General features: G+C 59.3%; 58 protein-coding genes and 2 tRNA genes (2 of these 60 cut by a window edge). 29 read left to right on the top strand and 31 right to left on the bottom strand.

Going from position 1 to position 53,917, the window contains the following annotated elements:
- Positions 1 to 695 carry the 3' portion of a transcriptional regulator gene (locus tag R6Y96_RS01485; RefSeq protein ID WP_318621725.1) on the top strand. Its footprint begins 220 nt before the window's first position, so the window shows 695 of its 915 coding nt (coding positions 221-915); its start codon lies off the left edge, out of view; it ends in the stop codon at positions 693 to 695.
- Positions 696 to 752: 57 nt separating this feature from the next.
- Positions 753 to 2,399, top strand: a complete 1,647-nt coding sequence (thsA, locus tag R6Y96_RS01480; RefSeq protein WP_318621724.1) for a thermosome subunit alpha — start codon at positions 753 to 755, stop codon at positions 2,397 to 2,399.
- A 230-nt stretch (positions 2,400 to 2,629) separates the two neighbouring features.
- On the opposite strand, the gene R6Y96_RS01475 is transcribed toward thsA, so the two are convergent.
- From R6Y96_RS01475 to R6Y96_RS01455, 5 genes are all read right to left on the bottom strand, one after another.
- Positions 2,630 to 2,824, bottom strand: coding sequence for a YwbE family protein (locus R6Y96_RS01475; RefSeq protein ID WP_214022372.1), 195 nt, complete (start codon positions 2,822 to 2,824; stop codon positions 2,630 to 2,632).
- 22 nt (positions 2,825 to 2,846) lie between these two features.
- Positions 2,847 to 4,373, bottom strand: coding sequence for a lysine--tRNA ligase (gene lysS, locus R6Y96_RS01470; RefSeq protein WP_318621723.1), 1,527 nt, complete (start codon positions 4,371 to 4,373; stop codon positions 2,847 to 2,849).
- Between the two features lie 505 nt (positions 4,374 to 4,878).
- The gene (locus R6Y96_RS01465; protein WP_318621722.1) at positions 4,879 to 5,220 is read right to left on the bottom strand and encodes a hypothetical protein; all 342 of its coding nucleotides are present in this window, start codon (positions 5,218 to 5,220) and stop codon (positions 4,879 to 4,881) included.
- A 41-nt stretch (positions 5,221 to 5,261) separates the two neighbouring features.
- Entirely contained in the window at positions 5,262 to 5,627 is a 366-nt protein-coding gene (locus R6Y96_RS01460; RefSeq protein ID WP_318621721.1) for a hypothetical protein, read from the bottom strand.
- A gap of 43 nt (positions 5,628 to 5,670) precedes the next feature.
- Entirely contained in the window at positions 5,671 to 5,964 is a 294-nt protein-coding gene (locus tag R6Y96_RS01455) for a hypothetical protein (protein WP_318621720.1), read from the bottom strand.
- Between the two features lie 458 nt (positions 5,965 to 6,422).
- Between R6Y96_RS01455 and udg the strand changes: the two genes are divergently transcribed.
- Positions 6,423 to 7,040: a type-4 uracil-DNA glycosylase gene (udg, locus tag R6Y96_RS01450; protein ID WP_318621719.1), complete on the top strand. Its 618-nt coding sequence runs from the start codon at positions 6,423 to 6,425 to the stop codon at positions 7,038 to 7,040.
- Positions 7,041 to 7,046: 6 nt separating this feature from the next.
- The gene (locus tag R6Y96_RS01445) at positions 7,047 to 7,478 is read left to right on the top strand and encodes a bis(5'-nucleosyl)-tetraphosphatase (RefSeq protein WP_318621718.1); all 432 of its coding nucleotides are present in this window, start codon (positions 7,047 to 7,049) and stop codon (positions 7,476 to 7,478) included.
- Positions 7,479 to 7,551: 73 nt separating this feature from the next.
- Here R6Y96_RS01445 and R6Y96_RS01440 read toward each other — a convergent pair whose 3' ends face one another.
- On the bottom strand, positions 7,552 to 9,609 hold the full coding sequence (locus tag R6Y96_RS01440) for an acetate--CoA ligase family protein (protein WP_318621717.1): 2,058 nt from the start codon (positions 9,607 to 9,609) through the stop codon (positions 7,552 to 7,554).
- A gap of 237 nt (positions 9,610 to 9,846) precedes the next feature.
- Between R6Y96_RS01440 and R6Y96_RS01435 the strand changes: the two genes are divergently transcribed.
- Genes R6Y96_RS01435 through R6Y96_RS01425 form a run of 3 tightly spaced genes read left to right on the top strand, consistent with a single transcriptional unit; the run spans position 9,847 to position 12,914 of the window.
- Positions 9,847 to 11,004, top strand: coding sequence for an iron ABC transporter substrate-binding protein (locus R6Y96_RS01435; RefSeq protein ID WP_318621716.1), 1,158 nt, complete (start codon positions 9,847 to 9,849; stop codon positions 11,002 to 11,004).
- A 30-nt stretch (positions 11,005 to 11,034) separates the two neighbouring features.
- Positions 11,035 to 12,147, top strand: coding sequence for a FecCD family ABC transporter permease (locus R6Y96_RS01430; RefSeq protein ID WP_318621715.1), 1,113 nt, complete (start codon positions 11,035 to 11,037; stop codon positions 12,145 to 12,147).
- Positions 12,144 to 12,914 (top strand): ABC transporter ATP-binding protein, encoded by a 771-nt coding sequence (locus R6Y96_RS01425; protein WP_318621714.1) that lies wholly within the window; start codon positions 12,144 to 12,146, stop codon positions 12,912 to 12,914. Before R6Y96_RS01430 ends, R6Y96_RS01425 begins: the two co-directional genes overlap by 4 nt.
- A gap of 34 nt (positions 12,915 to 12,948) precedes the next feature.
- Here R6Y96_RS01425 and R6Y96_RS01420 read toward each other — a convergent pair whose 3' ends face one another.
- Positions 12,949 to 15,108, bottom strand: coding sequence for a thioredoxin domain-containing protein (locus R6Y96_RS01420; RefSeq protein WP_318621713.1), 2,160 nt, complete (start codon positions 15,106 to 15,108; stop codon positions 12,949 to 12,951).
- Positions 15,109 to 15,255: 147 nt separating this feature from the next.
- Here R6Y96_RS01420 and R6Y96_RS01415 point away from each other — a divergent pair, with 147 nt between their 5' ends.
- Positions 15,256 to 15,648, top strand: a complete 393-nt coding sequence (locus R6Y96_RS01415) for a hypothetical protein (protein ID WP_318621712.1) — start codon at positions 15,256 to 15,258, stop codon at positions 15,646 to 15,648.
- On the opposite strand, the gene R6Y96_RS01410 is transcribed toward R6Y96_RS01415, so the two are convergent.
- The 6 genes from R6Y96_RS01410 to R6Y96_RS01385 form a co-directional block, all read right to left on the bottom strand.
- Positions 15,626 to 15,871, bottom strand: coding sequence for a 4Fe-4S binding protein (locus tag R6Y96_RS01410; RefSeq protein ID WP_318621711.1), 246 nt, complete (start codon positions 15,869 to 15,871; stop codon positions 15,626 to 15,628). The two genes, R6Y96_RS01415 and R6Y96_RS01410, sit on opposite strands and share 23 nt — an antisense overlap.
- Positions 15,868 to 16,395 (bottom strand): 2-oxoacid:acceptor oxidoreductase family protein, encoded by a 528-nt coding sequence (locus tag R6Y96_RS01405; RefSeq protein WP_214022850.1) that lies wholly within the window; start codon positions 16,393 to 16,395, stop codon positions 15,868 to 15,870. The genes R6Y96_RS01410 and R6Y96_RS01405 overlap by 4 nt, the downstream gene beginning before the upstream one ends.
- Complete coding sequence (locus R6Y96_RS01400) at positions 16,388 to 17,500, bottom strand: transketolase C-terminal domain-containing protein (protein WP_318621710.1); 1,113 nt, start codon at positions 17,498 to 17,500, stop codon at positions 16,388 to 16,390. The genes R6Y96_RS01405 and R6Y96_RS01400 overlap by 8 nt, the downstream gene beginning before the upstream one ends.
- On the bottom strand, positions 17,494 to 18,408 hold the full coding sequence (locus R6Y96_RS01395; RefSeq protein WP_318621709.1) for a thiamine pyrophosphate-dependent enzyme: 915 nt from the start codon (positions 18,406 to 18,408) through the stop codon (positions 17,494 to 17,496). Before R6Y96_RS01395 ends, R6Y96_RS01400 begins: the two co-directional genes overlap by 7 nt.
- 77 nt (positions 18,409 to 18,485) lie before the next feature.
- Positions 18,486 to 19,292 (bottom strand): tRNA pseudouridine(38-40) synthase TruA, encoded by an 807-nt coding sequence (gene truA / locus R6Y96_RS01390; RefSeq protein ID WP_318621708.1) that lies wholly within the window; start codon positions 19,290 to 19,292, stop codon positions 18,486 to 18,488.
- The gene (locus tag R6Y96_RS01385) at positions 19,289 to 19,954 is read right to left on the bottom strand and encodes a PHP domain-containing protein (RefSeq protein ID WP_318621707.1); all 666 of its coding nucleotides are present in this window, start codon (positions 19,952 to 19,954) and stop codon (positions 19,289 to 19,291) included. Before R6Y96_RS01385 ends, truA begins: the two co-directional genes overlap by 4 nt.
- A 42-nt stretch (positions 19,955 to 19,996) precedes the next feature.
- Here R6Y96_RS01385 and R6Y96_RS01380 point away from each other — a divergent pair, with 42 nt between their 5' ends.
- The 4 genes from R6Y96_RS01380 to R6Y96_RS01365 all read left to right on the top strand — a co-directional run bounded on the left by R6Y96_RS01380 (position 19,997) and on the right by R6Y96_RS01365 (position 23,026).
- Positions 19,997 to 21,421, top strand: a complete 1,425-nt coding sequence (locus R6Y96_RS01380; protein ID WP_318621706.1) for a dihydropteroate synthase-like protein — start codon at positions 19,997 to 19,999, stop codon at positions 21,419 to 21,421.
- A gap of 67 nt (positions 21,422 to 21,488) precedes the next feature.
- Positions 21,489 to 21,860 (top strand): Mov34/MPN/PAD-1 family protein, encoded by a 372-nt coding sequence (locus R6Y96_RS01375; protein WP_318621705.1) that lies wholly within the window; start codon positions 21,489 to 21,491, stop codon positions 21,858 to 21,860.
- Positions 21,857 to 22,294: an adenylyltransferase/cytidyltransferase family protein gene (locus R6Y96_RS01370; RefSeq protein WP_318621704.1), complete on the top strand. Its 438-nt coding sequence runs from the start codon at positions 21,857 to 21,859 to the stop codon at positions 22,292 to 22,294. The genes R6Y96_RS01375 and R6Y96_RS01370 overlap by 4 nt, the downstream gene beginning before the upstream one ends.
- 51 nt (positions 22,295 to 22,345) lie before the next feature.
- The gene (locus tag R6Y96_RS01365) at positions 22,346 to 23,026 is read left to right on the top strand and encodes a small multi-drug export protein (protein WP_318621703.1); all 681 of its coding nucleotides are present in this window, start codon (positions 22,346 to 22,348) and stop codon (positions 23,024 to 23,026) included.
- Positions 23,027 to 23,419: 393 nt separating this feature from the next.
- On the opposite strand, the gene R6Y96_RS01360 is transcribed toward R6Y96_RS01365, so the two are convergent.
- A complete protein-coding gene (locus R6Y96_RS01360; protein ID WP_318621702.1) occupies positions 23,420 to 24,103 on the bottom strand; it encodes a M48 family metallopeptidase in 684 nt (227 codons plus the stop codon).
- A gap of 128 nt (positions 24,104 to 24,231) precedes the next feature.
- Between R6Y96_RS01360 and R6Y96_RS01355 the strand changes: the two genes are divergently transcribed.
- Positions 24,232 to 24,834 carry a hypothetical protein gene (locus R6Y96_RS01355; protein ID WP_318621701.1) on the top strand — a complete coding sequence of 201 codons (603 nt, stop codon included), beginning with the start codon at positions 24,232 to 24,234 and terminating at the stop codon, positions 24,832 to 24,834.
- A 63-nt stretch (positions 24,835 to 24,897) separates the two neighbouring features.
- Here R6Y96_RS01355 and R6Y96_RS01350 read toward each other — a convergent pair whose 3' ends face one another.
- Positions 24,898 to 25,368 carry a DUF61 family protein gene (locus R6Y96_RS01350; protein ID WP_318621700.1) on the bottom strand — a complete coding sequence of 157 codons (471 nt, stop codon included), beginning with the start codon at positions 25,366 to 25,368 and terminating at the stop codon, positions 24,898 to 24,900.
- A 142-nt stretch (positions 25,369 to 25,510) separates the two neighbouring features.
- Here R6Y96_RS01350 and R6Y96_RS01345 point away from each other — a divergent pair, with 142 nt between their 5' ends.
- Complete coding sequence (locus R6Y96_RS01345; RefSeq protein WP_318621699.1) at positions 25,511 to 27,016, top strand: glutamine synthetase family protein; 1,506 nt, start codon at positions 25,511 to 25,513, stop codon at positions 27,014 to 27,016.
- Positions 27,017 to 27,107: 91 nt separating this feature from the next.
- Entirely contained in the window at positions 27,108 to 27,923 is an 816-nt protein-coding gene (locus tag R6Y96_RS01340) for a mechanosensitive ion channel family protein (protein ID WP_318621698.1), read from the top strand.
- Between the two features lie 16 nt (positions 27,924 to 27,939).
- Here R6Y96_RS01340 and R6Y96_RS01335 read toward each other — a convergent pair whose 3' ends face one another.
- From R6Y96_RS01335 to R6Y96_RS01315, 5 genes are all read right to left on the bottom strand, one after another.
- Complete coding sequence (locus tag R6Y96_RS01335) at positions 27,940 to 29,409, bottom strand: RNB domain-containing ribonuclease (RefSeq protein ID WP_318621697.1); 1,470 nt, start codon at positions 29,407 to 29,409, stop codon at positions 27,940 to 27,942.
- A gap of 452 nt (positions 29,410 to 29,861) precedes the next feature.
- Entirely contained in the window at positions 29,862 to 30,515 is a 654-nt protein-coding gene (gene phoU, locus R6Y96_RS01330; protein ID WP_318621696.1) for a phosphate signaling complex protein PhoU, read from the bottom strand.
- Positions 30,516 to 30,523: 8 nt separating this feature from the next.
- Entirely contained in the window at positions 30,524 to 31,285 is a 762-nt protein-coding gene (gene pstB, locus R6Y96_RS01325; protein WP_318621695.1) for a phosphate ABC transporter ATP-binding protein PstB, read from the bottom strand.
- Positions 31,278 to 33,188 (bottom strand): phosphate ABC transporter permease subunit PstC, encoded by a 1,911-nt coding sequence (pstC, locus tag R6Y96_RS01320; RefSeq protein ID WP_318621694.1) that lies wholly within the window; start codon positions 33,186 to 33,188, stop codon positions 31,278 to 31,280. The genes pstB and pstC overlap by 8 nt, the downstream gene beginning before the upstream one ends.
- Before the next feature lie 39 nt (positions 33,189 to 33,227).
- Positions 33,228 to 34,091, bottom strand: a complete 864-nt coding sequence (locus tag R6Y96_RS01315) for a phosphate ABC transporter substrate-binding protein (protein WP_318621693.1) — start codon at positions 34,089 to 34,091, stop codon at positions 33,228 to 33,230.
- Between the two features lie 133 nt (positions 34,092 to 34,224).
- Between R6Y96_RS01315 and R6Y96_RS01310 the strand changes: the two genes are divergently transcribed.
- A complete protein-coding gene (locus tag R6Y96_RS01310) occupies positions 34,225 to 35,226 on the top strand; it encodes a PhoU domain-containing protein (protein WP_318621692.1) in 1,002 nt (333 codons plus the stop codon).
- Positions 35,227 to 35,247: 21 nt separating this feature from the next.
- Here R6Y96_RS01310 and R6Y96_RS01305 read toward each other — a convergent pair whose 3' ends face one another.
- Entirely contained in the window at positions 35,248 to 36,078 is an 831-nt protein-coding gene (locus R6Y96_RS01305; RefSeq protein ID WP_318621690.1) for a class I SAM-dependent methyltransferase, read from the bottom strand.
- A 101-nt stretch (positions 36,079 to 36,179) separates the two neighbouring features.
- Here R6Y96_RS01305 and R6Y96_RS01300 point away from each other — a divergent pair.
- A tRNA-Ile gene (locus tag R6Y96_RS01300) sits at positions 36,180 to 36,254 on the top strand.
- Between the two features lie 160 nt (positions 36,255 to 36,414).
- Here R6Y96_RS01300 and tfrB read toward each other — a convergent pair.
- Together tfrB and tfrA are read right to left on the bottom strand one after the other, a co-directional pair.
- Entirely contained in the window at positions 36,415 to 37,878 is a 1,464-nt protein-coding gene (gene tfrB, locus R6Y96_RS01295) for a fumarate reductase (CoM/CoB) subunit TfrB (protein WP_318621689.1), read from the bottom strand.
- On the bottom strand, positions 37,875 to 39,506 hold the full coding sequence (tfrA, locus tag R6Y96_RS01290) for a fumarate reductase (CoM/CoB) subunit TfrA (protein WP_318621688.1): 1,632 nt from the start codon (positions 39,504 to 39,506) through the stop codon (positions 37,875 to 37,877). Before tfrA ends, tfrB begins: the two co-directional genes overlap by 4 nt.
- 72 nt (positions 39,507 to 39,578) lie before the next feature.
- Between tfrA and R6Y96_RS01285 the strand changes: the two genes are divergently transcribed.
- Complete coding sequence (locus R6Y96_RS01285; protein WP_318621686.1) at positions 39,579 to 41,039, top strand: aspartate kinase; 1,461 nt, start codon at positions 39,579 to 39,581, stop codon at positions 41,037 to 41,039.
- Complete coding sequence (gene purM / locus R6Y96_RS01280) at positions 41,017 to 42,009, top strand: phosphoribosylformylglycinamidine cyclo-ligase (RefSeq protein ID WP_318621685.1); 993 nt, start codon at positions 41,017 to 41,019, stop codon at positions 42,007 to 42,009. Before R6Y96_RS01285 ends, purM begins: the two co-directional genes overlap by 23 nt.
- Positions 42,010 to 42,152: 143 nt before the next feature.
- Here the strand turns inward: purM and R6Y96_RS01275 are convergent, their stop codons facing one another.
- Genes R6Y96_RS01275 through R6Y96_RS01265 form a run of 3 tightly spaced genes read right to left on the bottom strand, consistent with a single transcriptional unit; the run spans position 42,153 to position 43,606 of the window.
- Positions 42,153 to 42,680, bottom strand: coding sequence for a ZPR1 zinc finger domain-containing protein (locus R6Y96_RS01275; protein ID WP_318621684.1), 528 nt, complete (start codon positions 42,678 to 42,680; stop codon positions 42,153 to 42,155).
- Positions 42,681 to 43,058, bottom strand: a complete 378-nt coding sequence (locus R6Y96_RS01270) for a cell division protein SepF (RefSeq protein ID WP_214022825.1) — start codon at positions 43,056 to 43,058, stop codon at positions 42,681 to 42,683. It abuts the gene before it with no gap.
- Between the two features lie 50 nt (positions 43,059 to 43,108).
- Entirely contained in the window at positions 43,109 to 43,606 is a 498-nt protein-coding gene (locus R6Y96_RS01265) for an RNA-binding protein (RefSeq protein WP_318621681.1), read from the bottom strand.
- A gap of 99 nt (positions 43,607 to 43,705) precedes the next feature.
- Between R6Y96_RS01265 and R6Y96_RS01260 the strand changes: the two genes are divergently transcribed.
- From R6Y96_RS01260 to purF, 3 genes are read left to right on the top strand one after another with little or no spacing between them, the layout of a single operon-like run.
- On the top strand, positions 43,706 to 43,933 hold the full coding sequence (locus R6Y96_RS01260; RefSeq protein WP_214022823.1) for an LSM domain-containing protein: 228 nt from the start codon (positions 43,706 to 43,708) through the stop codon (positions 43,931 to 43,933).
- A gap of 15 nt (positions 43,934 to 43,948) precedes the next feature.
- Entirely contained in the window at positions 43,949 to 44,131 is a 183-nt protein-coding gene (locus tag R6Y96_RS01255) for a 50S ribosomal protein L37e (RefSeq protein ID WP_214022822.1), read from the top strand.
- 9 nt (positions 44,132 to 44,140) lie between these two features.
- Positions 44,141 to 45,577, top strand: a complete 1,437-nt coding sequence (gene purF / locus R6Y96_RS01250) for an amidophosphoribosyltransferase (RefSeq protein ID WP_318621679.1) — start codon at positions 44,141 to 44,143, stop codon at positions 45,575 to 45,577.
- Between the two features lie 121 nt (positions 45,578 to 45,698).
- Here purF and R6Y96_RS01245 read toward each other — a convergent pair.
- Positions 45,699 to 45,773, bottom strand: a tRNA-Met gene (locus R6Y96_RS01245).
- 122 nt (positions 45,774 to 45,895) lie between these two features.
- Between R6Y96_RS01245 and trxA the strand changes: the two genes are divergently transcribed.
- Positions 45,896 to 46,312, top strand: coding sequence for a thioredoxin (trxA, locus tag R6Y96_RS01240; protein WP_318621678.1), 417 nt, complete (start codon positions 45,896 to 45,898; stop codon positions 46,310 to 46,312).
- Here trxA and R6Y96_RS01235 read toward each other — a convergent pair.
- The 3 genes from R6Y96_RS01235 to R6Y96_RS01225 form a co-directional block, all read right to left on the bottom strand.
- Entirely contained in the window at positions 46,309 to 46,656 is a 348-nt protein-coding gene (locus R6Y96_RS01235; RefSeq protein ID WP_318621677.1) for a 4a-hydroxytetrahydrobiopterin dehydratase, read from the bottom strand. The genes trxA and R6Y96_RS01235 overlap by 4 nt on opposite strands.
- A gap of 73 nt (positions 46,657 to 46,729) precedes the next feature.
- Positions 46,730 to 47,299 carry a flavodoxin family protein gene (locus R6Y96_RS01230; RefSeq protein WP_318621676.1) on the bottom strand — a complete coding sequence of 190 codons (570 nt, stop codon included), beginning with the start codon at positions 47,297 to 47,299 and terminating at the stop codon, positions 46,730 to 46,732.
- Between the two features lie 3 nt (positions 47,300 to 47,302).
- Positions 47,303 to 48,406 (bottom strand): DUF362 domain-containing protein, encoded by a 1,104-nt coding sequence (locus tag R6Y96_RS01225; RefSeq protein WP_318621674.1) that lies wholly within the window; start codon positions 48,404 to 48,406, stop codon positions 47,303 to 47,305.
- Positions 48,407 to 48,821: 415 nt separating this feature from the next.
- Between R6Y96_RS01225 and R6Y96_RS01220 the strand changes: the two genes are divergently transcribed.
- On the top strand, positions 48,822 to 50,114 hold the full coding sequence (locus tag R6Y96_RS01220; RefSeq protein WP_318621673.1) for an ATP-binding response regulator: 1,293 nt from the start codon (positions 48,822 to 48,824) through the stop codon (positions 50,112 to 50,114).
- Positions 50,115 to 50,385: 271 nt separating this feature from the next.
- On the top strand, positions 50,386 to 50,580 hold the full coding sequence (locus R6Y96_RS01215; protein ID WP_318621671.1) for a CxxC-x17-CxxC domain-containing protein: 195 nt from the start codon (positions 50,386 to 50,388) through the stop codon (positions 50,578 to 50,580).
- A 95-nt stretch (positions 50,581 to 50,675) separates the two neighbouring features.
- Here the strand turns inward: R6Y96_RS01215 and purE are convergent, their stop codons facing one another.
- Complete coding sequence (gene purE / locus R6Y96_RS01210; RefSeq protein WP_318621669.1) at positions 50,676 to 51,074, bottom strand: 5-(carboxyamino)imidazole ribonucleotide mutase; 399 nt, start codon at positions 51,072 to 51,074, stop codon at positions 50,676 to 50,678.
- A gap of 136 nt (positions 51,075 to 51,210) precedes the next feature.
- On the opposite strand from purE, the gene R6Y96_RS01205 reads away from it, so the two are divergent.
- The 4 genes in view from R6Y96_RS01205 to R6Y96_RS01190 are tightly spaced (at most 56 nt apart) and all read left to right on the top strand, a layout consistent with a single transcriptional unit that may run on beyond the window.
- Positions 51,211 to 52,341 carry a pyridoxal-phosphate-dependent aminotransferase family protein gene (locus tag R6Y96_RS01205; RefSeq protein ID WP_318621667.1) on the top strand — a complete coding sequence of 377 codons (1,131 nt, stop codon included), beginning with the start codon at positions 51,211 to 51,213 and terminating at the stop codon, positions 52,339 to 52,341.
- Entirely contained in the window at positions 52,338 to 52,799 is a 462-nt protein-coding gene (ribC, locus tag R6Y96_RS01200; RefSeq protein WP_318621665.1) for a riboflavin synthase, read from the top strand. Before R6Y96_RS01205 ends, ribC begins: the two co-directional genes overlap by 4 nt.
- A 56-nt stretch (positions 52,800 to 52,855) precedes the next feature.
- On the top strand, positions 52,856 to 53,263 hold the full coding sequence (gene ribH / locus R6Y96_RS01195; protein WP_214023191.1) for a 6,7-dimethyl-8-ribityllumazine synthase: 408 nt from the start codon (positions 52,856 to 52,858) through the stop codon (positions 53,261 to 53,263).
- Positions 53,260 to 53,917, top strand: the 5' portion of a protein-coding gene (locus R6Y96_RS01190) for a pyridoxal phosphate-dependent aminotransferase (RefSeq protein ID WP_318621664.1). It continues 473 nt past the right edge of the window; only the first 658 of its 1,131 coding nucleotides appear in the window; its start codon is at positions 53,260 to 53,262; the stop codon falls past the right edge of the window. The genes ribH and R6Y96_RS01190 overlap by 4 nt, the downstream gene beginning before the upstream one ends.

The raw sequence follows: 53,917 nt of genomic DNA, 5'->3' as shown, positions 1-53,917 counted from the left end.
TTATTATCGGGGAGCGGGCGCGTGACACCGAACTGGAGCGCGGCGTTGTCTACATCCGTTATGGACTCTTTGCCATCACCCCAGAGACCCTGTATGATTACTTCGTGGAAGGAAACTCGCCGATGGTCTACGCCTCTCCCGGCGGTCTCTACGTGAAGATCAAGGGTGATCTGCTCCGGGAGATGCGGGAGCGTTCCGGGATGTCGCTTGGCGACCTTGCATCGCACCTCGGTGTATCCCGCAGGACGATAAGCAAGTACGAGAGCGGGATGGGCACCACCCTTGAGATCGCTATCAGGCTCGAAGAGGTCTTCAATGCCCCGCTCGTGGAGACGATCGATCTCATTGGCCACCCCTCGCCAGAGCCCGTGAAACCTCCAGAACCTGTCTCAGGGGATATACTCTCCGATCTCGAGCGTATCGGGATGGAGATTTACGCGATGCGGCAGGCACCGTTTCAGGCGCTGGCGCTCTTTAACAGGCATACTATCCTGACGGCATACGGCACGTCCCAGAAGGTCATGAAGCGCGCTCCCTTCATCGGCAACATCTCCCAACTCACAGAGACGTTTGCTGTTTGTATCGCGACGGATTACAAAAAGCAGAAAAAAATCGGTAGAATGCTTCTTATCGGAGAGGATCACCTCCACTCACTCGAAGACGGTTCGGAACTCATAGACATGATAAATAAGTGAATAGGTTTATATAGAACTACAAACCTACCTTTGTATCGCTTAACAACGGTGATACCCATGTCAAGTCTTGGAGGACAACCAATCCTGATTCTGAAAGAAGGCAGCCAGCGTACCCGTGGTCGTGACGCACAGGCAGCCAACATTGCAGCCGCAAAGGCTGTGGCAAACGCTGTAAGGACGACACTCGGGCCGAAGGGCATGGACAAGATGCTTGTTGACACCATCGGCGACGTCGTCATTACAAACGACGGTGTGACCATCCTGAAAGAGATGGATATCGAGCACCCCGCCGCGAAGATGATGGTCGAGATCGCCAAGACCCAGGACGACGAGGTCGGCGATGGTACCACGACGGCGGTGGTGATTGCGGGCGACCTCCTGAAGTATGCCGAGGGTCTCCTGGAGCAGGACGTGCACCCCACGGTCATTGCACATGGCTATCGCATGGCCGCTGACAAGGCAGATGAGATCCTGCAGGGGATCGCCGTCGACGTCAAGCCCGACGACCTAGAGATGCTCCGAAAGATTGCCGATACCGCCATGACCGGCAAGGGCGCTGAGGCCGCGAAAGGGAAGCTGACCGAGCTCGTTGTCAAAGCGATCACGATGGTCGCTGATGCTGACGGCAGCGTCGACACCGATTTTGTGAAGGTGGAGAAGAGAGTCGGCGGCTCCATCGAGGACTCCGAGATAGTCGAGGGCATGATCATCGACAAGGAGCGTGTGCACCCCGCCATGCCTCGTGTCGTAAAGGATGCGAAGATCCTGCTCCTGAACGCCCCTGTCGAGTTCAAGAAGACCGAGGTTGACGCTGAGATCAGCATCACGAGCCCCGACCAGCTCCAGATGTTCCTCGATGAGGAGGAGCGGATGATCAAGGGCATCGTAGACAAGATCGTCGCAAGCGGTGCAAACGTCCTCTTCTGCCAGAAGGGCATCGACGATATCGCCCAGCACTATCTGGCAAAGGCTGGTGTCCTCGCGGTGCGCCGCGTCAAGAAGAGCGACATGGAGAAACTCGCACGCGCCACCGGTGCGTCGATCGTCAGCTCCATCGATGCCATAGCCCCCGGGGAACTCGGCAAGGCCGGCACCGTTGAGGAGAAGAAGGTCTCCGGGGAGGAGATGATCTTTGTCACTGAGTGTGATAACCCGAAGGCCGTCTCGATCATCATCCGTGGCGGCACCGAGCACGTCGTCGATGAGCTCGACCGCGCCATCGAGGATGCGCTCAGGGTTGTAAGCGTTGCTATCGAGGACAAGAAATTTGTTGCCGGTGGCGGTGCACCCGAGATCGAGCTCTCGCTCAGGCTCCGCGACTACGCCGCCAGCGTTGGTGGACGTGCTCAGCTCGCCATCGAGGCGTTTGCAAGCGCGCTCGAGATCATCCCGAGAACCCTTGCCGAGAATGCGGGTCTCGATCCGATCGATATGCTCGTCTCTCTCCGTGCTTCCCATGAGCAGGGTGGCGCGACTGGAAAATACATGGGTCTTGACGTCTACAATGCTGTTGCAGGGAACATGCTCGAGGCCGGGGTCATCGAGCCTCTCCGGGTAAAGACCCAGGCCGTCGCGAGCGCCGCCGAGGCTGCTATCATGATCCTCCGGATCGATGATGTCATCGCTGCAGCCAGGTCCGCCGCACCCCAGGGCGGCCCGGGCATGGAAGAGATGGGCGGCATGGGCGGCATGCCACCGATGTAAAGTTACCTGTCGTCAGAGAATAATACCACAAACTGCGGGGGTTTCCAATCAGCGGTCCCCGTAAAAAAACTTTTTTGTTCTCACACCCGCTCCGGAGCGTGGTCGTCGGCCGTTTGGGGTGCCGGGAGCTCTCTTTGGTCATAGCAGTGAAGAGTTCCTGCCCGGGGTGGTATGGTGAAGGTAGAGTTGAAGAGAATGAGCCCGGCGGCCCTGTGCCACGGCAGTCTGTTTCAGCCAACGATCTCCTGAACCCGGCCAACCTGCCCGTCCCGGAGCCGGACCTTGATCCCGTGGGGGTGGAAAGAAGAGTTTGTCAGGATCTCGGCGACAACGCCCCGGGTGCGCCTCCCGGAGCGCTGGTCGCGTTTTAACACGATCTCCACCGTCATCCCTGGGCGGACGGCAGCGCGATTCTGTCCGTTCATGACCGAAAACGTGCGGGAGAGGTCACTCCTCTCCGCCGTCCTCCTGTGGTTCCGGACCGTTCTGCCCCGGTGCCGTGGTCTTCATCTGCGGGAAGAGGAGCACCTCCTTGATCGAGTCCTTGCCGGTGAGGAGCATCACCAGGCGGTCGATCCCGATGCCCACGCCTCCTGTCGGGGGCATCCCGTAACCCAGGGCATTGATAAAGTCGTAATCGATCATCTGCGCCTCAAGGTCGCCCTTCCGGCGCTTCGCATCCTGCTGTTCGAGCCTTGCTTTCTGGTCGATGGGGTCGTTCAACTCCGAGAAGCCGTTTGCCATCTCCATTCCGGCGATGAAGAGTTCAAACCTTTCCGTCAGCCCCTCCTTCTCCCTGTGTTTCTTTGCAAGCGGGGAGTTCTCGACGGGGAAGTCGTGGACAAAAGTCGGCTGGACGAGTCTTTCCTCGGCGAAATGCTCAAAGAGGAGTGCAAGGAACTCGCCACGGGTTGCGGCCGCCTCGTAGCCTTCGACTCCGTGATCCCGGGCGAAACTGCGGAGTTCGTCGACGCTGTGGGCGTAAACGTCGACCCCAGCGTATTCGCGGACGGCCTCTTCCATCGAGATGCGGCGCCATGGCCTGGAGAAGTCCAGGTCGCGCCCTGCAAGGGTGCATGCAGGTCTGCCATGCAACTGCTCAACGAGGCAGGTGATGATCTCCTCCGTGAGGTTCATCATATCGTTGTAATCACGGTAAGCCTCGTAGATCTCCACCATCGTGAACTCCGGGTTGTGGTTGGTGTCGATATCCTCGTTCCTGAAGTTCTTGGCGATCTCAAAAACCTTATCAAACCCGCCGATGACCAGGCGCTTGAGGTAGAGTTCCGGTGCGATACGGAGGTAGAACTTCTGCTCGAGGTAGTTGTGGTAGGTGGTGAACGGTCGGGCGTTGGCGCCGCCGTAGATCGGCTGCAGGGTGGGGGTCTCAAACTCCAGGTAATCGCGCTCGAAGAGGTACTGGCGCAGGAGTGATATGATCCTGCTGCGTGTCCGGAATACCCTGCAGGTCTCCTCGTTCATGATCAGGTCGAGGTACCGCTGCCGGTAACGGGCCTCGACGTTCTTGAGCCCGTGGAACTTCTCCGGCAGAGGGCAGAGTGATTTGGCGAGGAGTTCGAAACGGTCCACCCAGATCGTAAGTTCGCCCATCTTCGTCCGGAAGGGATGGCCGACGACGCCTATGATATCCCCTGTATCGATATACTGGCGGAAGAGGTCGAACTCTTCTTCCTCAAGGTCGTTCTTCCGGATGTAGATCTGTATCCTGCCGCCAGCGTCTCCTATATCTGCAAAAATCGTCTTTCCATGCTGGCGTATGACGTAGACGCGACCGGCGGTTCTGACCTCTTCTTCGCTTTTTTCGTGTCCGACTTCGCTGAATCGCTCCCTGATTCCCGCGATGCTGTCTCTGCGGTCGAAGGTGTAGGGGTAGATCGTTACCCCGCGTTCGCGCAGGCGCTGTATCTTCTCGATCTTTGTCTCCTCAAAGCAGAGGTGTTCTCTATCGCTCATAATGTAATTCGCTCCATTCGTCCCGCAGCCCTGAACCTGGCTGGAAATCCTGGTTGGACGCCGTTTCGGCGAGACCGGGCCGCACGTTTGCCGGGAAATTCTATATACTGTTCACCCGCCGGGTATTAATTTTGAACGGCGGGCCGTAGGCCCAGGCCGGGGCAGGAGAGACCGCGCGCCCTGGAGCAGCAGGGGCTCAGGTCCACCAGACCCTCCGCGACTTCGAGCCATTCCCGTCCGGATCGAAATGTTCTGCCAGCCGCCCTCAAGCAGGATCCCGGCGCGGGTTGGTGAGGAGGATCTCGATCACTTCTGTTGCGTTGACATCAAACCTTTTCACCGGAATCCCGGAGACGTTGACGGGGATCGAGACGTTTCCCCGCTCTTAGTGGATGACCGGCCGGGGGTGACGTTTTCCGGTGTCGGTGTCCCAGAAATCGATGCACCCGGCCCCGAGCGCCAGGAGGGGCAGTGCAAAAAGGAGAAAGGGAATTTGTTTCATAGTTCATCTGTTGTAGGTATGGAGCCGCACCCGCGAAGGATCCTGAATGATCTGCACCCAGCAGTATTGCATGATCTCGTAGGGAACCTCGGTCGAATACCATGGCTCCAGGTCGATGCTCATGGGCGCCCCATAACTCTTATATCCCGTGTCGTAGAAGAGCGTATCGCCCGGCACATCGGTGTTGTCGTCAATATTCCAGCCTTCAAGGACACAGCCGACACGGTACCCGATCAGGGGCTGCATGCATTGCGTCGACAGCGAACTGTACTGGCCCGTTGTATGGTCGTAGATGGTGATAGACCAGAGATTGAGACTGCTGCTCCAGTAGATACGTCCTCTCATATTATGCCCCGGTGGCGGTGCCAAACAGGGGGCCATAATAGCTATCCCGGTGGTTGGGACTGTATGCCGCCCAGGCCCGCCCTTTCCATTGATGGGGATCCGTTGTAGGCCAGCACCGGCTGCAGCAGATACGTCGTTGACCCGACAGTCCCCTCTATGCCGTTGAAGAGATAGATCCTCTCATTGATTTCAAGACCTGAAGGCGGGCTGGATGGGGCCGTCCAGTATGCCGTATACCCGGTGATTTCGGAGTTCGGTTCATCCTCCGCCGATTCTACCCAACTATTGCCGGTCCGCATCTCTGGCCCCGCTGCATTCCGGCCGGAGGACAGGGTTTCGTCGATGACGGTCAGGATCAGTTCACCGGCAGCATCAAGGATGAAGGCCTGATCTCCACGGTGGTACACCCATGAGTCGTTCGGGAGTTGATGCAGTCGGGTACAGGATTTTTCAACACCGGCAGGTGTGGGTAGTTTTCCGGATTTTTTCGTCACTGATCGAGAGCAACTGGTTCCCGTTTTTGTCGAACACCCGGGTGATCCCGTCGGCTGCGTGGACGACGATCGAACCGAACGGGATCCCCCCTTCCGTCCTGCCGTCCGTGATTCGCTGTTCCGACCGGGGGCTTAATGTCTCGAAGATGGCTATCGTCTCAATCGACGGATCGACGTTCACTAGAGGAGGCGAGTAACGATCGAGATCGCTTCTGGCGCCTTCGTTCTCGGTTGCGCTTGCGAGAGGCATAATGCCCGCGCTCACCAGCGTTAACGCCGGGAGCAGGGGAATGCCTGCCTTCCGATTTTTTTGTGTTCATCACGCTCTCTCCGTTTTTTTACCCGGAGGCGGGTAGAGCATACCTTCAAATACGCGGAGCGCGTAGATCCTGTTGCCTCCGGGCATGCGGGGCTCTATCATCCGGGGCGTCAACCGTGGATGGGGGGACCCCGCGCATCTCGGGATACTAATTCCGGCATCCACGCTGGATACATCAACGTTCCTCGATATACCTTTTCTGTGACAATCATCTACACGTCTGGTCTGCCTGAGTGGTTTCTCGCGTAAAATCAGGGTTTTTCAGATCATCCTCGCCGCTCACGTACAGGACGCGAGCGATCTTGCGCCCCGTCGCGGGCAAGAAAAAAATCCGGCGCCAAAACGCAATCCATAAGAAAGTTATACGAGTTATTCTCAATAGTGTGGGCATGGTAGATGATGCTGGGGGGACGGCAGCGATAGAGAGGCTTGCCGCCGCAATCGCCGAATGCCGGCGATGCTCCCTCTGGAAGGATACTCATCATGCGGTTCCGGGAGAAGGGAATCCCCGGGCTGATCTCATGTTCATCGGCGAAGCCCCGGGAAAACAGGAAGACCTTACCGGGAGGCCGTTCGTCGGCCGGGCGGGGAAACTCCTCGAAGGGCTTCTTTCGGGTATCGGCCTCTCGCGTGACGACGTCTTCATCGCAAACATCGTCAAGCACCGGCCGCCGGGGAACCGTGACCCCCGACCAGAGGAGATCCGCGCATGCAGCCCATATCTCGAGGAACAGATCCGAACCGTAGGGCCGAAGGTGATCGTGACTCTTGGCCGGCACTCGAGCAGGTACATCCTCTCCTTTCTGCCGGTCGAGTTCGACCGGATCACAGAGATCCGGGGAAGGGTATACCGTGGCGTTCTCTTCGGCCGCCCGGTCTCCCTCATCCCCACCCTCCACCCCGCCGCCGCGCTATACAACCCAGGTTACCGGGAGGCGCTGGAAGAGGATTTCAGGGTCATCGAACGCGAACTTGCAGCGGCAGATGTTTCCATGACGAAGGATTGAATAATAATGGTAAAAGAGCGCTCATGCGGTGCGGTCGTCGTCCGCCGGGATACAGAACCCCAGTATCTCATACTGCGCTACGGCGCGGGTCACTGGGACCTGGTGAAGGGTCACGGCATAGGCGGTGAGACCGAGGAGGAGACGGTGCTCCGCGAACTGGAGGAGGAGACCGGGATCACCCAGGCCAGGTTCATACCGGGGTTCCGCCAGGAGGTACACTACTTCTTCCAGCGCCGTGGGCGGACGGTCTACAAGGAGGTCGTCTACTACCTTATCGAGACACCGGAGAAGGAGGTGAGGCTCTCGGACGAGCATATCGACTATTTGTGGCTCCCGTATGACCGGGTTATGCGGATGGTCACGTTTGCAAACTCAAGGGGTGTTGTGGAGGCCGCACACGATCACCTGACCAGGCTCTGGAATCTAAACGACGGTTGACCCTTGCCTGCAGATCCAAAAACCCCGGTCTAAAAAAAAAAGCGGAACCGGGATGATGGTGGGCAGCAGCCCATCACCTCTCTCTGACCATCCTGCCATCGAGTATGTTCCCGACCGCCTTGAACGCGTCCTCAAGTTCTTCGAAGTTCGGAATGCGGGCACCCCTGAGGATGCGCAGTCCGCTCTTGATGCTGTCGCCGCCGAGCATGCAGCCAACCACCATCTTGCTGGTGTTTCGGGAAAACCTGACGATCTCGTTTGCGACATGTGTCGGATCGACAGTCGTGGTCGGGACGGCGATCACGAACGCTATGTCCCAGAACTCCTGATGACGTATCAGCACATCGAAGAGAGCGGCAAACCGTGTGGCGTCGGCGTCTCCAAGGATATCCATGGGGTTTGTGTGGTTCCAGTACGGCGGCAGGAAGGCGTTCAGTTCCTGGAGCACTTCCTCCGGGATCTCGACCATATCCACCCCGTAGGCCTCCGCGTAATCGGAGGCGAGAACGGCGAACCCCCCGGCACTGGTGACAGCGATGGCACGGTTCCCCCGCGGGTAGCCCTCGGATGCCAGTAGTTCGGCCAGGTTGAAGGCTTCCCGCAGGCTTCTGGCGGGGATCACGCCCGCCTGGCGAAACGCCGCGATGTAGACCTCATAACTCCCTGCAAGCGACCCCGTGTGGGACGACGCAGTGGCCTGCCCCTTTCTGGATGACCCGGACTTCACCGCCACCACCGGTTTTCTCGGGGTGATCTCGCGAACGATCTCCATGAATCCTGGTCCATCCAGGATCTCCTCAATGTAGAGGGTGATTGAGCGTGTCATCCTATCCTGCTCGGCAAACCGGAGGTAGTGTTCGAACCCAAGATCCGCCTGGTTACCGACGCTGATGACGGTCGAGAACCCGAAATCCGATGGCAGGCTCCAGTCGACGACGGTGGTGATGATCGCGCCGCTCTGGGAGATGAAGGCCACGTCTCCGGGTCGAGGCGAGACGGGGTCGAAAGTGGCGTTGATCCCCATGTGTGGCATCATGACACCGAGACAGTTCGGGCCGACGATCCTGATACCGTGCCTCCGTGCAATGGCTGTCACCCTCTCTTCGAGAGCGGCACCCTCATCACCGATCTCGCGAAACCCCGCGGCGACGATGATCGCGAGCCGGACGCCCTTCTCACCACATTCTTCCATAACCTCCGGGATGATGCGGGCGGGAACGGCGATGACCGCCCAGTCCACCGGCCCCGGGATCTCTTTCACGGAGGGGTAGGCCTTTCGCCCGAATATCTCTGTTCTGGATGGGTTTACGGGGTAGAGTTTCCCCGGAAACGAGAGCAGGTTTCGAAGGACGGAGTAGCCTACCTTGTTAGGGCTTGCGGAAGCCCCGATCACGGCTATGGAATCCGGGTAGAAGATATCTGATGGTGTCTCGAGAGCGGTGCCAGGGCGGCGGGGGGCTTCCTCTCCGGTCGCCTCCCCGACGATGATCCGCGCGTCCACAACGCTTGCTCCTCTCTCATAGAGTATGACGGGGTTGAGGTCAAACTCCCGGATCTCGGGTATCTCGACGAACTTCCGGGCCATTGCAGCGATGAGGTTGACAAGCGCGTCCTCGTCTTTTGGGGGTTCGCCGCGGTAACCGTGGATGAGGCTGTAGCCCCTGATCTCGCGGATCATGCTGCGGATCTCGTCTTCGCCGACAGGAAGCACCCGGATGGAGACATCTTTCAGCAGTTCCACCAGTTTCCCGCCGAGGCCAAACGTGATGACCTTCCCGAACGTCGGGTCAGTCTTCCCGCCGATCAGCACCTCCACCCCGCCTGGCATCTGTCTCTCCACAATGATGCCGGTGATCGTAGCCTCAGGAGCATTTGCGGCGCTGTTTCTCATGATCGTCCGGAACGCCTCTTCGGCAGCCCCAGGCGTCTCGATACCGGTGATAACTCCTCCTACATCGCTCTTATGGACGATCTGCGGGGATATGACCTTCATTACAACCGGGTAGCCTATCCGCCCAGCGGCTTCCCGTGCCTCCATGGCGCTGCTGACCAGGGTGTGGGGCGGCACGGGTACCCCCCATGATTCAAGCAACTGGTAACCCTCAAACTCGGTTAACATCCTCTCCGGCATCTGTATCCCTCAAAACACGCCGGTCGTGCCGGGGGCATGACCGGGTTCTACTGTTTGCAGGGGTTGGTTCGGTTACTCATAATAGTTACCCATCCCCCGGGGGGTCATTTTCCGCTGGCGGGAGCACAGAACTCCGGACGACGGGACCATACTGTAGCACTTATTGAAAATTGATAATATATAATAGATCCAAATTAGATAACTATAATAAATTGTGTTACTATACTGAATACATGTATGTCTAAGATCGGTTCTCCCCTCTTCCTCACGGCTGTACTGTTAACAGCCCTCGTTCTCGCTGCCGGGTGCAGCGGTAACGGTGCCGCGCCGGATACCGGGAAATCCGCTGAAACCCGGACTATCACGATCACCGACGGCCTCGGTCGGACGGTCACCATCCCGTCACCACCGGAAAGTGTCGTCTGCTCGGGCTCCGGATGCCTCCGTTACCTGGTCTACCTGCAGGGTCAGGACCTCGTTGTTGGTGTCGATGATATCGAGAAAGAGGACCAGTCGGTCGAAGGCCGTCCATACGCCCTGGTCTACGGATCGCAGTTCAAGGATCTCCCCCTGATAGGCGAGTTCCGGGGCAAGGACGATCCCGAGAAGATCCTTGCCATAGGTCCTCAGGTCATCTTCAAGACAGGGTCCAGCGGATCGGCCTATTCGATCAGCGCATCAGAGGCCGATAAACTCCAGGAGAAGACCGGTATCCCGGTCGTGGCTTTCTCCTACGGATCGCTTCGAAATGATGCCGAGAAGGCCGAGATGTATACCGGCCTTAGTGTGATGGGCATGGTTCTCGGGAAGGAGGATCGCGCCCGGGAGGTCGTCTCTTACATAGAGGAGACGATAGCCGACCTTGAGAACCGGACAGCCGATATCCCGCCATCCGGGCAGAAGACGGTCTACATAGGCGGTGTCTCCTACGCAGGCAGCCACGGTATCATCTCCACCGAACCCGCCTACCCGCCGTTTACGTGGGTCAACGCAAGGAACGTTGCGGCCGGGCTCGGCACCGTTCACGCCGACGTCGCGAAGGAGGCGCTCGTCGATTGGGACCCTGGGTACCTCTTTATCGACCTTGGCACCCTCCAGATGGATGGCGGGGGTGCAATCGGCGAGTTGAAGACCGACCGTGCGCTTGGGGGTCTTACCGCCGTGAGAGAGGGTAGGGTCTACGGTCTCCTCCCATACAACTTCTACAGCACCAACTACGAGACCGTGCTGGCAAACGGCTACTTCATCGGTAAGACCCTCTACCCCGACCGGTTTGAGGATATAGATCCGGTGGAGAAAGCAGACGAGATCTACACTTTCTTCGTCGGGGAACCGGTGTTTGAAGAGCATAACGCGGAGTATCAGAACATGGGGTTTGCGGAGATCCCCCTCTGATACCGGGTTTGGGCAGGAGTGGTTGAATAGATGCACCTTGCAGACGGGGTGATCCCCACCGATTACCAGGGCTACGTCCGGCGAAAGCGACTCTGGATACTCGGAGGTGTGGTCGCCCTGGCCCTCCTGTTGATAGTCTCGATATCGGTCGGTGCGGTTGCCATCCCGCCCCATGAGGTCTTCCTCTCCTTGCTGAACGGCAGCATCGACCGGATAAACCTGCTCTTCAACCCCGGTGGCACCCTCGATCTCTCCAGCACCGATCGGATCGTCTGGAACATCCGTCTTCCTCAGGCGCTTGCCGCGATCGTTGCCGGGGTCGGACTCTCGGTGGCCGGGGTTGCCATGCAGTCGATCCTCCGCAACCCGCTCGGGTCACCGTATACTCTTGGTATATCGAACGCTGGTGCATTCGGGGCAGCGGTCTCGGTCATCCTCCTCGGCACCGGGCAGATGCATTCCACGGCTGCAGACGCTGTCAGACTGAGCAACCCTTACCTGACAACGGTGGTGGCATTCATATTCTGCCTCCTTGCAACCGCGGTGATCATCCTGATCTCCCGTATACGTGGAACGTCGCCCGAGGTGATGGTGCTCGCGGGGGTTGCCCTCTCCTCCCTCTTCACGGCCGGGACTATGTTCCTCCAGTACTTCGCCGACGATACCCAGCTCTCTGCGGTCGTCTTCTGGACGTTTGGCGACGTCGGTCGGGCCACATGGCAGGAACTCGGGATCATGGCTTTCGTCACCCTGGCGGGGTCTCTCTACTTCATCGCGAACCGCTGGAACTACAACGCTATCGATGCCGGCGACGAGACCGCGAAAGGCCTCGGTGTCAATGTCGAGGCGGTCAGGGATATTGGTATGGTTGTCGCGGCGCTCCTATCCGCCGTGATCGTCTCGTTCCTCGGGGTGATCGGGTTTGTGGGGCTCGTCTGCCCGCACATGGTGAGAAGGCTCATTGGTGACGACCAGCGCTACCTTATCCCGGGCTCCTGCGTGATGGGCGGCCTCCTCCTCCTCGCCTCGGACACGGTTGCAAGGGTCATCATCGCCCCTTATGTCCTCCCGGTTGCTGTGTTAACGGCGTTTCTGGGCGCGCCGGTCTTCATCTATCTGCTCTTGCGGGGGTATAGGCGATGATCCTCAACGTTGATGGCGTGGCGTTCAGTTACCGGAGTTCCCCGGTGATCAGGGATATCACGTTTGACCTGCGGCCGCACCAGGTGCTCGCGATCCTGGGTCCCAACGGCGTCGGAAAGACGACGCTCTTGAAGTGTATGAACGCCATCCTGCGGCCGAAGGTGGGTTCCATCCTGGTCGAGGGCTCGGAGATCCTGAAGGCGGACAGGTTGTCGATCGCCCGGAAGGTCGGTTACGTTCCGCAGCGGTGTGAGGCCGGCCGGATGACCGCATTCGATGCTGTCCTACTCGGCAGAAGGCCGCACATCGGCTGGGACGTGACGGAGCGCGATCTCCGGATCGTCGAGGCGGCTTTAAGGATGCTCGATCTGGAGAACCTTACACTCCGCTACATCGACGAGATGAGCGGTGGAGAACTCCAGAAGGTGAGTATCGCAAGAGCGCTTGTCCAGGAACCCCGGCTCCTTCTCCTGGACGAGCCTACGAGCAGCCTCGATCTCAAGAACCAGATCGAGATCCTGGGGATCATCCGGCGGGTGACGAGAGAGCACAACGTCGCTGCGGTGATGACGATGCACGACCTTAACATGGCGCTTCGTTACGCCGATCGCTACATCCTCTTGAAAGACGGCATAATCCATGCCGCAGGAGGGCCGGAGGTGGTGACGCCGGAGACGATCGAGGCTGTCTACGGCGTTCCGGTGGCAGTCGAGCGCTACAACGGTTACCGTGTCGTGGTTCCCCTGGAACCCGGCGACGGTTGCTGACCGGTGGGTTTACCGCTCGATCGTCGCCCCACCCTCAGACACCTGGTTGGTGCCGGTGTATTCCTCCGGTTCCTGCAGCCCGCAACATCTCGTCAGGGTCGGTTGTGGGGATCCTGCAGGCGTGGTTGGTGCAGACGTACGCAGTCGCTCTCCCATCGATCATCACCATATCACGGGTAAACCCGGCTATCTCCGCGATCTCCGGTCTCTCTTCACCGGTGGGGCGGAGTATGACCACGGAACCGGGTATGTAGTGCGAGTAGATCTTCCGGACCATTGCCACTGTATCCTCAGCTCCCGGAACCCCGGCGATGACCACCTCGGTCTTTTCTCCCTTCATCAACTCAACCGCGGTGAGGAACGATGGGGACGCGGCTGGCGACCTGGTGACCAACCCGGCAAATGCGCGATGTATCCTCCCCGCCGTCTCCTCGAGTTCGAGGTTCGCCGTCATCCGCCCCAGGAGATAGAGTGCGTACATGGCCGCGCTGTTACCGGATGGGGTAGGCCCATCGTAGACCGGTTTCTGGCGGACGGGGGTGTCGGCATCGTCCGGGACGAAGAAGAATCCACCGTTGTCAGGATCCTGGTAGTGTTCGATGAGGTCGTTTGCGAGTTCGAGTGCGGTCTGGAGGTATTTCGGGGAGAAAGAGGCTTCGTAGTCCTCGATTAGAGCCAGCAGCATGAACGCGCAGTCATCGAGGGTGGCCGTAAGACCGGCCTCACCCTGTCTGTAGCGGTGAAGCAGCCTCCCGTCCGGTCGCCGGAGATTGTTGAGGAGAAATGCGGTCGCCCTCTCTGCTGCTGCCAGGTATTCCGGGTCGTCAAAGACCCGTGCGGCTCTTGCAAGGGCAGCGATCATGAGGGCGTTCCAGTCGGTAAGGATCTTGTCGTCCTTTGCTGGGTGGACGCGCTGCTCTCGAGAGGCAAAGAGTTTCTTTCTGGCCTCTTCCACGAACCCGGCCAGTTCCTCCTCTGTGGTCTCGAACTCCTCAGCCAGGGCTGAAAGCGGGCGGCGCAGACGGAGGATGTTTCTGCCAGTTATCCTCCTTCCGGGTTGTTCCAGGTAGTTCCCCGGCCCGGTTACACCGAAGATCCTGGAGAACCTTTCTCCGTCCTCCTGACCCAGGAGATCCAGGATCTCGTTCTTCGTCCAGAGGTAGAACCTCCCTTCCTCGCCCTCGCTGTCAGCATCCTCTGCCGAGTAGAAACCGCCGCCCGGATCGGTCATATCCCGCAGGACATAGGTGATGATCTCCCGCGCGGTTCGCTCGAACTCTTCCTTCCCGCTCGCCAGGAAGGCCTCGGTGTATACCAGAGCCAGGAGCGCCTGGTCGTAGAGCATCTTCTCAAAGTGCGGGACGAACCACTCCGCATCCGTCGAGTAGCGGTGGAACCCGTAACCGATCTGGTCGAAGATCCCGCCCTGCCGCATGGCAGAAAGCGTCTTTGCGGCCATCATGTACGCGGGCTCCTTTCCACTCCGGTTCCAGTACCTGAGCAGGAATATGAGGTTGTGCGGCGCAGGAAACCATGGCGGGTTCCCGAATCCGCCGTTATCCCTGTCAAATATCCTGAGGAAGGTGCTGTAGGCCTCATCGAGGACACCTTTCGTGATCTCCGGGCCGTTTTGCGGGGTGCGGGCGGCGTTCTGGAGCGCTTCCAGCAGAAGGTTGCCGGCGTTCTCGAGATCCTGCCGCTGCGTCTCCCAGGCCCTCCTGATCTGGGGGATGAGATCGATAAGCCCGATCATCCCGTATCTGCTCTCTTTCGGGATGTAACTGGCAGCGAAGAATGGTTTTTTGTCAGGGGTCATGATGATGGTGAGCGGCCAGCCGAGAGTATCCGTCAGCGCCTGCGCGGCGGCCATGTAGACCTGGTCGATCTCCGGCCGCTCCTCGCGGTCAACCTTTATGCATACAAAGGTCTCGTTTAGGAGCCCTGCGACCTCCGGGTCGGCAAACGACTCCTCTGCCATGACGTGACACCAGTGGCAGGTCGAGTAGCCGATGGAGAGGAATACCGGTTTTCCCTCCCGTCGTGCGCGCGAGAACGCCTCCTCCCCCCAGGGGTGCCAATCTACGGGGTTATAGGCGTGCTGCAGAAGATACGGGCTCTTCTCGTTGATCAGTCGGTTGGGCGGCGGTCTCGCCCCTCCAGGGGCCCCGGGGCCGCCTCCCTCTTGCGGGTTCATACCCTGAAGGTGCATACACCGGCTGATAAAGGTAAGTCTCTTCCGGCTTGCGGGAAAGAGACCTCTTCTTCGTTCCCGCAAGCCGGGGTGCAGACCCGCGGCTGGGGGCATGGCGAGGTTTTATCTATCAGGCCTCAAGTATCATGCATGAGCGAGCGGTTCATCTTCACCCGCTACCACACCCGCTGCTACCGTTGTGGCGAGGTTGCCGATCAGATCATAAAAGCAGTCTCAGCGCAGGCGCAGGTGATCTGTTCGGCATGCGGGGCGACCCGGATCTTCATCCCCAGGTTCGAGAACACCGGGATCTCCGGCATCTCTACGCCGATCGGGCGCTACGATCTCTGGAGCATAGAGGCCGACGGATACTGCAAACATTGCGCCGTCACCGGCCCGCACGATCTCGCGATCGGATCGGGCCACTTCACGACCCGTTGCCGCAACTGCGGCTACACCCATTTCTACCGGTTCAACCTGGAGTATATTGCGCAATGCCCGATCGATGATGAGGGGGAGGTCAGCGCTCCTCCCTCACCATAGCGATGGCCTGTTTCGGGCACTCGTTTGCGCAGATACCACAACCCTTGCAGAACTCAAGGTCGATATTCAGTTCCTCGTCGATGACCCCGTCGGGGCAGTACTGGGCGCATAGCCCGCAGGCGTTGCAGGCCTCCTCATCCACCACAGGCCGGAACGTCCGCCACGATCCTGTCCTTCCCGAGGCTGCTTTGCCCGGCCTGCTGAGCGCAAGTCTCTCTCTCATACCTTCAGCTCCTCGTATGCCGCCACAGCAGCCTTCACGTTCCTTTCGTCGTCAAACATCTCCCTTATCGCCTGCAGCGCCGAGGGGAGTGTGATCACACCCATCTTTGCGAGCGCCCCGAGCACCGGCGTGTTCAGGATCGGGCTTCCCGCAACAACCAGGTTCTGTGCGAGCGCGATCCCGGTAAGGTCGACGTGGTAACAGGTTCCCCTGCAACCATCGACAGGGTGGGCGCTGTTCAGGAGGACGGTCCCGCCATCCTTCAGCCCTTCCAGGACGTCCACCACGTCCATGATACTCGCGTCGAGCACGATGACCAGATCCGGTTCGTGGATCTGGCTGTAGACCTTGATCTGTTCATCGTCGATACGGACAAACGAGACCACCGGCGCCCCGCGCCGTTCCGCCCCGTAGAACGGGCAGGCTGTTGCGTGCTTCCCGTCCCTGAAGGCCGCGAGAGCCAGGAGTTTTGCGGCTGTGACACCGCCCTGTCCGCCCCGTGAATGGATCCTGACCTCATACATGGTCGTTCACCCCGAACCAGGTCTCCTCACCCGGGCGTCTTCCTCTGACAAAATCCGCAATATCGTTGTATGTGACCTCCTGTCCCCCGAGGCCGGCGATCACGCTGTATGGCTCGATTCCGGTCTTCGCCCGGATTGAGTGGGCAACCACACCGCCGAAGCCGAAAGAGTAGTCGCGGTCGATGACGACGACCTCCCGCCCGGAGAGATCGAGGTCGGGGAACGGCCTGAACCAGCGCAGCCGCATCGATCCCGCTCTTATACCCTCATCGCGAAGCCGGTCGACCGCCACCTCGGCCTCTTTCCCGAACGTTCCGAGGGCAATAACGACGACATCGGCATCCTCGCACCGGTACTCCTCGGTGGGGCCGTATGAGCGGCCGAACCGGTCTGCAAACTCGCTTTCGACCTCTGCGATCACGCCCCGAGCATCGCGCATCGAGCGCTCGATATCCCATCGGAACCGGTAATAGTTGTCCGGCCCTGTCATGGGGCCGTAACCGCGCGGGTTCTCTGTATCGATGGCGTGCGGGAGGTGGTATGGCGGCAGGAAATCGCCGATCTCCTCTGTCTCGAGCGACTGCGTGATGTGGCTGAGCGAGAACCCGTCCAGGTTGACCATCACCGGGAGGAGGACGCGCTCGTCCTCGGCGATCCTGAACGCCATCAGCGTGGCGTCATAAGCCTCCTGCACGGTTCCCACGTAGACCTGCAGCCAGCCGGTATCCCGCTGGGAGAATGCGTCGGTGTGCTCCGCCCAGGTGTTCCATCCTGGTCCCAGGGCGCGGTTTACGTTTGCCATCACGATCGGCAGACGCCCTCCTGCGGCCCAGTGGATCATCTCGTGCATGTAGAGGAGACCGTGCGAGCTCGTCGCTGTGAACGTCCGGACGCCTCCGACGCTCGCCCCGATGCATGCCGCCATCGCCGAGTGCTCGCTCTCCACGGGGATGTAGCGGCTCTCGAGGTTGCCGGTGGTGACGTAATCGGCGATCTGTTCGACGATCTCGGTCTGGGGGGTGATCGGGTATGCGGCGATTACGCCCGGTTTTGCGGCCTTCACCGCCTCGGCCACCGCCCTGTTGCCGGTTGCAATCGTCAGCATACTCCCTCCTCCTCGCGGGCAAGCCGCTGGATGTTCTGCTCCACCTGCTGGCGCATCAGATCGAGGGTCTCGGGGCTCAGGTTCTTGAACCTGCCCTGACCGCTGATGTAGTCCTCGAGCGGCTCGGGTTTTCTCATCGCAGCCTTTGACGGACCGTTGATCGTGAGTTTCCCAAACTCGCGCTCGTAGAGTACCCAGACCCCGGTCTTCACGGCGAGTTTCCCCATCTCAACCGTCTTCTCCGTGGGGTAACGCCAGCCCGGGGGGCATGGTGCAAGGATGTGGATGAACTTCGGGCCCCTGATCGAGAGCGCTTTCCTGACCTTCTTGTAGAGGTCGAGGGGGTAGGCGCTGCAGGCTGTCGCCATGTAGGGCGGGTTGTGGGCTTCGACTATCCGGTCGAGGTCCTTTTTGGACGTGGGTTTGCCGCCAGGGGTCGTGGTTGTGCGCGCCCCCAGGGGCGTCGAGCCCGATCGCTGCATTCCGGTGTTGCCGTATGCTTCGTTGTCGTAGCAGATGTAGAGGAAGTTGGTCCCCCGCTCGAACGCCCCGGAGAGCGACTGGATCCCGATATCGACGGTCCCGCCGTCGCCTGCGTAGACGATTACGTTGGTCTCCTTTCCTGTGGCTGCAAACGCCTCGCTCATCCCGGAAGCGCAGGCGGCTGCTGCGGCAAACGCTACGTTGTAGACGGGCACGTTCATTGCCGTGGCAGGATAGATCCCCTGGATGACGCTGGTGCAGCACGCGGGTACGACCAGGACGGAGTCAGGGCCGGCGGCTTTGAGCACGTAGCGCAGACAGAGGGAAGAGCTGCAGCCCGCACAGGCGGACGTGCATCTGTAGATGTACTCCTCTTTTGGAATCGCTGACAAATTGGTTACACTCCTCCTGCTTATATCTGTCATCAATTGTAATGAGGGTTTTTACGCCCCGCTCCCCCGGTAGAGGAGAAGAGGTGGAATCGTGAGCCCTCTATTGAGCGTTATACACCGCCCCGGTCGTCCGGTGCGAGACGATCGGCGGCACACGCCATGACAGCGTGGTAACGGAGGCGGGAGGCCAGGTAGCGCTCGCTCTTCCCACCGATCTGGAGGGGGTCAAACGTCATACCGTAGTCGATATCCCAGAGTATAAGCCCCCATGGAGGAGCAGTGGCGACCCGCTGTTCGGTCGGTTCTGCAAGCAGGCGTTCGATCTCCGCGGCATCGGACTCCCCGTTCCCCACCGCCTCGAGCACCGTTGCCATCCGCCGGACCATGTTCCAGAGGAAACTCTCGGCTGTAACCTCGAAGACTGCGAAACGCCCATCCAGAAAGACCCGTGCCGCAAGGATTCTCCTCTCGGGGTCGCGGTCGCTTGACCGGGCAAACGACGAGAAGTCGTGACGCCCTATGAAGACCTGCGCGGCATCGTTCATGGCGGCGATCTTCTCCGGGGCGGGGAAGAAGTAGTAGCGGTATGTCCGGGATCTGGCGCTGTAGCGCGGGTGAAATCCCTCAGGTGGCTCTGCCCAGCCGGTACACCAGATATCCCCCGGGAGGACCCGGTTCAGCACCCGGATCGCGCGTTCGGGGAGATCCGTCAGGAAAGAACAGACCTGGCGCCGCGCATGCACCCCGCGGTCTGTCCTCCCTGCGGTGGCGAATCTCGCTTCACGCCAGTCGTCGAAGACCTGGATGCGCCTGCAGGCCTCGATGAACTCTCCCTCCACCGTTCGGAGACCGGGCTGCATCTGCGAACCGGAGAAGTGGTCACCGAGGTACGAGAACCGCAGTGCCAGGTTTATCATCGATATACCGTCCGCCGGATTTTGCGGATAGCACCTTTGAGAGACTGGCGGGTGTAGGTGTGGAGCGGTGTCATCCTGCCGCTCGCCATCGTCCGCCCTTCCCGGATCGCGGAGATGATGGAGGCCGCATCCGGTTCTGCCACGACATAGGTGATCCCGAATCCGACATAACGGGCGTTGTGGGCGTCGCTCCCCGCGATCCCGGGTTTCCCGAACTGCCGGGCTATGAGGGCGGCTTTCCGGTTTGCTGACCCGGTTATGTAGCGGCTGTTGAAGACCTCCACCGCGTCAACCGCCTCTATACCTGCTGCAAGTCTCCTCCCGACCCCGTGGCGCCAGCGGTGGTATGGGTGCGGGAGGATGAGCAGAGCCCCCCGCGAACGGGCCAGGGCAACGGTCTCGAAGAAGTCGCGCCCCGCGGGGATGGGTTCCGTGACCCCCAGGGCGAGTAGGTGGCCCTGCTGTGTCGAGACCTCGGTGCCGGGTATCACGATCACCGGCGTGTCGCACTCCATGGCGTAGAGGGCGCCTTCCACCGTGTCGTGATCCGTGATGGCGATGGCATCAAGACCGATCTGCTCGGCCCGCCGGAGGATTTCTTCCACACTGCTCTCTCCGTCCCTGGAGAACCGGGTGTGGATATGCAGATCGCACCGCAGCATGAGATCAGGTTATTTGTCACCCCCCAATAATAAGTGAAGTGTATGCGCATTCTCCTCCCTACCGGAGCGGCAACAGCCGGTATTGTGAAAGCGGCGGCTGAACAGTTTGCCGGCCGCCGCGAGATGGATGTGGTGATCACCGGTGAGATTGCGGCGTTCCTCTCTCCCCGAGACCTCCGGAGGCTGCTTGCCTCCGGCGACTACGATATGGTGATAGTCTCCGGGATGTGCACCGCATCGTTTGCCGATGTTGAAGACGAGACCGGTGTCCCTGTATACCGCGGGCCTCGACACGCGGCTGATCTGGCGCTGATCCTCCCGATGCTTGATACGATCACGCTCTCCCGGACTCTACCCGCCGACGAGTTCCTGGCAGAGAGACGGCGTGAAGAGGCCTACCGGCAGGTGGCGCACCGTGAGGCGGAGGCGGAGCCGGATTTCGTCATCCGCGGTCTGAAGATCGGCGGCAGTTCGAGGATGAAGGTGCTTGCAGAGATCATGGATGCACACATGCGTGACGACCTTTTAGCAGACGTCCGGCGATTCTTTGAGGCCGGGGCGGATATCGTCGACCTGGGGTTTGGTTTCGATGCAGCGGCAGAGGACGTCAGACGGTGTTTCTCGGCCCTCTCCGGGGTTGAAGCCCCGCTGGCGGTGGACACACAGGATCCGGATCTCATAGAGGCGGCGCTCAACCGTGCTGACCTGATCCTCTCCCTGCATGAGGGAAACATACCCCTCATAGGTAGGGCGGTTGCGGATGCCGGAGCGGCCGCGGTTGTGGTGCCGCGTGAGCGAACTCTCGCGGAGAACGTTGCTGCCGCGAGGGAGGTCGGCGTCCGTCACCTGATCGCCGACCCCCTGCTCCTGCCTCTAGGTTCGGGACTGACAGGATCGCTTGCCAGATTCTCCGATGCCCCCCGTCCGCTCTTCTTCGGGGCGGGAAACGTCGTGGAACTGCTGGATGCAGATTCCCCTGGTGCAAACGCTCTGCTTGCCGGGATGGCGCACGAGGTGGGGGCCGCGGTCATCTTTACGAGCGAGCATAGCGACAAGACGCAGGGTTCTGTGGCGGAGATGCGCCGGGCGACCGAGATGATGGCTCTCATGACCGGCCGGCCTTATCCGAAAGACCTGGGGCTTGATCTCCTCATCCTTAAAGAGAAGCGCCGCCGCCGCGAACCGCCGCTGGACTACGAGAGTGTCATGGAGGCGTCTCCTGCGCCGGATGAGATAGTCTATGATCCGCTGGGGTGTATCCGGATCGGGGTCGAGGGCGACTTCATCGTCGCGGTTCACCGCGGCTGCGCCGTGCGGGGGAAGTGCTGGGAGGACGTCTTCTACACCCTCCTCTCAAACGGGAGCCTCTCCCGACTCGACCACGCCGCGTACCTCGGTAAAGAACTTTATAAGGCGGAACTTGCCATCAGGCTTGGCCGGAGTTTTGAACAGGACGGGCCGTTCTGAAATGGTTCGCGGTATCCATGCCCAACGCGAGGGCTTATCTTCCTGCCATTCGTAACTGTCTGTAAGAATGGCCATACGCGGGATCAGCAGGGGTCTGCTTGAGATGCTCTTTGAACTCGGGCGGCAACATCATCCAAATGAGTTCGTTGCGGTGCTGCGGGAGCGTAACGGTGTCATCAGCGATCTCGACCTTGTGCCCGGCACCATAGTCGGGGAGAAGAGCGCCTCGTTCTTCATCGATATGCTCCCGCTGGATACCCACCGGGCCGGCAGCGCCCACAGCCACCCGAACGGTCTCCTCTCACCGTCACCGGCGGATCTCAGGTTCTTCCCCTCTGTTGGCCGCTACCACATCATCATCGGCCCCCCCTACACGCGGGCCGACTGGCGCTGTTACCACGCGGACGGGAGCGTGACAGACCTGGAGGTGATTGGATGAGGCGTGTGGTCGCGACCGGGACGTTTGATATCCTTCATCCAGGGCACCTCTATTACCTGGAGGAGTCCCGGAAACTCGGCGACGAACTCTATGTGATCGTGGCGCGGGACGCGAACGTGAAGCACAAGCCAAAACCGGTCATCCCCGAGGACCAGAGACTCCATATGGTTGCTGCACTGAAGCCTGTGGATCATGCGATTCTTGGCGATCTCCATGATATGTTCCGGCCGATAGTGGAGATCCGGCCGGATATCATCACGCTCGGGTTTAACCAGCACTTCGATGAGGAGCGTCTCCGCCAGAACCTGGGGGAGCGTGGACTCGATGCTGAGGTCGTCAGGATAGCCGGTTATTTCGGCTCTCTGGCCAGTTCATCAAAGATCATCGAGCGTATCCTGAACACCCGGTATAGGAGTGGCCCCGGGGGATCCTGATGGGGAGGGGTGACCCCGTCCTCGAGAGAGCACCGCAGGTGGCGGCGGTTCATGCGGCAGATTGAGATATGGGGCGATGATGATCCCGATGACCGGACGAACGTCTTGAAAGTCCTGATTCCGTTCCTGCTCTGCGGTCTCTTTCTCTCTATCGTCTGGTTCTTGCTCCCGGTTGGGGGGTGGCTCTTTCTCTTCGCGATGATGGTTGCCTATGTTGTCCCGCCGCTTGGTCGCGAATCTGTCATACCTCTCTGTATCCTCGGGGGGATCCCCTGGTGGCTGGCGGCGTTCACCATAGTGTTTCTGGACTTTGCCGGCGGGCTTTTCATGGCCTGGAACTTCCCGCTGCTCATGCGCATACCTCGCGTCGGCCCCTGGATCAGCCGTTTTGTGGAGGCGGGGAGGTCGTTTCTTGACAGACGACCCTGGTTGGAGAGGCTCTACTTTGTCGGGCTCATAGCGTTTGTGGCGCTGCCCTTCGACGGTTCGGGGAGTATCGTCGGATCCATCGTCGGGCGGATGCTCGGCATGACAAAGACCGAGGTTCTCTCCTGTATCGTCATAGGCGCTGTTATCGGGAGTTATGCAATCGCTCTTGGCATCGATTGGGTTGTAAACCTGATCCCGCCGGGAGCCGGGTTCCTTCTCTCGATTGCCGTCTTCCTTCTGATCTGTGCCACACTTCTTGTGACCTACCGGAACCACTATCAGAGACCGGAGACGGAGGGCTGAAGCGTGGTCAATGGGTCGAGACCCTGCAGAAATGGTTGACCGGTTCTTCTTGCAAACACTTCCGGTGATGCAATCGTGCCATTCGTGTTGAAGGTCTTTTGTTGAACCACCCTCACCACCCCCCGGGAAGATGGGCAGCGGCTGGTGGTTGGCGGTGTGAAACCGGGCGGGGTGTCACGGATGAGGCATCAAAGAGGGTTCAGCGGGAACCGATGGAGAACACCCTCTCCGCCAAAAAACCAGTTCACCTGCGCATCCAGATAGGGGCGAACGGTCTGCGGTGGCGCACATCCCCTGGAATCAGTCCTCGCAGAGGTTCATCGGACCTGGGCGCTGCCTGAAGGTTATCGGTTTGGCAGTCTTCGATCGAGAAGCGGGTAAAAACCACTCCGGTTATCTGGTATCCTGCAGCCTCCTCCATACCCGGTTCCGCTCGAGTATGACCCAGTATCGCCGCAGTTCGGCTTCCGCCTCCAGGTAATCGGGGCAGCGGTCTGCGACCAGACGCCAGAACCCCTGCGAGTGGTTCTGCTCGCGCAGGTGGGCGACCTCGTGGATGACGATATACTCGCGCAACGACTTCGGGAGGGCTATTACGCGGAGGTTGAAGTTCAGGTTGTTGAGCGTCGAGCAGCTCCCCCACCGGGTTCTCTGCATCTTAACCGTGATCCGGCCAACCTTACGGCAGAGAGGGTCGGGATGGGTCTCAACCCTCTCTGCGATCTCCTCCCTCAGGAGCAGGCTCAGGTTTTGCCTCAGGCTCAATATGGATGGGCAGGTGACCGTCTCCCCCGGGACGTCGATCGCGAACCGCGCGCCGCGGAGCAGGCGGTGAAACCGTCCGTGGAGGAGGAGCAGATCTTCCCGCCCGCACCCCTCGGCGGCCAGTCGGTCGAGTTCATCTTGCCGCCTCTCGATCCATTCAGCGTTGCGCTCCAGGAAACCTTTGACGTCAAACGACGGCGGTGCAACAACGCGCAGGGTTCCGTCCGGCTGCACCTGGAGGCGGGCGGTGCGCACCCTTTTGCGGATAATGGTCACATCTCGGGGGGTGCTTTCCTCCTCTCTCCGTTTCATGCAGGAATTACTTGTATTGTCTGGATAAAAAACGTGATCAGGCACGTACCTATACCTGATGATGACAAAGATTTACGCAGGGTTCCCGCCCGGAGGCGCGGGCGGGTTGCGGAAGGATGGTGGCAATCATGAGCGAGAAGGAACTCAAGATCGGTGACATCGCGCACCTCACCGGTCTCACGGAGCAGGAGGTCCGGAGACTCATTCAGACCTACGAGAGTCTCTTTACCTACCGGATGATAGGCCCGGTCAGGCTGTTTCCGCAGAGAGCGGTCAAGATCGTCAGGGAACTTGCGGAACTATCTGGAAAAGGTCTTTCGCCGGATGAGATCACAGAGAGGCTAAAGTCCGGGAAGAGACCGGCTGCGCCGGAAGAAGAGGCGGCAGAAGAGGCAGAGCCGGCCGCTGCCCCCCTCCCGGCCGAGGTGGTCATAGATCTCGGGGTGATGCGGGATACGCTTGCCCTGCAGGAGCGCCGGATTGCGCGCCTCTCCGAGGAACTCGATCGTGAACGCCAGGAGAGGGCCAGCGAGACCGCTCAACTCCGGAGAACCATCGATGATCTGGAGGAGCGACTCTCCGAACAGAAGAGACACCTTGCACTGGTTGCAGAGTGGGTGGACTACTTCGATCGGCAGGTGGATGAGATCACGCGGCCGTTGCTCGAACGGCTGCGGCGGAGGGTCACGAAGAAGAGCGATCCAGGCCAGTCAGTCAACCGATCTGGCTGACCCGGCAGGACGCGTTCTCTCATCGGGGAATCCTTTATCTTCATTTTTTGTGGAGACTGGATGCTACCTCATCACGATCTGTATTGCCGTTGGGTACCGACCCATCATGAGATAGACAAGCGGTTTTGCTATCCAGAGTCGGCCCTCATGCATCCTCCGGAGCGAGCTGATCTCTCCCAGGTGCTGGAGGGCCTCTACCGCAGCCTCATCCGAAAGAAAGAGGCTGTCAGGAACGGTTGAGTCAAAGTAGAAGAGGACAGGAAGCCTGAGCCGCCGCTGCAGTTCAGCCGGGAGGGTTTCCTTCAGTCGGAGAAGGACGTCGCGGTCGAATTCGTAATACTCTCCTCCTTTTGTGATGGTCGATGGTCTCTCCTCTGAGAGCAGGGTTGCGAGACGTTTTCGTTCCGCAACCACGCCGTCGTTGATTCTACCGATCTCAAACCGCATCCAGCGGAGGATTGTTGAGTCCTCGCCGGTTGAGGGTCGCCCGGGCATAAGTATCGCGCTCCTCTGGATGAGACCTATATTCTGCATGAGGTATATAACTCACCCTCTCTTTCCGACCGGATGAAGGGGATATCAAACCAGTATCTTCAGGCTTGCGCTCCGGCTTGATAAACCTCTCCCGGCGCGAAGATATTTCTTTTTATACGGTCAAATACAACGATAAAAAAGAATGAAAGATTCTGAGATCCTGATGAACCCAAACAGGTTGGTGCGTTTTCTCAAGAAAGATCCGGCTGAGTTTACAAAAGAGGATATCATCTGTTTTTGTGAGGCAAACGGCGTTGAGATGGTTAACTTCCGCTACGCCGCAGAGGATGGCAAACTAAAGACCCTCAACTTCGTAATAACCTCGCGAAACCACCTCGATACCATCCTCTCCGAGGGTGAGCGCGTCGACGGCAGCAACCTCTTCTCTTTTATTGAGGCGGGGAGCAGCGACCTCTACGTGATCCCGCGCTACCGCACGGCGTTCGTGAGCCCGTTTTCCGAAGTGCCTACGCTTGAGGTCCTCTGTTCTTTCTACGATGTTGATGGGAAACCACTGGAGAGTTCGCCAGGCTACGTGCTTCGCAAGGCGAACGAAGAGTTCACCCGTCGCACAGGCTACACCTTCATGACCCTGGGCGAGCTTGAGTACTATGTCATCAGCCCGCGCGATGACCTATACCCCGCCACCGATCAGAAAGGCTATCACTCATCCGGGCCTTTTGTCAAGTTTGCTGACCTGCGGGATGAGGCGATGCGGTTGATAGCGTGTGCCGGGGGCAGGGTAAAATACGGTCATTCGGAGGTTGGATGCTTCTACGACGGTGACACCTACTACGAGCAGCATGAGATCGAATTCATGCCGATGCCGGTGGAGCAGGCGGTCGAGCAGCTGATCATTGCCAAATGGGTTTTACGGATGCTGGGGGACCGCTACGGTGTCGAGATCAGTTTTGCCCCGAAGATCACCGTCGGCAAGGCCGGTAGCGGGATGCATTTCCACATGCTCGTCGAGAAAGATGGCCGGAACCTTCTGGTCGAGGAGGGCAGGTTAAGCCCGCTTGCCAGGAAGATGATCGCCGGAATTCTTGACGTATCCGATGCCCTGACGGCGTTCGGGAACACCATCCCTCTCTCTTACCTGCGCCTCGTCCCCCACCAGGAAGCGCCGACGACGGTCTGCTGGGGCGACCGCAACCGCTCGGTCGTGATCCGGGTGCCCCTCGGCTGGATCGGTGCCGACGACATGGCACGTGACGCCAACCCCGCTGAGAAAGGCCCTGCCGGCGACCGTCCCTCAAAACAGACTTTCGAGTACCGCGTTGCTGACGGTTCGGCCGACCTCTACCTTACCGTCGCCGGTCTGATTGTGGCGTCGCTGCACGGGATCGAGATGCCCGATGCGCTCGAGGTTGCGGAGAGGCTCTACGTCAGCGGGAACATCTTCAGCCCGGCGTTTAAGGAACGGCTTGCGGAATTCCGGCAGCTCCCCGCCTCATGCGTTGAGTCTGCCGTGGCGCTTGAGGCGAAACGGGCGATCTTCGAGAAATATGGCATTTTTCCGCCGGGAATGATCGATAGCCGTATCGCCGCACTGAAAGCCTTCGATGACCTTGGGCTGAGTGAGAGGCTTTACGGGAACAAAGAAGCGATCCGGGAACTGGTCAACGAGTTCCTGCATGTAGCGTAGATGACCGGAGTCATCCATTTTTCTCTCCCGGGCGAACCTGTTTGATGCCGGATGATACGGGTATATATGTTTTCCCAAGCCATCAGGGAGTATGGCGTTAGAGGATATTCTCAACACTCCCGTTCCGCTCACCAGCATCACGCTTGAGACCGTTGTTCTCGCGGTGATCGCTGCGGTAATAGGGTTGATCGTGGTGAGGGTGCTCAGGTCTGCCTTCAAAATGGCTCTCTCCCGGGCCACCAAACTCTCTGGACTGGTTGTCGATTTCCTGTTAAGTTTCTTCTCGATCCTGCTCTACGTTATCCTCGTACTCGTCGTCATGGCGACGCTGGGGTTTGATGTCTCCTCTGTGGTTCTCGGTCTCTCGGCTGTGATCGGGCTTATACTGGGGTTCGGCCTCCAGGACACCATCACCAACCTGGCCGCGGGGGTCTGGGTGGCGGTATTCCACCCCATCGAGAAGGGGGAGTTTGCCGAGATCAACGGGATCTCCGGGACGGTCACGGGTGTAGGTATCATGACAACCGAGATGCTAAAGGTCGACAACACCTACATCACAATCCCGAACTCCCAGGTCTGGGGTAACCCCGTGATCAATTACAGCCGGATGGATACCCGGCGTGCCGATGTTACTGTGGGTGTGGCCTACGACACAGACCTGAATAAGGCGATCAGGGTTGCCACTGACCTGATGAAGTCTCACGAGAAGGTGCTCCCATCACCTGAGCCTGTGACGGTCGTAACCGAGCTGGCGGACTCCTCGGTGAACCTCTCTCTGCGGGCTTGGACGAAGACGGATGACCTCTGGGGAGTGAAGTGGGATCTGACCCGAGAGATCGTCGGGGCTTTCAGGGATGCCGGTATAGAGATCCCATTCCCACAGGTGGATGTTCATCTGGACAGTTGATCTAAACCTTTTTTCTTCACCGGGTATACCCGAGATCGATGTAACCCTTGTAGGGGTCGACAGCCAGCAGGCGGACACGTATCCTCTGGCCGACCCGCAGCCCCCGTTCCCCAATGACCACCCTTCCTTCGGCCGGCGGATCGATCAGCCGGACATATGTCCCCTTATCCGAGGCGCCGGTGACAAACGCCTCGAAGGTCTCGCCGATCCGATCCCCGAGGAGTACCGCCGCTGCCGCCTTCCGGACGAACCGCTCGACCTTCTGGGCTGCCTTGTCCCGACCCGTGAGCCAGGAGGCGAGTTCGTCGAGTTCTTCGGGTGCGTAGGGCGGTTCGTGTTCACCGGCGAGCACCGATTTTACCAGCCGCTGGATGATGATGTCGACGTAACGCCGGTTTGGTGCGGTGCCGTGGGTGTAGTCGGCGACAGCGAGGGCGAAGTGGCCTATAGGCTCTTCCCCCGGCCGAAACGCCACGTACTCGCCTGTCCCCATGAGTTTTATAACGGTAAGTGAGAGGTCAGGGAAACGCTCGGGGTCGGCCGCTTTCTCCCGTATGAGGAAACGGGTGAGAGCCTCCGCGTCCGGCTCTTCGGGCAGTGCCGCCCCGCGCTCCGCCGCCACGGCAACGATCTCCTCCCAGTAGTTCGGTTTGCGGACGACCCTGTGGATCATCGGGAGACCCGCGCTATTCAGGAACGCTGTCAGCGTCCTGTTCGCCGCGACCATAAACTCCTCGATCAGGCAGCGGGCGCGGTTCTGCCGCTGGATGACAAGACCAAACACCTGATCACCCTTCACGAGCGGTTCGGGTTCGATGGTCTCAAGGACGAGCGCGCCTCTCTCCGTCCGGTAACTCTTCATCCGTGTTGCGGCCCGGTCCTGGAGCAGGATCTGTCTCATGAGGTCTGGTCTCTCCCGGATCATATCGGGCACCGGGCCGCTCCCCTCCAGCCAGTCGCCGACCTCTTCGTAGACGAGCTTCGCCTGGTTTGCAACTATTGCCCGGTAGACGTCGCCGGGCACAATGCCCCCGTCGGGGAGGACGGTATACTCGATGACAACCGCCAGTCGTTCCTGGCCGGGAAGGAGCGATGTCAGGCCGGCAGAGAGACGGTCGGGCAGCATCGGAAAGGTTGTAACCCCGGTGTAGACCGCCGTCCCGTTCCGGGCGGCATGGCGATCAGTCTCCGATCCCTTCGGGACGTAGGCGTCGACATCCGCGATCGCGATCATAACCTGGATCTCTCCGCCAGGCCCCTCTTCACAGACCTCGATCTGGTCCAGGTCTTGGGAGTCGTAATTGTCGATCGATGACCAGGGGAGCGTTCGGAGGTCACGAGGGTCGTCGATGATCGCCGGGAAGACCCTCGGTTTGAGTCTTTCGACCTCGCGGAGGACGGATGGGGGGAAGGCCGGGACGAAACCGTACTGCTGCATCGCCGTCCAGGCGATGCCCTTGAGGTTGACGGGCTGTTGATACTGCATCTCTGACTGAGAGATTCGCCTGAGGGTATAAATAATGGCCTGTGAAACTTTCGCAAGCCGCCTCTGATTATGGCAGGCTACCAAACGAGTTCCTTCAGGCTCTGTCGCGGTCTGATGAGCCTCGCCATGGAGGGAATGACCACGGGGATGTGTACAATCGCCGCGGGCCGTTTGCACCATCCAGATCTCGGGGTGGCCAGGGTTTTGCAAGGGATATCTCTTCGTGAGATGCGAGAGTCAGGGGAGGGGAACGTCTCCGTCCCACTCTCCGTCAGCGCCTCTCAGGTTGGCAGTTCTCCATCGGTACAGTGCCCGGGAGGGAGCCGCCACTTTGCGGTCTCACCGAACATTCTTTTAAAATCCTGTTCCTGCCCCAGTCATGGCTTCCGTGTGGTTATCGCCATCTGCTGCCCGCCCCCTCATGGTGGTGGGGGGCGGTCGATGAAAGGGGTTTACCGGATCTCGACCCGGTCGCCGGTCACCATATAACGCACCTTCTCTGCGATCTTACAGGCATGGTCACCGCAGCGTTCGAGGTAGCGCGCGATCATGATACAGTCCGTGCACCATGTGATCCTTCGCGGGTCATCCACCATAGAGGCGAGAGACTCGCGGAGGACGTCATACCTGAGGGCATCGACCTCCTCCTCCCTCGGCAGGATATCGTCTATCACGGAGAGGTCTTCCCGTTCGAATGCAGTCAGCGCATCGGTGACCATCCCGATGACGAGATCCGCCATCACTGGAATGCTGTCGAGGCAATCTGATGACTCCGGGACATCGGCGAGATCGGGCACCAGGATAGCGATATCTTTCCCGTATCGCCCGATGCGGTAGAGGTAGGTGTTCATCTTAAGCGCGGTTGCGATCGTCCGCAGGTCCTTTGCCACCGGCTGATACAGCGCGATGAGCCTGAGACAATCCTGCTCGATCTCGTGATCCTGATCCGCGAGTCTCTTCTTGTCGCGGTCAAACGACTCGACCGCACTCACATCCCCGGTCTCCAGCGCTTTTACCGCCCGCTGCAGCATATCAAGTGCGAGATCCCCCATATCCCGGACATCCTCCTTCAGGGATCTCAGTTCGGCACGAAATTTCTTAACCATGAATCATCCTACCCAAACCGCCCGGTGATATAGTTCTCCGTCAGTTCTTCCGTCGGGTCCTCAAAGATCCGCTGCGTCCTATCGAACTCGACCAGCCTGCCCATATACATGAACCCGGTATACTCGCTGATCCGCGCCGCCTGCTGCATGTTGTGAGTGACTATGACGACGGTGTAGTCCCGGGCGAGCCTGATGATAAGGTCCTCGATCTTTGCCGTGGCGATAGGGTCAAGGGCGGAACATGGTTCATCCATCAGGATGACCCGCGGTTCGACCGCAAGCGATCGGGCGATGCAGAGCCTCTGTTGCTGCCCGCCGGAGAGCGCGAGCGCGGGTTCGTGGAGCCGGTCTTCCACCTCATCCCAGAGCGCGGCGCGTTTCAGGCTGGTCTCGACGATATCGTCGAGCACCTCTTTGCGCCGCACCCCATGGATCCTGGGGCCGTAGGCGACGTTTTCGTAGATGCTCTTTGGGAAGGGGTTTGGTTTCTGGAACACCATACCGATCTTCTCGCGGATCGTGTATACATCTGTGTGACCGGCGTAGATGTCATCCCCCTCAAAGAGGATCTGCCCGGTAATTCGTGCCGAGTCGATCAGGTCGTTCATCCGGTTGAAGCACCGGAGAAGGGTCGATTTACCACACCCCGAAGGGCCGATCAGTGCCGTGACCGTGTTCTTCGGGATGCGTATCGAGATATCCAGGAGGGCCTGTTTCGTTCCATACCAGAGGTTGAGGTCTCTTGTCTCAAGAGTCGTTGATTCATCCATTGTTTATCACCGTTGCCCGGTTGTATCTCCGGCGGATGAGTATTGCGATGAGGTATATCGAGAGTACCATCACCAGGAGCACAAGCGCCGTTCCGAACTTCTGGTCGTCCGCCCCCGCTACGCTCGTCGTCAGGATGAATAGGTGGTAGGGGAGCGACATCACCGGTTCAAAGAGCGAGGACGGAAGATACCTGTTGCTGAAGACCACCGCGGTGAACATGATGGGCGCAGTCTCCCCGGCGGCGCGGCCTATCGAGAGGATCGCCCCGGTAATGATCCCCGGGAGGGCAGGGGGGAGCACCACCCGCCAGACAGTCTGCCACTTCGAGGCCCCGAGCGCGTAACTTCCTTCCCGAAGGGATTTTGGGATCGACCGGAGCGACTCTTCGGTCGTCCTTATTATGGTGGGGAGGACCATCAGTCCCAGAGTTATCTGCCCGGCGATAAGCGAGACCCCGAAGTTCAGGAAGAGTACCAGAAACGCAAACCCGAACAACCCGAATACGATGGATGGTGTCCCGTTCAGCAGATCGACCGCGGCACGGATCCCCCGCGTCAGCCGGGTATCGGCCGTGTACTCGATCAGGTATATGGCGGTCGCTATGCCGAGGGGGAGCGCTACTGCCAGAGCCCCTGCAACAAGGTAGAGCGTCCCGACGATCGCGGGGAATATCCCTCCTGCTCTCCCGAGGTCGCTCGGCGGGGCGGTCAGGAACTCCAGACTGATCGCACCGGCCCCGTTGACGATGATCTCGAGCAGGATCGCCCCGAGAGCCGCAAGAACGATCACGACCCCGATTGAGATCAGCAGAAACGCAAACTTCTGTGTGGTTTTCGGGTGAATAATCCTCCTTTTGGCCCGGTGAGGGAGGGAACCCGGGATGAGGCCGTGGACGGCCTGCATCAACGGCCCCGGCGCCCTGGAACGTGCCGGTGTCCTCTGCATCTGGCGTATGATGAGCCTTGCCAGGCCGTTGACGGCGAGTGTGATCGCCAGCAGGACAACCGCGACGCCGAAGAGCGCGTGATAGTGCAGGCTTCCGAACGCCACTTCGCCCATCTCTATCCCGAGCGTCCCCGTGAGTGTCCGCACCGGGGAGAAGACGTTGGTTATCGGGTCAGGAATGACGGCGGCGTTCCCGGTGACCATGAGTACCGCCATCGTCTCGCCGATGGCACGCCCCATCCCCAGTATGACCGCCGCACTGATCCCGGAGACAGCGCCGGGCACGACAACGCTCCTGATGGTCTGCCACCGGGTTGCCCCGAGTGCAAGGCTGCCCTCCCTGAACTCACGGGGGACAGAACTGAGGGCGTCCTCCGCGACGCTTGTGATGGTCGGGATGGCCATGATAGCAAGCAGGATCGAGCCTGCAAGCCAGCTCGACCCGGATGGGCGGTCAAAGAGGATCCGGATCCAGTCAGTCAGGAGTATCAGCCCGAAGAACCCATAGACAACCGAGGGGATACCTGCCAGCAACTCGACAGCAGGTTTGACGACCGCTTTAGTCCTGGGACCGGCAATCTCGGCGATGTAGATGGCAGTGGCCATACTGAGCGGGACGGCTATCGCCATCGCGAGCGCTGTCACCAGAAGGGTGCCGACGATGAGCGGGAGTATCCCAAACGATGGCGGCGACCCGGTGGGGTTCCAGTCCACGCCGGCCAGGAAGTTCCAGATACCGGTCTCGAGAACTATCTGGTAGCCGTCGCGAAGCAGGAAACCGATGATGAAGAAGACGATGAGGATCGCGAACAGCGCGACGATGAAGAGGAGTTTACTGATGATCAGATCGATGATGTGCCGTTTTGTACCGGTAGAGGGGAGTTCAGACCATGTCCAGGAGTGTCCGGACCACCCGGGATAGCCGGATCGAACTGCCGCTGGTTCTTCTTTCTTCATGGTCGCTCAGGGGTGCGGTATAAAAGAGATGTGGTGGGGTTACCCCTGCACCGGTATGTAATCGGCGCTCTCCACGATCTGCTGCCCTTCCTCGCTCATGATGAAGTCCAGGAACTCTTTTACAGCACCCCCGGGCTCGCCGTTGGTCAGCATGAAGAGCGGTCGGGTGATCGGATACTTCTTGCTGGTGATGTTCTCAAGCGTGGGCTCGATGGGGGTTCCGTCGACCTCAATCTTGAGTGATTTCACGCCGTCGGTGTAGCCAAGACCCACGTAGCCGATCGCGCCCGGGGTTTGGGAGACCTTCTGCTGGATGCCGCCGTTTGAGTTGAACTCCTCCTGATTTTTGGTGAAGTCCTCTTTATTCATCACGTACTCAGCAAAGAACTCACGGGTCCCCGATGCACTGTCCCTGCCAACAACGACTATATCCAGGTCTGGTCCGCCCACCTGGTTCCAGTTCGTGTAGGTGCCGTTGTATATACCGCGCACCTGATCCAGGGTGAGACTCTCGATGCTGTTATCAGGGTGGACGATGAGAATTACAGCATCGTCGGCGATGTGGTGCGTCACGAGTCCTGGATACATCCCGGTCTCCTCGGGTTTCAGGTCACGCGAGGACATCCCTATATCCGCGGTCCCTTCACCTACGGCCCTGACACCGACGCTTGAACCGCCGCCGCTTACCAGGACACGGGTGGAGGGATACAGGTCTTCGAAGGCTTCCCTTGCTTTCTCGGCGATGGGGAGCACCGTTGTCGATCCGGTTACCGTGATCTGCTGCGACGGTGATGCCGGTGACCCGGACGGCTGGCTGCCGAGACACCCGGCTGCCATCAGAACTACCATAAGTATGCCGGCGAGAGCAACCGCCGTCACACCCGACAGACGTTTTCCTGTCATGACAATACGTGGATGGTAAAACAATATAGTGATTTTCGACATTAAATATGGTAACGTCTATACGGTAAATACTGGTATATTCAATATTGTGATAACAGTAAACTATTTCTACTTCTATAGAAACACGTCTCTTATGGAGTTTCGGAAGGTCCAGAGGACGGGCGGGTCTTCATACGTCATCTCCCTCCCCAAGGAATGGGTTCAATCTATGAACATCAAGAAGAACGAGCCCCTTCCTGTTAAGGTCCAGGCCGACGGAAGCCTTCTCATCCTCCCCCGCTCATCGGAGGATAAAAAATCGTGGGAGAAGGAGTTTCAGGTCGACTCCATCAAGGACCCCGTCTTTCTCTTCCGGTGTCTTGTGGGCTCCTACATCGCCGGGTATACGGCCATCCGCATATCCGCGTCCACCAGGCTCTCCCCCGCCATCCGCAAAGCCGTCCGTGACTTCAGTTCAATGACCATCGGCCAGCAGATCGTCGAGGAGACCGATTCATTCATCCTCATCCGGGACATCCTGAACCCGGCGGAGATGCCGTTTGAGAACAGCATCAGACGGATGTTCGTTATAATCGGGACGATGTATAACGACGCCATGACCGCACTCGAGGCGAGGGACCCGGGGCTGGCAGAGGATATCATCAACCGGGATGTTGAGGTAGACAAACTCCAGTGGCTGGTCTCGCGCCAGTATCACCTCATGTTCAGGGACGCGACACTCCCCGAAAAACTCCATGTGACCGTTGAAGGTGCATCAAGTTATTATACTGTCAGTCGAAGCCTGGAGCGGATCGGCGACCACGGTGTTCGGATTGCATCCCATCTTCCCGTCCTGATCAGAAACGAGGTTGACGATGAGGTTGCCGCCGGGATGCTGGCCGCGACGGATGCCGCAATGTCCATACTGGATTCAAGTATGCGGTCTCTCTTCTCATCCGATATAGTCGATGCCAATCGCACCATCGACATGGTTGGGGATCTTGCCAGGATGACTGATGGTATAAGTGCTCTTGCGCACGAAAAAACCGGCGAGGTTGCCCTCTCGATCGGCTACATCGCTGAGAGCATCCGGCGGGCTGGGGAGTACTCCGCTGACATCTCTGAAGCGATCATCAACCAGATCATCCGGGATTGAAGAGATCTCCCCTTACCGGTATTACTTCTCCCACCAGATCGCCGCTGTGGGACGTCGCGTCGTCTCGACATACTTCCCGGCCTCGTCTCTGTAAAGCACCCTGCCAAAGTAGTCCCTGACCGGAGAGAGATCCTCCATACGGGGGTTGTGCATCGCCGCCCATGTCCGGGCGGCCTCTTCTGGAGAGTCGTAGACGGTCTCCCAGACGGCGTTGTAGATCCTGACGTTCGTGTATACACCGGCATCATGGAGAATGTTTACCGGGAAGATGTAGTCGGGGTAGCCCTTTCTCATGGTAGCTTCTTCTCCGAAGACTGCACGATAGAGCGCCATCTCCTCCGGGCCGCGCCACTCCCCCGCATGCCAGAAGAGGTGGACCGCCCGGGTTGCAGCGGAGTCGAGTTTTTCCAGGGCGGCGGCAAGGTCATAGAACCCAAGCGAGAATGCCGCGATGACCAGGTCGTGAGGCTCGATATCTCTCCCTATCACGGCATCCTCCAAGCGCATCTTAACGCAGGAGTAGTTCGTGAGCCTTTCTGCTGCCATCCGCTCCTGGAGGACGTTGAGCATGCCTTCGGAGGGGTCGAGGGCCGTTACGTGGGCTGCGGTCCTCGCAATCGGCACCGCAAGTCTACCTGTGCCTGCACCAACGTCGAGCACGGTCTCCCCGCCCTGGAGGTTAAGGATCTCAAGTTCCAGCCTGGTTGCTTCTTTCTCACCGCGGGTGATCCGCCTGTAGGCAGCGGCACGTCTGTCCCAGGCGGCGGCGGGATCACGGCTCTTCTCGAGCCGTTCGGGTGAGTTTATGTAGATTGCTTTCCAGAGTTCGTTCCAGTTGATGATCCGGTGCATACTGTTTTGCTAGTTCTGCGATTGTATATACTGTCCGCATCTTCGGCGTGGTGCGCACAACGTATTTATCGTGATAGATCGATGTTTATAAGGGAGTTGTAGGGCCCGTAGCTTAGTCTGGTTAGAGCGCTCGGCTCATAACCGAGCGGTCGTGGGTTCAAATCCCTCCGGGCCCATTATTTGAGCCGGGTCGCCCTGAAGGTGCAAACCCGCCAGTGACACTTTTTTGGTCCAGCCTCTCTCAAGCCCCCTTCCCTCTCTGGTTTTATTCAGGCCGGGATCTTTTGCGGTTGCCCTTTATCGTGGTGACCGCCGGCTTGAACCCCGGCGAATCGCTCACTCGGATACCTCCTGCTCCGCGTCCTTCTTCCTGTAGCCCTCAAGCAGGATCGTCGTCAGGTTCTTCACCGGAACATCCGTGCAGTCGGCGATGTGGAACTCGCAGAACGGGCAGACCGTCACCACCACGTCCGCCCCGGTTGCCTTCACCGCCTCACCGCGCATCGCCCCGAGGGCCATCGCCTCCTCCGGCACCCCCGAACGGACGCCGCCACCGGCACCGCAGCACTGCACCGGCATCTCCACAAACTCCTTCACGGCCTGCCGGAGCAGTTCCCGCGGCTGTTCGCGGATCCCCTGGCCCCGCAGGAGGTGACAGGGATCGTGGTAGGTCGCCCGGACATCGAGCTTCGCTGGGGGCTCGATCCCGTACTCCGTCAGGACCTCGGTGACATCTTTGACCACGAATGGAGTCTCATAATCGTTCTTAAGCGTCGCCCCGCAGCCGGCACAGATCGTCATCACGGTCTCTATCCCGCGGCTGGCGAACGCCTCGATGTTTCTCTCTTTCAGGCCGTCCACGATCGACGTCTGTCCCGTCCTGATCAGCGGCGACCCGCAGCAGACCTGCTCGTGGGGTATGATCACCCTGATCCCGTTGCGCTTCATGACCTCCATCGCGTCAAGCGCCGTCTGCGGCACCCGGCCGTTGAACATGCACCCGACAAAGAACCCAACCTCGCCGCGGACCGGCCCATCGGGCTCGATCACCTCCGGCACCTGCTCAAGGAACGTGACCCCTGTCCGTTCGACGCTCCGTCCCGTCTCCTGCACCAGCCGGCCCACCTCCCTGTGGCGTGGGAGAGTCAGCCCGCGTCGGTTCGCGAGTTCCCGGAGTTTCTCGATGGCCTTGCCCGGGATATCGATATCCTTCGGGCAGACCTCCACGCAGCGCTTGCAGGTCGTGCAGTAGAAGAGCCCTTTCTTGATGGCATCGGTGATCCGGTCGCCGGAATCCCTGGGATCGAGGGCAAGCCGCATCTCCTGGCGGATCACCGTCGGCCCGGCGAACTCCGTCACCAGGAGCGCCGGGCAGGCGGAGACGCAGCAGAGACACTCGATGCAGTCCCGGAGCGGTTTTATCTCCTCGATAACCTCTCTCGGTGGGAGTTCCCCGTCCGGTCTCGGGCATATCCTGGCGATCTTAGCGATCACCGGTTCCATGTCAACCACCAGGTCTTTAAGGACGGGGAGCGCCAGCGGTTCGACTATCATCCCGTCGCGCGCCTCCTCCATACAGGCAAGGACAGGCTCCCCGTCGACGCGGACGGCGCAGGTCCCGCACTGCCCGGCCCCGCAGCAGTAACGGTAGGCTAGCGTCGGGTCGAGGTCGTCGTGGATGGCGTGGAGTGCGTGGAGCACCCTCGCGCCCTCGTTGACCCGGACGGTATATTCTTCAATGTGCGGTTCCGCGTCCTCTGTCGGGTTGAAACGCGAGACCCTGACTCTGATCTCTCTCATGCTGCCACCTCACGCCGCTCGATCCCCTCCCGCGTGAGCGAGATGTATGTATGTCCAAACGGCGACTTTGCCGGATCGGTCACGACCCCGGCGTCCAGCCTCATGTGGGCGCCACGGTTCTCCGGTCGCAACAGTGCGCAGCGGATTATCAGGGAGGCTGTGGTGCACATGTTCCGGATGGTGCAGCACTCAGCGAGGTTATCGTTAGATGCCGCGTAGAGCCGCCGGTCAGAGAGCCGCCGGACCTGCATCAGGGCCGTCCGGAGTTCGGCGGCATTTCGAAAGATTCCGGCCTGGTTCCACATCGTGAGTTTCAGGTCTCTCCGAACATCCGCCGGGTTTATCACCCCGTCATAGAAACCGTCCACCGTCTTGAGGATCTCATCGACTCTCTTCTCGTCGATCCGGCCGCTCCGTGCCGGAGACTTCCCGGCGAACTCACCTGCACGTTTCCCGAAGACCTGTGTGTCGGCAAGCGCGTTCCCGCCCAGGCGGTTTGCGCCGTGCACCCCGCCGGCAACCTCCCCACATGCGAAGAGGCCCGGCAGGGTTGTCCGGCACTCAGGGGTGATCCGGAGCCCGCCCATGATATGGTGGGCTGTGGGCGCCACCTCCATCGGCTCCCTCCTGATATCAACGCCGAATGCGAGGAACTGCTCGAGCATCACCGGGAGTCGTGTCTCAATCGTCTCTTCTGGAAGGTGGGTCACGTCCAGGTAGACCCCGCCGCGGGCCGTCCCGCGCCCCTCCAGCACCTCGGTTGCGATCGCCCTTGCAACCACATCCCGGGTGGAGAGTTCCATCCGCTCCGGGTCGTAGCGTCTCATGAACCGTTCACGCCGGGCGTTCAGAAGGAGACCTCCTTCTCCCCGGACTGCCTCGGTCACCAGCCGTCCCCGGGCATCGTAGGGGTAGACCGCGCCCGTCGGGTGGAACTGGACCATCTCCATATCGATCAGCTCCGCACCGGCGCGGTAGGCCATGGCAAACCCGTCCCCCGTCCCGGCAGCGGAGTTTGTGGAGATGTCGTAGACCTGAGTCCCACCGCCGGTTGCAAGCACCGTTGCGTCGGCCCGAAAGAGCACGACCTCTCCATCCCGATCGAGGGCGATCGCGCCGGCGATTGCACCATTCTCGTCGGTTAGAAGGTCGATTACGGTGACTTCCTGGTAGATGTGCGTATCCGTTGCATCCAGTCGTTCAAGGAGTGTCATGACGATCTCGTGCCCGGTCCGGTCGCCGGCGTAGCACGTCCTGGGGAACCGCTGTCCGCCAAACGGTCTCTGCGCGACCCGACACTCGGCAGTCACATCGAAGACGGCGCCCCACCGGATGAGGTCGTCCATCCGCTCCGGGGCCTCGCGAACCAGGACGTCCACGAGTTCGGGGTCGTTGAGGTATGCCCCGCCTGCAAGCGTATCCTCGCGATGGACATCGATCGAGTCCTGGTCGCGCAGCACAGCGTTGTAGCCACCCTCCGCCATCGTCGTGCACCCCCCCTTGCCGGCAATGGTCTTGGAGACCAGGACAACATCGCCGTAGCGGGATGCCTCGATGGCAGCCCGGATACCAGCGCCGCCGCTTCCGACAACCAGCACGTGCGCGTCCACAATCTCGTCTACAAGCATCTTATTAGTCGATGCGTTGTATACTATCATAAAGTAATTGCAGGGGATAAGTGAGCCAGAATGAGGCTTTTGATGAAATTTGGCGGCAGTTCTGTCGGGGAAGCGGCATGTATCCAGAGGGCCGCAGATATAGTTGAATCACACCATGCGGCAGGAGATGAGGTTGCGGTGGTGGTGTCGGCATGCTCCGGGATCACCGACCGGATCATCGCGGCGGCCGATGAGGCCGCAACGAGCAGTGAAGAGCCAGCGATCGGTGAATTCATCTCAGCGCTGCGGGAGCGCCACATCAGGCTCCTGGAAGCAACAGCCCCGGATCACACCCGCGGGGTGACGGAGATGATCGACGATCTGCTGTGCCGGCTGCAGAACATCCTCACCGCGGTTCACACCCTGAAGGAGCTGACACCTCGCTCTCGCGATTACATCATCTCTTTTGGGGAACGACTCTCCGCCCCTATTTTTAGCGCAGCCCTCAGACAGCGCGGCATACCTTCAGTCGTCCTTGACGGCGCCGAGGCCGGGATCGTCACGACCGCAAACCACAGCGATGCCCGCGCTCTACCTCTGAGCGAGGAGAGGATCCGTGCCCGGGTAGCCCCGCTGCTCGCTAAGAGCGTTCCTGTTATCATGGGGTTCATGGGGGCGACCGAACAGGGTGTCATCACCACCCTGGGTCGGAGCGGGTCTGACTACTCGGCCGCCGTCATCGGTGCCGGGATCAGTGCCGACGAGATCTGGATCTGGACAGATGTCGACGGGGTGATGACCTCTGACCCAAGAATCATCGAGGACGCACGGGTGCTCGACGAGATCTCCTACCTTGAGGTGATGGAGCTCTCCTACTTCGGTGCAAAGGTGCTCCACCCCCGCTCGATCGAGCCCGCAATGCAGAAGGATATCCCCATCCGCGTCAAGAACTCTTTCAGACCAGATGCCCCCGGCACCATTATCCGCCGGGACAGACATCTGGAGAAGCGGGTGGTCAAGGCCATAGCCCTTATCGAGAAGGTGGCCCTGGTGAATGTCAACGGTGCCCAGATGATCGGCCGGCCAGGGGTTGCAAAGATGATCTTCGAAGCGCTTGCGGAGCGGGAGGTGAACATCATGATGATCTCCCAGGGTTCAAGCGAGGCGAACATATCCCTCATCATCGATGAGTCGCACCTCGACGCCGCTCTCGCCGCTCTTAACCCCATCCTGAAGCAGGGGGTCGTGCGCGAGGTCACCCATGACCGTGATGTGGTTGCACTTGCGGTAGTGGGTGCTGGGATGGCCGGCTCCCCCGGAACCGGGGGACGGATCTTCTCCGCGCTCGGCCGTGCCGGAATCAACGTGATGATGATCTCGCAGGGTTCAAGCGAGGTGAACGTCTCATTCGTTGTGAAAGCCGGGGATGGCAAGCGCGCCCTGCGGGTGCTGCACGACGAGTTCCGCCTGTCGGAGAACTCGGATGAGACAGAAGATGCCGCTGTATCGTCCCCCCAGTCACGAGATGGAGGCCCTGCCCATGCCAGAACACACCTACCGTGATGCCGGTGTCGACATCGACCTCGAGGCCCGGTCGGTGCGGGCGCTGATCGATAAACTTACCTACCGCAGAACCGGTGCGTTCTCAATGCTCGGGGAGGTCGGGCACTTTGCCGGGCTGATCGACTGCGGGTCATACGTCCTTGCACTCGCGGTCGACGGTGTCGGCACCAAGATGCTTGTTGCTGACGCGCTGCAGGACTGGCGGACGGTCGGGATCGATTGTGTCGCGATGAACGTGAACGACCTCTATGTGATGAACCTCGAGCCCGTGGCGTTCGTGGATTACATCGCGACCGATTCACTATCGCCGGAGAAGATGGCTCAGATCGGTGAGGGATTGAACGAGGGTGCCCGCCAGGCCAACATGAACATAGTCGGCGGCGAGACCGCCACCCTCCGGGGACTCGTCAAAGGCCTGGATCTTGCCGGGACGTGTCTTGGCGTCCAGAAGAAGGGGCGTGTCATAACGGGAGAGGCGGTCGCTCCCGGCGACGTGGTAATCGGTCTCCCCTCAAGCGGCATCCACAGCAACGGCCTGACCCTTGCCCGGAAGATCGTGGAGGAATGTGCTTCCTACGAGACCCCTCTCCCGAACGGTAAGACGCTGGGCGAGGAACTCCTGACCCCCACCCGGATCTATGCCGGAGCGCTCAGGGTGACGGAGGGCTGTAGCATCCACGGGATGTGCCACATAACCGGCGGCGGCCTCCTGAACCTGAAACGTCTCTCAAACTATGGTTTCTCCATCACCGACCCCATGGAACCCCCCCTCATATTCAAGTGGCTGCAGGAGGCCGGGGGTATCGGGACGGTCGAGGCGTACCGGACGTTCAACATGGGTATGGGCTACGCTTTCATCGCGCCTGCCGTGAGCGTGGCCACAATCCAGTCAATATTCCCGGACTCCCGGGTGGTCGGTGAGGTGACGGAAGAGCCTGGTGTGAGGTTGAAGGGCGTGGAGATCCGGTGACTGGTCTCTCTAGTATTTGATGGATCTCGGGAGGAAAGGTTGGCCTGGTCTCCCAAACCTTTCTTCAGGCCAGTTCAAGCAGGCGGTAGAAAAGCCCTCTCTCTTCCTTCACTGGATTGGCGGGGTTGGAAGCGGGAAAAAGGTCAGGTCTCCCCCTCTACCAGGACAGCCTTCTTGGCCTTATCGCTGACGAGCATGCTGTTCCCTGCCGGGTCCTCCAGGATGACGGTGAAGGGGAATGCCGCCTCCCTTGCGGCTGCGAGCGCCCCCTTTGCCCTGAGCGCGGCCTCTCGCTCGCCCTCGTTCTCAGGGTCTGCCAGGATCACCTCCACAGCCTCTTCAAATCGTGAGATAACACCTTCGATGTTTGTGATGAACCCTTCGCAGGCAGTGCCGGGCTCGATCGCCATGCCGAGTTCAGGTATCCTGATCGTTCCTGTAGTGCTCCTGACCACCCGTATGGATAGATCTTTGGGCTCCTTCACCTGCACCGTCCACCGAACGGGGTCGCCTTCCCCCAGTATGATGGTATCTGTATGCCGGTAGCCACAGGTCTCGCACGCTATTGAGACCAGGAGGAGGTCCGGGAAATGCGGGATCTCCAGACGGTGATGGGTGATCTGGATCTCACCGCCGCAGGCGGGACAGGTTCCAGAGTATGATTCCCGCACTCAGACGCCACCGCCGATCTTCTCGCGTGAGATCTTGACCGACATCGGCGTGATGATGACATACTTCTGTTCGCCGAGGCCGACAATATCACCGTTAACGTCCTTTGCCACATCGCGCAGGTCTTTTATGACCCGTTCAAACGTTACCTTGTCCATCTTCAAACGGCCGATATCGACGATGACGATGTTGCCGTTGTAGACCTCGTCCTTGACGCGGGGTGTATCCTTGAGGTCGGCGATGGTGGCGATCTTGACGTACATCGATGCTGGCTCTTCTTCGCTCGATACCTCGTAAGCGGCGAGATCGAGTTCCATGTAGTCCTCCTCACTCCGTGCCGGGCTTTTACCGAGGATGCTGTCGAAGATATTTTTAACCATAGAAAAACTGAGGAATGAGTTTTATTTAATAGTATCCATTATTATCGCCTTCAGACCTCCAGGTTCCAGAGATCGTCCCCGACGCGGTGGATGTTTTTAACGGATTTACCCTTCTCCTGTTGTTCCATATCTGCTGCACCAAAGAGCGCAATCCCCACAGCAAGCGGTTTGGAGTGCCTTTCATCGACGACCTGAACGGGGTGCCCTGCAAGGACGTCAGAGGAGATCGAGACTATCCCTGGGCGCATGATATCCGCGCCGTTAACGACAAATCTGACCGCGCCGGAATCGACCACCACCCGCCGTTCAGGTATCGGCCGCTCTACAAGCCCCCGAAGGCTCGGAAAGACCCAGTCTGCCGTGCCCATAAGGAACGGTCTCTTATCGACCAGGTAGATCTCGAATGGAGCATCGGTTTCAACCCGCTCGATCCGCTCAGAGCGGAAGAGGTCGGCGGATGCTCCGATCTCCTTGCCGAGGTGCTTCATAAGTTCGGTTGCCTGTGACTTCCGGATGACATGGCGTTTCTTTACGGTGATCTGTGACATCGCTCGATACCTCGTGGTGGGTGCAGCCAGTGCGGTTATATTTAAGTAGGTTCCTCACTCAAATATATTACTCCAGAATGGACGGCAAAAGGTAATCATATGACGCCAAGACCGTTGGATATTTTAGATCAGGTACTGAATCGTCAGCCCGTCATCATCAGTCTGAAGGGTGGAAGGGAGATCCGGGGGATCCTCCAGGGATACGATGTTCACATGAATCTGGTACTGGACAGGGCCGAAGAAGAAGTGGACGGTGTGACGCAGAAACTCGGCACGCTGATCGTCCGCGGTGATAATGTGATCTACATTACCCCATCAATCGAATAAACCTGGTGAGTGAGAATGTCAAAAGGCACACCTTCAATGGGCAAGAGGCAGAAGCATACCCACATCGCCTGCAGGCGGTGCGGCAAGATCTCGTTCCACGCGCGTCACAAGGTCTGTTCGGCCTGTGGTTTCGGCAGGAGCCGGAAGATCCGGAGTTATCGATGGACTGAGAAGAAACCGAAGGTACCGACGCACTAGAGTTGTATCATGTGTGGTATCGTTGGCATCGTCGATGCTGGCGGTGTCTCATTTCAGTTGTATTATGCCCTCTACGCTCTCCAGCACCGTGGGCAGGAGAGCGCGGGGATCTCTACTTTTGAAGGCGCAACCCTCTACACGCATAAGGCGCAGGGACTTGTTGCCGAGGTATTCAACCGGCATACCCTGCAGGAACTGCGGGGGAAAGCCGGAATCGGGCACGTTCGGTACCCTACAACCGGGTCGAAGATCCCTGAGAACGTCCAGCCCTTTAACTTCAAGTACCGCGGGCTGACCCTCTCGATCGCCCATAACGGCAATCTGGTCAACACGACCGAACTCCGGGGGGAGTATGAGCGCCGGGGACAGATCTTCTGCACCACCACTGATACCGAGATAATAGGCAGCATCATAGCCGACGCACTCCGTGCGTCAAAGAGCATGGAGGATGCCGTCCTGCTGTGCATGCGCCGGTTGCGTGGATCTTACGCCACGGTTGCACTCCTGAACGATGCCATCTACGCTTTTCGTGACCCGCTCGGGATCAAACCGCTCTGTATTGGTAAACTAGACCAGGGCTACATCGTCGCGTCGGAGAGCGTGGCGATCGATGCACTGGACGGCACATTCATCCGCGACGTGCGCCCTGGCGAACTCGTGCGCATCGATGAATCAGGGCTATCATCGACCCAGATCTCTACCGCGAACCGGAGGGCACACTGCATCTTCGAGTACATCTACTTTGCCCGTGCTGATTCGGTGATGGACGGGAAACTGGTCTACGACGTCAGGCGCCAGATCGGGCAAAAACTCTATGAAACAAGCCCAGTTGAGGCTGATCTGGTCTCTCCTGTCCCCGATTCAGGGACTGCCTATGCCGCTGGTTACGCAGAACGATCTGGGATCCCGTTCCTGGAAGGGTTGATGAAGAACCGTTACATGGGCAGGACGTTCATCATGCCTACTCAAAAGCAGCGGGATCGAGCGGTCAGGATCAAGCTCAACACCGTCCGTGGCAACCTGAAGAACAAACGTGTGGTCCTCGTCGATGACAGCATCGTCCGTGGGACAACCTCCCGGCGGATTGTGAAGATGATCAGGGAGGCGGGAGCAGACGAGGTCCACCTGCGGGTTGGTTCCCCGCCTATAATCGCCCCCTGTTATCTCGGAGTGGACATGCCCACCCGCGCTGAACTGATCGCAAGCGGCAGGGAGGTGGAGGCAGTTCGTGAGAGCGTTGGTGCGGCATCACTTGTTTACATCCCGCTTGAAGACCTGGTGGAGGCGACAGGGTTTGGCGAGCTGGACATCTGCACCGGTTGCCTGACAGGGTGCTACCCTGTGGAGATAGATGGGGAGAAGACCTCTCGCTGCGTTGTGAGTTATATGGGCGGTAGTCTCCAGTCCGATCTCTCAACATTTGATTCCGGGAAGGAAGAGACATAGTCTCTCATTCTTTCTAACCGTAATCTCCCTGAAACCGTGCAGCAGGCATCTCCTGGTTTGGGCCGGGGTCGATAAAAGAATGCTTGGATAAAACCTTTTTGAAACGCAGAAGAACCGATCATAGCGAGGGATGGATTTGAACCATCGGTCTACGGGTTATGAGCCCGTCGGGATTTCCTGACTACCCCACCTCGCTTCGCCCCTGTGGGATATACACTTCGTTCTCGGCTGTTATATACCTTTTGCAGGCTTACCTCTCTGCCACGCACACAGCGCATGGCCAATCATTTATAGGTGCTGAAGGCATAATTTCGCTGTATGGTAGGAGAGAGACCGTTTGACGATGAACTTCAGCGTCTGCGGGAAGAGCGTCTCCGGCAACTCGAGGAGAGGTTCACTGGCAGGCGTGGTGGTGTCATTGAGGTCACCGATGTGACCTTTGGAGAGGCTCTCCAGAAACATTCAGCCCTTGTCATCGACGTCTGGGCTGAATGGTGCGGTCCCTGCCGGATGGTGGCGCCGGTGATCGAGGATCTGGCGCACGATTTAGCCGGCAGGGTAACATTCGGGAAGTGCAATGTCGACGAAAACCCGCTCGTTGCGTCCAGTTTCAGCATAACAGCGATACCGACATTGCTCTTCTTTGCTAACGGAAAACTCGTTGACCGCGTGGTCGGGGCTCTACCTAAAGAGGCCATTAAGGCACGGATCATGCGTGCGTTTGGTCCCGGTTAGACTATCCCGCCACGCCGTCTGCGGAGCTGCTCTGAGAGCCGCGCAGCCATGATGAAGTCGTTCCTGGAGAGTCCGCCTATGGCGTAAGTGTACCAGGCAACCTCAACATACCTCTCCTCCTGGATGCTGAGATCCGGGAAGTGGTTCTCCCGCGCGGCAAACTCAGCAACTCTGTTCAGGAATGCCAGGGCTTCAGGGAATCCCTTGAATCCAAATCGAGCGGCGAGGCGCCCCTCCTTGAGTGACCAGCCTCTCACCTCCGGCAGGAGTTCGGTGATCTCCCGCCGGGTCAGAGGTGCTGTGTTCGCGACATCCGGCCTGATCGCCTCAGAGGAAAGATCCATGCTGTTTATTCTCCCAATTTGATCGATTCTGATGGTTCTGCAACGAGACCGTTTCCGGTGATAACGATCAAACTCACCGGAGTTTCCGGATCAGGTACGCCACGTTATCGGCGAATCGCCGCACAGTTCTCATCCCCTCCTCATCGGCCAGCGCCTCACCGGGCGCCTCCCAAAAGACCATGTTCCAGTATGTTGAACCGGGCACGATCATGTCGTTGATCAGGTAAAACATCAACAGTTCCTGGAGCGTTGCGGTATGCCCGCCGCGCCTGGCCACGGCGATAGGCCCGCCGACCTTCCGCGAGAGGAAGGAGTCCGAGGCCATCGAGACCATCCCTATCCGCTGCAGGGCTGCCGTGACATCACTGCGGGCGGTGCCAAAGTAGACCGGTGCACCCACGATGAAGCCGTCGGCCCCCCTGATCTCTTCGATGATCTCGTTTAAGTCGTCATCGAGAGCACATTCCCCCTCGCTGCAGAGCCCGCAGGCGGTGCAGGAGAGGATCTGTTTATCTGCAAGAGTGATGGTCTCCGTCTCCAGACCCCCCGCTTCGAGTACCTTTGCACACTCGCCGAGCACGAGTTCGGTGTTCCCCCTCCGTCTGGGGCTCCCGCAGAGCAGCACAACTTTTCCGGCTGACATCCTTCAGACCTCCACCAGGTGGTATGCCTCATCACCGAGTCCGATCCTGGCGGCGTAGGCGATCTGGTATCTACCCTCTGTATAGTCCCGGACTCCTTTAAACTTGTCTTCACCGGGAGCCAGATTCCTCTCAAGCAGTGTATGCGAAAACCCATGCTGGCTGTCTATTAGATCGAGGCTCGCGTGGTCGATCGCGACCGGGTCGGTGGAGGCCAGGATCCCGATATCCGGGACAATAGCCGCATCGCTCCATGGGACACAGTCACAATCCGGTGTGATGTTGAGGAGGAAGTTGATGTAGCCAGTTCTTCCCGGCCTGCTACAGACGGCGCCGAGAGCGTATTCGCAAAGTCGTTCGATGAACGGCCTGACCTCGGTCGTCCAGTCAAACTCGATCGCTCCCTCGGGGCAGGCTCGCATGCAGTCGCCGCAACCGACGCAACGCTCACGGTTGAGATGCGCCACCCCTTCAGAGAGGCCCATCGCCGACTGCGGGCAGACCTTTGTGCAACTCCCGCAGCCGATGCAGCGCTCGATATCAACGCAGGGTCTGGCGGCGTGTTGCACAGCCTTTCCTGAGGGTGGGGCGCACCCCATGGCAAGGTTCTTGATCGCCCCGCCAAATCCGGCAAGATCGTGGCCTTTAACGTGGGAGAGCACGATCATACTGTCTGCATCCAGGATGTTTCCGGCAATCCTGACAAATTTGAAGTGATTTCCATTGACCGCAACCTCCCTCCAGTATCCGCCACGGAGACCGTCGGCGATGATCACCGGTGCAGAGATGACAGAGTAGTCAAAACCGTGCTCGATGGCGGTGACGGTGTGCCTGACTGCGTCGGCCCTGCTTCCAGCGTAGAGTGTGGCGGTATCGGTGATGAAGGGCTGTGCGCCTCGCTCCTTTACCTTATTGACAACCTGCCGGGCGAAGAGGGGGTGGAGGTAGGTGTCGCAGCCACGCTCCCCGACATGCAGTTTGATGGCCGTAAGGTCATCGTGCCTGACCACACGGTCAAACCCGGCTGCGTCGAAGAGACGGCGGATCTTCTCGATCTTGCTCTCCCCCGGGCCTCTTGCTCTGAGGTTTGCAAAATAGACATCTGCCATTCGTTTTCTTCTCCCGCGTATCTTTGCGTAAGTTCTGGAGAGATCGGGGATAAACGTTGTGCCCGGTCGAGAACGGGAGTTTCAGGAGTCCGTGCTGCGAAGGTGTGAATGGGTGCGGTTCAGTGGGGTCATTACGCTGCGGCTGAGGGTGGTTTCACCTCGCGTGGGACCGGGAATCGAGACGGTCTACCTGCAAAACAGCCGTTATCACAAATATTAAGCAGCATGAGTTTGATATGGTCATTTCAGATTGTGCTCAACCTGAGGTGACAGGGATCCTGGAGTTCGGTTGTATCAGGTGGGTGGCACCGCCCGCGCCAGGTCAGAGGCAGGATGAGGATTTCAGGGTAATTGGGTATTTGGTGCAGCGATGGTGGAGGGAAGTGCTGTGGAAGTGAAACAGCGCAGGAGTGCAATGAACGTTCTCGTTGTGGAGGATAGCAGGACGCAGGCCGAGTTTATCCGCCAGATCCTTGAGACCGCGGGCTACAATGTCATACTGGCGGGCAACGGTGCCGAGGCGATAAAGCAGGTGGAGACTGCGAGGCCGGATATCGTCCTGACCGACATCCTGATGCCGGGGATTGATGGCTACGAACTCTGTCGCCGTATAAAGCAGCAGAACCCGGATCTCCCTGTCATCATGGTCACCGTCCTCTTTGACCCTGCCGACGTCCTGAAGGGGCTTGCGGCCGGCGCCGACAGTTTCATAGTCAAACCTCCGAACCCGGAACACGTTTGCTCCCAGATCGAGGCCGTAATGCGGGGACGGGAGATGGTCGGCGCCACGGAGGATGCGGAAGAACTGGAAATACCCTTCAACGGCAGTACCTACACCATCAAAGCCGGAAAACTCCAGATCGTGAACACCCTTCTTTCAACCTACACGATCGCGGTGGCGAAGAACGCTGAGCTCCACAAGGTGCAGTCGCAGCTGAGATCTTTAAACAGTCAGCTTCGGCGGGCTCTCGATGAGATCTCGCTGAGCAATGAGAATCTTGCCGAGGAAAACCTTACCCGGCGGCGTGCCGAGAAGGCGCTTGCTGAGGCCAGCAGGAAACTTCAGTTGATGGCGAGCATCACCCGCCATGACCTCTTAAACCAGCTCTCCGTTCTCTGGGGGCATCTCGACCTTGCCCTGGCACTGCATGATACAGATCAGGTAAACGCCTGGCGCCACGTTGAGAATGCCGTAGAGATGGTGAAACGGATCAACAACACCCTCCAGTTCACGGCCGATTACCAGGGAATCGGGACATCTTCTCCCGCCTGGCAGGAGATCCGATCTCTTGTGGAGGCGGCGGCCGGTTGCGTCTCGCTCGGCACGGTCTCTCTTGAGAACAACATCCCGCCGGGGGTGGAGGTCTTTGCCGACCCCCTCATCGAGAGGGTCTTTACAAACCTGATCGATAACGCGCTGCGCCATGGGGAGAGGGTCACCAGGATCTCTTTTGGCCTGAAACGGGGTGGAGATTCATGTGTCATCTTCTGCGAGGACGACGGTGTGGGTGTTCCGGTCGATGAGAAGGAGAAGATATTCTCCTATGCCTACGGCAAAAACACCGGTCTTGGTCTATTCCTTGCGCGGGAGATCCTCTCAATAACTGGTATAACCATCAGGGAGACCGGAAACCCCGGTGAGGGGGCGCGGTTTGAGATGATCTGCCCTCCAGACATGATCCGCGCACCGGTGTCACAGACAGGGTAAACGTCTGGAACTCCAACCACGGTTAACGCGGGACAGCACCTGAAACCGGGAATGCCGTCACTCCGGGGCACTCTCTCATTGACCTGCCCCCTCCCTTCGGCCGTTCCTGGAAACGATTCATCAAACCCTGGCACATGAGTTCCTTGGCACTCGCGCTACCAGGACGCGCTCATGGTCCCCGGAACAACGGGACGGCAAAACAGTTGATGAACGGTGCATCTGCATTTATATACAATCCGGTCAGATATGTACCTGCAGCGTTTCTACCTGCATGAGACATCCAATGGAATATAACAGAGGAAACAGAAATTTCGGCGGTCCCAGGAACTTTGGCGGCCCCCGTGAAATGACGAAAACCATTTGCTCGGACTGTGGGAAGGAATGCGAAGTTCCTTTCAAGCCGACCGAAGGAAGACCAGTTTACTGTCAGGACTGCCTTCCAAAGCACAGAAAACCCCGGTTCTAAACCGGCTCCACTCCTTTTTCATCAGCACCCTTTCCAGGATCGCTCTAGCCTAATCACTCTATTATATATGGCAAGCCGGCGCACTGCTGAAAGATTCAGTCCGGGGCGCGCCCGGCTTTGAGGATCCGTATTGCGAGAAGAGCGGCGTTCTCCCCGTTGTCCACACCGACGCAGGCCACCGGGACGCCTTTTGGCATCTGGACGATCGAGAGGAGGGCATCAAGACCCAGCAACTTCCCGCTCACAGGAACACCGATCACCGGGCGATCGGTCTTTGATGCTATCACCCCTGGCAGGGCCGCCGAAAGTCCGGCGATGGCGATGAAGACCCGGGCATCACTCCCCTTCACGTAATCGTCCAGGTTCTCCGGGTCACGGTGGGCTGAGATCACCCGGTAGTCGTAGGAGACGCTGTGTTCCTTCAGGGTTGCAAACACCTTCTCCGCGACGGGGCCGTCCGAGGCGGAACCGCAGATCACCGCGACGTCAACCATACCTCATTTCAGTATGCCCCCCGCATCTTTTTCTCTCTGTCGGTATTGTACGGTGGTGAGTTTGATATGAAACCACATCCAAGTTCCTTGGAGGAACAGCGTCCGTCCAGAACGGGACAACACGGACTGATATCTCATGGAACAAGAACCACTCCTTATGATCCCCGGGCCGGTGCCCGTCCCGCAGCGGGTGCGCGCCGTCATGACACGGCAGGCCATCAACCACAGGGGCCCCGAGTTCGGGGCGGCGTATGCGGACACCGTCCGCGTGTTAAAGAACCTCTTTGGCACCGCAAACGACCTCTACATCATCAGCGGTTCGGGAACGGCGGCGATGGAAGCCGGTGTCGCAAACTTCGCGCGGGATAGAAAGATCGTCTCGCTTGTCAACGGCAAGTTCGGCGACCGTTTCGCAAAGATCGGGCAGCGGTACGGCACCGTGACCGTGCTCGAGTCCGAATGGGGGACGCCGCTCGACCTCGCGGCCCTCGAACGGGAACTTGAGGCCGGTGCTGAGGCTGTTACGATGGTTCACAACGAGACGAGCGCCGGGATCAGGAATCCCGCACCCCAGGTTGGCAGACTTGCCCGGAAGCATGACGCCCTCTTCATCATGGATGGCATAACCTCTATCGGTGGCGACGACGTCCGAATGGATGAATGGGGTGTTGACGTCGCGGTTGTCGGGTCGCAGAAATGTCTTGCTGCCCCGGCGGGTCTTGCCGCCATCGCTGTGAGCGACCGCGCATGGGAACGCATCTCGGATAAAAGACCGTTCTACCTGGATATGGCCGCCTATCGCAAGAGCGGGAAGGCCACCCCGATGGAGACACCCTACACCCCGGCCGTCCCGCTATTCCTCGCGCTTGCTGAGGCATGCAAGATGATCGAGGAGGAAGGCATCCCTGCCCGTATTGCCCGCCACCGCCGGATGGCCGACGCTGTCCGTGCCGCGGCGAAGTGCTGGGGCGTCGACCTTTTCCCGAAGATCGACGAACACCACGCCTACTCGAACACCGCCACTGCCCTGCGGATCCCTGAAGGTGTCACCGATGGAGATCTCCGGGGAACCGTCAAGAAGTTCGGCATCGAGATCGCCGGAGGTCAGGATCACCTCAAGGGCAGGATCTTCCGCATCGGCACCATGGGCGGTGTCGGGGCGCAGGAGATCCTGGCTACCCTTGCCGCGGTCCAGTTTGCCCTCAGAAAGTCAGGGTTTGCGGCCGGTGACGGAGTGGAAGCGGCTGCCGGGGTGCTGGTGGGATGAAGATCGGGATCGCTGATACCACGTTTGCCCGGGTGGATATGGGCGGGATCGCCATAGATGAGATCCGGAAGCACGCAAGCGTCGGGATTGAGCGATACGTCGTCCCCGGGATCAAGGACCTGCCGGTGGCCTGCAAAAAACTGATCGAGGAGCGCGGGTGCGACCTGGTGATGGCGCTCGGGATGCCCGGGAGTGCGGAGAAGGACAGGGTCTGTGCTCACGAGGCCTCACAGGGCCTGATCCTCTGCCAGCTCCTGACAAACAAACATATAATCGAGGTCTTCGTCCACGAGGACGAGGCAAAAGACGCAAAGGAACTGGCATGGCTGATGGAGCAGCGGACGAGAGAGCATGCGGTGAACGCCGTTCGGCTCGCGCTCCGCCCGAAAGATCTTGAGAGGCTTGCTGGAACCGGCCAGCGGCAGGGGTTCGAGGATGTCGGCCCCGCACGTCCATGATGAAAGAGAGGAGTTATCACGAACCGGTGCTACAACACTGGAAAAGGAAGATTGAGATGACGGTAAAACTTGGATTTGTCGTCGCGGAGTTCAACCGCGACATCACCTACATGATGGAGATAGAGGCCAGAGAGCACGCCAGGTTCCTTGAGGCGGAGGTTCTCGATACGATCTACGTCCCCGGGGCATACGACATGCCGCTTGCGATCAAGAAGTTGCTTGGGCGCAGCGATATCGATGCGGTTGTCACCATCGGGTGTGTCATCGAGGGCGCCACCCAGCACGACGAGATCGTCGTCCAGCATGCTGCGCGAAAGATCATCGACCTCTCCCTCGAGTTCGATAAACCGGTCTCTCTCGGCATCTCCGGCCCGGGGATGACCCGTATGGAAGCAACCGAACGGATCGATTACGCAAAGCGTGCCGTTGAGTCGGCCGTGAAGATGGTCCAGCGATTGGCATGAGGAGCCTATCGGAGAAGGTTGCGGGTATAGCCGCCTCTGCAACGATCGAGATCTCGAACGCCGCAAAGCGGATGGCCGCGGAGGGTATCGATGTCATCAGTCTCTCGATCGGGGAACCGGACTTCGATACGCCGGAACACATAAAGGAGGCCTGTATCGACGCCCTCCGCCGGGGGGAGACCCACTACGCCCCGAGCACGGGTATACCTGAGTTGACGGCCGCGATAGCCCGGAAAACCTCCACCGAGAACGGGTTTTCCGCATCTCAGGATGAGGTGCTGGTCACCTGCGGGGCAAAAGATGCCATCCACCAGGCGATGGAGGCCGTGCTGAACCCGGAGGACGAGGCGCTCATACTGGACCCTTCCTGGGTCTCCTACGAACCCTGCGCCAGGCTTGCTGGCGCCGGTGTCCGGCACCATGCGCTTGACAGCGTGGCCTTCCAGGTCGACGATACACTCCTTGAGGCCGTCAGTTCCCGGACAAAGATGATCGTTGTCAATACCCCTTCGAACCCCTCGGGTGCGGTGCTTGATGCAGACTCGCTCCGGCTCATTGCCGATCTCTGCAGTGATCATGACCTGTATGCACTCTCCGATGAGATCTACGAGAAACTGGTCTACGGGAAGGAGCACATCTCCCTCGCCTCACTTC

Origin of the sequence: Methanoculleus receptaculi (assembly GCF_033472595.1) — an archaeon.
Classification (GTDB): domain Archaea; phylum Halobacteriota; class Methanomicrobia; order Methanomicrobiales; family Methanoculleaceae; genus Methanoculleus; species Methanoculleus receptaculi.
This window is presented reverse-complemented; position numbering and strand designations above follow the sequence as displayed.

Excerpts from the sequence above, each read along its gene's own strand:
- thsA (WP_318621724.1), top strand. The coding sequence starts at position 753 with ATGTCAAGTCTTGGAGGACAACCAATCCTGATTCTGAAAGAAGGCAGC.
- R6Y96_RS01475 (WP_214022372.1), bottom strand. The coding sequence starts at position 2,824 with ATGAACGGACAGAATCGCGCTGCCGTCCGCCCAGGGATGACGGTGGAG.
- lysS (WP_318621723.1), bottom strand. The coding sequence starts at position 4,373 with ATGAGCGATAGAGAACACCTCTGCTTTGAGGAGACAAAGATCGAGAAG.
- R6Y96_RS01465 (WP_318621722.1), bottom strand. The coding sequence starts at position 5,220 with ATGAGAGGACGTATCTACTGGAGCAGCAGTCTCAATCTCTGGTCTATC.
- R6Y96_RS01455 (WP_318621720.1), bottom strand. The coding sequence starts at position 5,964 with ATGCCTCTCGCAAGCGCAACCGAGAACGAAGGCGCCAGAAGCGATCTC.
- udg (WP_318621719.1), top strand. The coding sequence starts at position 6,423 with ATGGTAGATGATGCTGGGGGGACGGCAGCGATAGAGAGGCTTGCCGCC.
- R6Y96_RS01445 (WP_318621718.1), top strand. The coding sequence starts at position 7,047 with ATGGTAAAAGAGCGCTCATGCGGTGCGGTCGTCGTCCGCCGGGATACA.
- R6Y96_RS01440 (WP_318621717.1), bottom strand. The coding sequence starts at position 9,609 with ATGCCGGAGAGGATGTTAACCGAGTTTGAGGGTTACCAGTTGCTTGAA.
- R6Y96_RS01435 (WP_318621716.1), top strand. The coding sequence starts at position 9,847 with ATGTCTAAGATCGGTTCTCCCCTCTTCCTCACGGCTGTACTGTTAACA.
- R6Y96_RS01430 (WP_318621715.1), top strand. The coding sequence starts at position 11,035 with ATGCACCTTGCAGACGGGGTGATCCCCACCGATTACCAGGGCTACGTC.
- R6Y96_RS01425 (WP_318621714.1), top strand. The coding sequence starts at position 12,144 with ATGATCCTCAACGTTGATGGCGTGGCGTTCAGTTACCGGAGTTCCCCG.
- R6Y96_RS01420 (WP_318621713.1), bottom strand. The coding sequence starts at position 15,108 with ATGAACCCGCAAGAGGGAGGCGGCCCCGGGGCCCCTGGAGGGGCGAGA.
- R6Y96_RS01415 (WP_318621712.1), top strand. The coding sequence starts at position 15,256 with ATGAGCGAGCGGTTCATCTTCACCCGCTACCACACCCGCTGCTACCGT.
- R6Y96_RS01410 (WP_318621711.1), bottom strand. The coding sequence starts at position 15,871 with ATGAGAGAGAGACTTGCGCTCAGCAGGCCGGGCAAAGCAGCCTCGGGA.
- R6Y96_RS01405 (WP_214022850.1), bottom strand. The coding sequence starts at position 16,395 with ATGTATGAGGTCAGGATCCATTCACGGGGCGGACAGGGCGGTGTCACA.
- R6Y96_RS01400 (WP_318621710.1), bottom strand. The coding sequence starts at position 17,500 with ATGCTGACGATTGCAACCGGCAACAGGGCGGTGGCCGAGGCGGTGAAG.
- R6Y96_RS01395 (WP_318621709.1), bottom strand. The coding sequence starts at position 18,408 with ATGACAGATATAAGCAGGAGGAGTGTAACCAATTTGTCAGCGATTCCA.
- truA (WP_318621708.1), bottom strand. The coding sequence starts at position 19,292 with ATGATAAACCTGGCACTGCGGTTCTCGTACCTCGGTGACCACTTCTCC.
- R6Y96_RS01385 (WP_318621707.1), bottom strand. The coding sequence starts at position 19,954 with ATGCTGCGGTGCGATCTGCATATCCACACCCGGTTCTCCAGGGACGGA.
- R6Y96_RS01380 (WP_318621706.1), top strand. The coding sequence starts at position 19,997 with ATGCGCATTCTCCTCCCTACCGGAGCGGCAACAGCCGGTATTGTGAAA.
- R6Y96_RS01375 (WP_318621705.1), top strand. The coding sequence starts at position 21,489 with ATGGCCATACGCGGGATCAGCAGGGGTCTGCTTGAGATGCTCTTTGAA.
- R6Y96_RS01370 (WP_318621704.1), top strand. The coding sequence starts at position 21,857 with ATGAGGCGTGTGGTCGCGACCGGGACGTTTGATATCCTTCATCCAGGG.
- R6Y96_RS01365 (WP_318621703.1), top strand. The coding sequence starts at position 22,346 with ATGCGGCAGATTGAGATATGGGGCGATGATGATCCCGATGACCGGACG.
- R6Y96_RS01360 (WP_318621702.1), bottom strand. The coding sequence starts at position 24,103 with ATGAAACGGAGAGAGGAGGAAAGCACCCCCCGAGATGTGACCATTATC.
- R6Y96_RS01355 (WP_318621701.1), top strand. The coding sequence starts at position 24,232 with ATGAGCGAGAAGGAACTCAAGATCGGTGACATCGCGCACCTCACCGGT.
- R6Y96_RS01350 (WP_318621700.1), bottom strand. The coding sequence starts at position 25,368 with ATGCAGAATATAGGTCTCATCCAGAGGAGCGCGATACTTATGCCCGGG.
- R6Y96_RS01345 (WP_318621699.1), top strand. The coding sequence starts at position 25,511 with ATGAAAGATTCTGAGATCCTGATGAACCCAAACAGGTTGGTGCGTTTT.
- R6Y96_RS01340 (WP_318621698.1), top strand. The coding sequence starts at position 27,108 with ATGGCGTTAGAGGATATTCTCAACACTCCCGTTCCGCTCACCAGCATC.
- R6Y96_RS01335 (WP_318621697.1), bottom strand. The coding sequence starts at position 29,409 with ATGCAGTATCAACAGCCCGTCAACCTCAAGGGCATCGCCTGGACGGCG.
- phoU (WP_318621696.1), bottom strand. The coding sequence starts at position 30,515 with ATGGTTAAGAAATTTCGTGCCGAACTGAGATCCCTGAAGGAGGATGTC.
- pstB (WP_318621695.1), bottom strand. The coding sequence starts at position 31,285 with ATGGATGAATCAACGACTCTTGAGACAAGAGACCTCAACCTCTGGTAT.
- pstC (WP_318621694.1), bottom strand. The coding sequence starts at position 33,188 with ATGAAGAAAGAAGAACCAGCGGCAGTTCGATCCGGCTATCCCGGGTGG.
- R6Y96_RS01315 (WP_318621693.1), bottom strand. The coding sequence starts at position 34,091 with ATGACAGGAAAACGTCTGTCGGGTGTGACGGCGGTTGCTCTCGCCGGC.
- R6Y96_RS01310 (WP_318621692.1), top strand. The coding sequence starts at position 34,225 with ATGGAGTTTCGGAAGGTCCAGAGGACGGGCGGGTCTTCATACGTCATC.
- R6Y96_RS01305 (WP_318621690.1), bottom strand. The coding sequence starts at position 36,078 with ATGCACCGGATCATCAACTGGAACGAACTCTGGAAAGCAATCTACATA.
- tfrB (WP_318621689.1), bottom strand. The coding sequence starts at position 37,878 with ATGAGAGAGATCAGAGTCAGGGTCTCGCGTTTCAACCCGACAGAGGAC.
- tfrA (WP_318621688.1), bottom strand. The coding sequence starts at position 39,506 with ATGCTTGTAGACGAGATTGTGGACGCGCACGTGCTGGTTGTCGGAAGC.
- R6Y96_RS01285 (WP_318621686.1), top strand. The coding sequence starts at position 39,579 with ATGAAATTTGGCGGCAGTTCTGTCGGGGAAGCGGCATGTATCCAGAGG.
- purM (WP_318621685.1), top strand. The coding sequence starts at position 41,017 with ATGCCAGAACACACCTACCGTGATGCCGGTGTCGACATCGACCTCGAG.
- R6Y96_RS01270 (WP_214022825.1), bottom strand. The coding sequence starts at position 43,058 with ATGGTTAAAAATATCTTCGACAGCATCCTCGGTAAAAGCCCGGCACGG.
- R6Y96_RS01265 (WP_318621681.1), bottom strand. The coding sequence starts at position 43,606 with ATGTCACAGATCACCGTAAAGAAACGCCATGTCATCCGGAAGTCACAG.
- R6Y96_RS01260 (WP_214022823.1), top strand. The coding sequence starts at position 43,706 with ATGACGCCAAGACCGTTGGATATTTTAGATCAGGTACTGAATCGTCAG.
- R6Y96_RS01255 (WP_214022822.1), top strand. The coding sequence starts at position 43,949 with ATGTCAAAAGGCACACCTTCAATGGGCAAGAGGCAGAAGCATACCCAC.
- purF (WP_318621679.1), top strand. The coding sequence starts at position 44,141 with ATGTGTGGTATCGTTGGCATCGTCGATGCTGGCGGTGTCTCATTTCAG.
- trxA (WP_318621678.1), top strand. The coding sequence starts at position 45,896 with ATGGTAGGAGAGAGACCGTTTGACGATGAACTTCAGCGTCTGCGGGAA.
- R6Y96_RS01235 (WP_318621677.1), bottom strand. The coding sequence starts at position 46,656 with ATGGATCTTTCCTCTGAGGCGATCAGGCCGGATGTCGCGAACACAGCA.
- R6Y96_RS01230 (WP_318621676.1), bottom strand. The coding sequence starts at position 47,299 with ATGTCAGCCGGAAAAGTTGTGCTGCTCTGCGGGAGCCCCAGACGGAGG.
- R6Y96_RS01225 (WP_318621674.1), bottom strand. The coding sequence starts at position 48,406 with ATGGCAGATGTCTATTTTGCAAACCTCAGAGCAAGAGGCCCGGGGGAG.
- R6Y96_RS01220 (WP_318621673.1), top strand. The coding sequence starts at position 48,822 with ATGAACGTTCTCGTTGTGGAGGATAGCAGGACGCAGGCCGAGTTTATC.
- R6Y96_RS01215 (WP_318621671.1), top strand. The coding sequence starts at position 50,386 with ATGAGACATCCAATGGAATATAACAGAGGAAACAGAAATTTCGGCGGT.
- purE (WP_318621669.1), bottom strand. The coding sequence starts at position 51,074 with ATGGTTGACGTCGCGGTGATCTGCGGTTCCGCCTCGGACGGCCCCGTC.
- R6Y96_RS01205 (WP_318621667.1), top strand. The coding sequence starts at position 51,211 with ATGGAACAAGAACCACTCCTTATGATCCCCGGGCCGGTGCCCGTCCCG.
- ribC (WP_318621665.1), top strand. The coding sequence starts at position 52,338 with ATGAAGATCGGGATCGCTGATACCACGTTTGCCCGGGTGGATATGGGC.
- ribH (WP_214023191.1), top strand. The coding sequence starts at position 52,856 with ATGACGGTAAAACTTGGATTTGTCGTCGCGGAGTTCAACCGCGACATC.